This is a genomic window from Pseudodesulfovibrio cashew (assembly GCF_009762795.1).
GTDB classification, from domain to species: domain Bacteria; phylum Desulfobacterota; class Desulfovibrionia; order Desulfovibrionales; family Desulfovibrionaceae; genus Pseudodesulfovibrio; species Pseudodesulfovibrio cashew.
The window spans coordinates 3,767,493-3,825,163 of sequence record NZ_CP046400.1; the positions used below are offsets into that span (position 1 = coordinate 3,767,493).

General features: G+C 60.6%; 49 protein-coding genes (2 of these 49 cut by a window edge). 21 read left to right on the forward strand and 28 right to left on the reverse strand.

All coding sequences use genetic code 11. From position 1 onward, the window contains the following. Positions 1 to 1,657, forward strand: partial view of a transporter substrate-binding protein gene (locus GM415_RS17275; RefSeq protein ID WP_158950392.1) — the 3' portion only. Its footprint begins 497 nt before the window's first position; 1,657 of the gene's 2,154 nt are visible here — the last part of the coding sequence; its start codon lies beyond the left edge, outside the window; it ends in the stop codon at positions 1,655 to 1,657. Positions 1,658 to 1,680: 23 nt separating this feature from the next. Here GM415_RS17275 and GM415_RS17280 read toward each other — a convergent pair whose 3' ends face one another. After that, positions 1,681 to 2,451: a helix-turn-helix transcriptional regulator gene (locus tag GM415_RS17280; protein ID WP_158950394.1), complete on the reverse strand. Its 771-nt coding sequence runs from the start codon at positions 2,449 to 2,451 to the stop codon at positions 1,681 to 1,683. A gap of 315 nt (positions 2,452 to 2,766) precedes the next feature. Between GM415_RS17280 and GM415_RS17285 the strand changes: the two genes are divergently transcribed. Then, positions 2,767 to 3,075 (forward strand): PilZ domain-containing protein, encoded by a 309-nt coding sequence (locus tag GM415_RS17285; RefSeq protein WP_158950396.1) that lies wholly within the window; start codon positions 2,767 to 2,769, stop codon positions 3,073 to 3,075. A gap of 149 nt (positions 3,076 to 3,224) precedes the next feature. Here the strand turns inward: GM415_RS17285 and GM415_RS17290 are convergent, their stop codons facing one another. Beyond that, the gene (locus GM415_RS17290) at positions 3,225 to 3,722 is read right to left on the reverse strand and encodes a GlcG/HbpS family heme-binding protein (protein ID WP_158950398.1); all 498 of its coding nucleotides are present in this window, start codon (positions 3,720 to 3,722) and stop codon (positions 3,225 to 3,227) included. 360 nt (positions 3,723 to 4,082) lie between these two features. Then, positions 4,083 to 6,227: a methyl-accepting chemotaxis protein gene (locus GM415_RS18130; RefSeq protein WP_158950400.1), complete on the reverse strand. Its 2,145-nt coding sequence runs from the start codon at positions 6,225 to 6,227 to the stop codon at positions 4,083 to 4,085. A 415-nt stretch (positions 6,228 to 6,642) separates the two neighbouring features. On the opposite strand from GM415_RS18130, the gene GM415_RS17300 reads away from it, so the two are divergent. After that, positions 6,643 to 7,920, forward strand: coding sequence for a double-cubane-cluster-containing anaerobic reductase (locus tag GM415_RS17300; RefSeq protein WP_158950402.1), 1,278 nt, complete (start codon positions 6,643 to 6,645; stop codon positions 7,918 to 7,920). Beyond that, positions 7,917 to 8,678, forward strand: coding sequence for an acyl-CoA dehydratase activase (locus GM415_RS17305; RefSeq protein WP_158950404.1), 762 nt, complete (start codon positions 7,917 to 7,919; stop codon positions 8,676 to 8,678). Before GM415_RS17300 ends, GM415_RS17305 begins: the two co-directional genes overlap by 4 nt. A gap of 160 nt (positions 8,679 to 8,838) precedes the next feature. Here the strand turns inward: GM415_RS17305 and GM415_RS17310 are convergent, their stop codons facing one another. After that, on the reverse strand, positions 8,839 to 11,175 hold the full coding sequence (locus GM415_RS17310; RefSeq protein ID WP_242012467.1) for an ATP-binding protein: 2,337 nt from the start codon (positions 11,173 to 11,175) through the stop codon (positions 8,839 to 8,841). Here GM415_RS17310 and GM415_RS18135 point away from each other — a divergent pair. The 9 genes from GM415_RS18135 (at position 11,056) to GM415_RS17350 (ending at position 18,475) form a co-directional block, all read left to right on the forward strand. Further along, entirely contained in the window at positions 11,056 to 11,304 is a 249-nt protein-coding gene (locus tag GM415_RS18135; protein ID WP_242012473.1) for a hypothetical protein, read from the forward strand. The genes GM415_RS17310 and GM415_RS18135 overlap by 120 nt on opposite strands. Before the next feature lie 288 nt (positions 11,305 to 11,592). Next, positions 11,593 to 13,125, forward strand: a complete 1,533-nt coding sequence (locus GM415_RS17315) for an amidohydrolase (RefSeq protein ID WP_158950408.1) — start codon at positions 11,593 to 11,595, stop codon at positions 13,123 to 13,125. Between the two features lie 157 nt (positions 13,126 to 13,282). Then, complete coding sequence (locus GM415_RS17320) at positions 13,283 to 14,308, forward strand: ABC transporter substrate-binding protein (protein WP_158950410.1); 1,026 nt, start codon at positions 13,283 to 13,285, stop codon at positions 14,306 to 14,308. Next, positions 14,296 to 14,991: a GTP-binding protein gene (locus GM415_RS17325; RefSeq protein WP_158950412.1), complete on the forward strand. Its 696-nt coding sequence runs from the start codon at positions 14,296 to 14,298 to the stop codon at positions 14,989 to 14,991. The genes GM415_RS17320 and GM415_RS17325 overlap by 13 nt, the downstream gene beginning before the upstream one ends. Beyond that, complete coding sequence (locus GM415_RS17330) at positions 14,988 to 15,758, forward strand: ATP-binding cassette domain-containing protein (RefSeq protein ID WP_158950414.1); 771 nt, start codon at positions 14,988 to 14,990, stop codon at positions 15,756 to 15,758. Before GM415_RS17325 ends, GM415_RS17330 begins: the two co-directional genes overlap by 4 nt. Positions 15,759 to 15,986: 228 nt before the next feature. Beyond that, on the forward strand, positions 15,987 to 16,193 hold the full coding sequence (locus GM415_RS17335) for a TOBE domain-containing protein (protein ID WP_158950416.1): 207 nt from the start codon (positions 15,987 to 15,989) through the stop codon (positions 16,191 to 16,193). Positions 16,194 to 16,355: 162 nt separating this feature from the next. Next, positions 16,356 to 17,333 carry a lipoate--protein ligase gene (locus tag GM415_RS17340; RefSeq protein ID WP_158950418.1) on the forward strand — a complete coding sequence of 326 codons (978 nt, stop codon included), beginning with the start codon at positions 16,356 to 16,358 and terminating at the stop codon, positions 17,331 to 17,333. 199 nt (positions 17,334 to 17,532) lie between these two features. Continuing rightward, on the forward strand, positions 17,533 to 17,859 hold the full coding sequence (locus GM415_RS17345; RefSeq protein WP_158950420.1) for a carboxymuconolactone decarboxylase family protein: 327 nt from the start codon (positions 17,533 to 17,535) through the stop codon (positions 17,857 to 17,859). A 226-nt stretch (positions 17,860 to 18,085) separates the two neighbouring features. Continuing rightward, entirely contained in the window at positions 18,086 to 18,475 is a 390-nt protein-coding gene (locus GM415_RS17350) for a PaaI family thioesterase (RefSeq protein ID WP_158950422.1), read from the forward strand. 67 nt (positions 18,476 to 18,542) lie between these two features. Here GM415_RS17350 and GM415_RS17355 read toward each other — a convergent pair whose 3' ends face one another. The 6 genes from GM415_RS17355 to GM415_RS17380 form a co-directional block, all read right to left on the reverse strand. Continuing rightward, the gene (locus GM415_RS17355; RefSeq protein WP_158950424.1) at positions 18,543 to 18,851 is read right to left on the reverse strand and encodes a DUF6506 family protein; all 309 of its coding nucleotides are present in this window, start codon (positions 18,849 to 18,851) and stop codon (positions 18,543 to 18,545) included. A 17-nt stretch (positions 18,852 to 18,868) separates the two neighbouring features. After that, on the reverse strand, positions 18,869 to 19,858 hold the full coding sequence (locus tag GM415_RS17360; RefSeq protein WP_158950426.1) for an NAD(+)/NADH kinase: 990 nt from the start codon (positions 19,856 to 19,858) through the stop codon (positions 18,869 to 18,871). A gap of 64 nt (positions 19,859 to 19,922) precedes the next feature. Beyond that, the gene (locus GM415_RS17365; protein WP_158950428.1) at positions 19,923 to 20,894 is read right to left on the reverse strand and encodes an alpha-ketoacid dehydrogenase subunit beta; all 972 of its coding nucleotides are present in this window, start codon (positions 20,892 to 20,894) and stop codon (positions 19,923 to 19,925) included. A 51-nt stretch (positions 20,895 to 20,945) separates the two neighbouring features. Beyond that, the gene (locus tag GM415_RS17370; RefSeq protein ID WP_158950430.1) at positions 20,946 to 21,905 is read right to left on the reverse strand and encodes a thiamine pyrophosphate-dependent dehydrogenase E1 component subunit alpha; all 960 of its coding nucleotides are present in this window, start codon (positions 21,903 to 21,905) and stop codon (positions 20,946 to 20,948) included. Between the two features lie 18 nt (positions 21,906 to 21,923). Beyond that, positions 21,924 to 22,352, reverse strand: coding sequence for a Lin0512 family protein (locus GM415_RS17375; RefSeq protein ID WP_158950432.1), 429 nt, complete (start codon positions 22,350 to 22,352; stop codon positions 21,924 to 21,926). A gap of 8 nt (positions 22,353 to 22,360) precedes the next feature. Continuing rightward, a complete protein-coding gene (locus GM415_RS17380; protein ID WP_158950434.1) occupies positions 22,361 to 23,716 on the reverse strand; it encodes a dihydrolipoamide acetyltransferase family protein in 1,356 nt (451 codons plus the stop codon). Between the two features lie 318 nt (positions 23,717 to 24,034). Between GM415_RS17380 and GM415_RS17385 the strand changes: the two genes are divergently transcribed. Continuing rightward, positions 24,035 to 26,104, forward strand: a complete 2,070-nt coding sequence (locus tag GM415_RS17385; RefSeq protein WP_158950436.1) for a sigma-54-dependent Fis family transcriptional regulator — start codon at positions 24,035 to 24,037, stop codon at positions 26,102 to 26,104. A gap of 65 nt (positions 26,105 to 26,169) precedes the next feature. Here GM415_RS17385 and GM415_RS17390 read toward each other — a convergent pair whose 3' ends face one another. From GM415_RS17390 to GM415_RS17405, 4 genes are all read right to left on the reverse strand, one after another. Beyond that, positions 26,170 to 26,910, reverse strand: a complete 741-nt coding sequence (locus GM415_RS17390; protein ID WP_158950438.1) for a substrate-binding periplasmic protein — start codon at positions 26,908 to 26,910, stop codon at positions 26,170 to 26,172. Between the two features lie 334 nt (positions 26,911 to 27,244). Continuing rightward, the gene (nhaB, locus tag GM415_RS17395) at positions 27,245 to 28,867 is read right to left on the reverse strand and encodes a sodium/proton antiporter NhaB (protein WP_158950440.1); all 1,623 of its coding nucleotides are present in this window, start codon (positions 28,865 to 28,867) and stop codon (positions 27,245 to 27,247) included. A 164-nt stretch (positions 28,868 to 29,031) separates the two neighbouring features. Next, entirely contained in the window at positions 29,032 to 30,831 is a 1,800-nt protein-coding gene (locus GM415_RS17400; RefSeq protein ID WP_158950442.1) for an SLC13 family permease, read from the reverse strand. Positions 30,832 to 30,872: 41 nt separating this feature from the next. Next, complete coding sequence (locus GM415_RS17405) at positions 30,873 to 31,466, reverse strand: universal stress protein (RefSeq protein ID WP_242012289.1); 594 nt, start codon at positions 31,464 to 31,466, stop codon at positions 30,873 to 30,875. A gap of 559 nt (positions 31,467 to 32,025) precedes the next feature. On the opposite strand from GM415_RS17405, the gene GM415_RS17410 reads away from it, so the two are divergent. After that, positions 32,026 to 34,101 carry a S16 family serine protease gene (locus GM415_RS17410; protein WP_158950444.1) on the forward strand — a complete coding sequence of 692 codons (2,076 nt, stop codon included), beginning with the start codon at positions 32,026 to 32,028 and terminating at the stop codon, positions 34,099 to 34,101. On the opposite strand, the gene GM415_RS17415 is transcribed toward GM415_RS17410, so the two are convergent. The 3 genes from GM415_RS17415 to GM415_RS17425 form a co-directional block, all read right to left on the reverse strand. Further along, the gene (locus GM415_RS17415) at positions 34,079 to 35,410 is read right to left on the reverse strand and encodes a sigma-54-dependent transcriptional regulator (protein WP_158950446.1); all 1,332 of its coding nucleotides are present in this window, start codon (positions 35,408 to 35,410) and stop codon (positions 34,079 to 34,081) included. The genes GM415_RS17410 and GM415_RS17415 overlap by 23 nt on opposite strands. Next, positions 35,407 to 36,819, reverse strand: a complete 1,413-nt coding sequence (locus tag GM415_RS17420; protein ID WP_158950447.1) for a sensor histidine kinase — start codon at positions 36,817 to 36,819, stop codon at positions 35,407 to 35,409. Before GM415_RS17420 ends, GM415_RS17415 begins: the two co-directional genes overlap by 4 nt. A 176-nt stretch (positions 36,820 to 36,995) precedes the next feature. Beyond that, a complete protein-coding gene (locus GM415_RS17425; RefSeq protein WP_158950449.1) occupies positions 36,996 to 37,457 on the reverse strand; it encodes a methylglyoxal synthase in 462 nt (153 codons plus the stop codon). Between the two features lie 461 nt (positions 37,458 to 37,918). On the opposite strand from GM415_RS17425, the gene GM415_RS17430 reads away from it, so the two are divergent. The 3 genes from GM415_RS17430 to mdoH are packed head-to-tail and all read left to right on the forward strand — an operon-like array spanning position 37,919 to position 41,997. After that, entirely contained in the window at positions 37,919 to 39,529 is a 1,611-nt protein-coding gene (locus GM415_RS17430) for an OpgD/OpgG family glucan biosynthesis protein (protein ID WP_242012290.1), read from the forward strand. Beyond that, positions 39,513 to 39,887 carry a hypothetical protein gene (locus GM415_RS17435; protein WP_158950451.1) on the forward strand — a complete coding sequence of 125 codons (375 nt, stop codon included), beginning with the start codon at positions 39,513 to 39,515 and terminating at the stop codon, positions 39,885 to 39,887. Before GM415_RS17430 ends, GM415_RS17435 begins: the two co-directional genes overlap by 17 nt. A gap of 7 nt (positions 39,888 to 39,894) precedes the next feature. Then, positions 39,895 to 41,997 (forward strand): glucans biosynthesis glucosyltransferase MdoH, encoded by a 2,103-nt coding sequence (gene mdoH / locus GM415_RS17440; RefSeq protein ID WP_158950453.1) that lies wholly within the window; start codon positions 39,895 to 39,897, stop codon positions 41,995 to 41,997. Between the two features lie 50 nt (positions 41,998 to 42,047). Here the strand turns inward: mdoH and GM415_RS17445 are convergent, their stop codons facing one another. Next, positions 42,048 to 42,923, reverse strand: coding sequence for a LysR family transcriptional regulator (locus GM415_RS17445; protein WP_158950455.1), 876 nt, complete (start codon positions 42,921 to 42,923; stop codon positions 42,048 to 42,050). A 119-nt stretch (positions 42,924 to 43,042) separates the two neighbouring features. On the opposite strand from GM415_RS17445, the gene GM415_RS17450 reads away from it, so the two are divergent. The 3 genes from GM415_RS17450 to GM415_RS17460 all read left to right on the forward strand — a co-directional run bounded on the left by GM415_RS17450 (position 43,043) and on the right by GM415_RS17460 (position 46,526). After that, the gene (locus tag GM415_RS17450; RefSeq protein ID WP_158950457.1) at positions 43,043 to 43,642 is read left to right on the forward strand and encodes a LysE family translocator; all 600 of its coding nucleotides are present in this window, start codon (positions 43,043 to 43,045) and stop codon (positions 43,640 to 43,642) included. A gap of 121 nt (positions 43,643 to 43,763) precedes the next feature. After that, positions 43,764 to 44,477: a DUF599 domain-containing protein gene (locus tag GM415_RS17455; RefSeq protein ID WP_158950459.1), complete on the forward strand. Its 714-nt coding sequence runs from the start codon at positions 43,764 to 43,766 to the stop codon at positions 44,475 to 44,477. 126 nt (positions 44,478 to 44,603) lie between these two features. After that, positions 44,604 to 46,526, forward strand: coding sequence for a sigma-54-dependent Fis family transcriptional regulator (locus GM415_RS17460; RefSeq protein WP_158950461.1), 1,923 nt, complete (start codon positions 44,604 to 44,606; stop codon positions 46,524 to 46,526). A gap of 86 nt (positions 46,527 to 46,612) precedes the next feature. Here the strand turns inward: GM415_RS17460 and GM415_RS17465 are convergent, their stop codons facing one another. The 10 genes from GM415_RS17465 to GM415_RS17510 form a co-directional block, all read right to left on the reverse strand. Beyond that, entirely contained in the window at positions 46,613 to 47,914 is a 1,302-nt protein-coding gene (locus tag GM415_RS17465) for an MFS transporter (RefSeq protein WP_158950463.1), read from the reverse strand. A 72-nt stretch (positions 47,915 to 47,986) separates the two neighbouring features. After that, positions 47,987 to 49,315 carry a nickel pincer cofactor-dependent isomerase, group 22 gene (locus GM415_RS17470; RefSeq protein WP_158950465.1) on the reverse strand — a complete coding sequence of 443 codons (1,329 nt, stop codon included), beginning with the start codon at positions 49,313 to 49,315 and terminating at the stop codon, positions 47,987 to 47,989. Positions 49,316 to 49,347: 32 nt separating this feature from the next. Then, positions 49,348 to 50,868 (reverse strand): tripartite tricarboxylate transporter permease, encoded by a 1,521-nt coding sequence (locus GM415_RS17475; RefSeq protein WP_158950467.1) that lies wholly within the window; start codon positions 50,866 to 50,868, stop codon positions 49,348 to 49,350. A gap of 10 nt (positions 50,869 to 50,878) precedes the next feature. Further along, a complete protein-coding gene (locus GM415_RS17480) occupies positions 50,879 to 51,340 on the reverse strand; it encodes a tripartite tricarboxylate transporter TctB family protein (RefSeq protein ID WP_158950469.1) in 462 nt (153 codons plus the stop codon). Between the two features lie 122 nt (positions 51,341 to 51,462). Beyond that, complete coding sequence (locus tag GM415_RS17485) at positions 51,463 to 52,416, reverse strand: tripartite tricarboxylate transporter substrate binding protein (protein WP_158950471.1); 954 nt, start codon at positions 52,414 to 52,416, stop codon at positions 51,463 to 51,465. 37 nt (positions 52,417 to 52,453) lie between these two features. After that, complete coding sequence (locus GM415_RS17490; protein ID WP_158950472.1) at positions 52,454 to 53,653, reverse strand: UxaA family hydrolase; 1,200 nt, start codon at positions 53,651 to 53,653, stop codon at positions 52,454 to 52,456. Next, complete coding sequence (locus GM415_RS17495; RefSeq protein ID WP_158950474.1) at positions 53,650 to 53,949, reverse strand: UxaA family hydrolase; 300 nt, start codon at positions 53,947 to 53,949, stop codon at positions 53,650 to 53,652. The genes GM415_RS17490 and GM415_RS17495 overlap by 4 nt, the downstream gene beginning before the upstream one ends. Before the next feature lie 267 nt (positions 53,950 to 54,216). After that, on the reverse strand, positions 54,217 to 55,245 hold the full coding sequence (locus GM415_RS17500) for an alpha-hydroxy-acid oxidizing protein (protein WP_158950476.1): 1,029 nt from the start codon (positions 55,243 to 55,245) through the stop codon (positions 54,217 to 54,219). 378 nt (positions 55,246 to 55,623) lie between these two features. Next, entirely contained in the window at positions 55,624 to 56,889 is a 1,266-nt protein-coding gene (locus tag GM415_RS17505) for a phosphatidylserine decarboxylase family protein (protein WP_158950478.1), read from the reverse strand. Positions 56,890 to 57,077: 188 nt separating this feature from the next. Continuing rightward, a protein-coding gene (locus GM415_RS17510; RefSeq protein ID WP_158950480.1) for a LysE family transporter crosses the window boundary here: on the reverse strand, positions 57,078 to 57,671 show its 3' portion. The gene runs 36 nt beyond the window's last position; 594 of the gene's 630 nt are visible here — the last part of the coding sequence; the start codon falls outside the window, past its right edge; its stop codon occupies positions 57,078 to 57,080.

The following is a 57,671-nucleotide window of genomic DNA, read 5'->3' on the forward strand; positions in this document are numbered from 1 at the left end:
GCGCCTTGTATACGAGAGCTATCACCCGCTGACATGCCGGGATTTCACTTCAATCCTCCCCTCCCTGAGAGCAAGCAGGCCGGACCTGATCATCAACACCATAAACGGCATCGGAAACATCTCCCTGCTTGAGCAGCTACAGTCGGTTCCGGAGCTTGCCAAACCGGACCTCGTCTGCTCCCTGAGTTGCACCGAGAATCTCTTCTCAAGGCTTTCGAAAGGAGCAGAGGGACAACTGGCCTGCTGGGGCTATTTCGCATCCGCAGATTCCCGAACCGACATGGACTTTGTCTCGCGGTTCAGGAGCGAGAAAGACCAGATCCCATCCGATCCCACCGCAACCGCGTACAGCCAGATACTGCTCTGGGCATCCATAGCAAGCCGCATAGAATCGATAGTCCCGGCTGACGTCCGAGCCAATCTTGCCGGAAGCGCGGTGGAGAGCCCCCTGGGGCGGCTGGAAATCCAGGACAACCAGCATGTTCTTCGCAGCGCTTTGATCGGACGAAATAACGGACAAGGCCAATTCGACATCCTGTGGCAAAGCGACGGTCCGATCCCCCCGCTGCCGTGGTTTGGCGTTACCGAGACCGAATTGCCATATAAAGAATTGATATTTCAGGTCCTGAGCGATCTACCCGAAGACATAACCATACAGGCCCGCCTCGAATCCGAGATAGCAACCCGCCAGGAGATGGCGGTAGCCATGGCCAAGAACCAAAGCAGGCTTGAAGAAACGGAAAAGATAGCCAGGATCGGAGCATTCGAGAGGAACCTGAAGACCGGCGAGGGATACTGGTCCGACATGCTGTTCCAGTTGCTCGGTCATGCTCCGGGAGCATTCATCCCCAGCCTGGAAGCCCTAGAGAGTCATTTTGTCGAAGAAGATCGGGCGGACTTCCATCAGACGTTTTACGCATCCCTGATTGATGGCAAGGGGCTGGACCACCAATGGCGCATCCAACGAGCGGACGGAGCGATCCGATACGTTCAGATACACTCCGCAATCCTGCGGGACAACGAGGGCAACATCGACAGGTACCATGGGACCGTCATGGACATTACCGAACGGGCCCTTGCGGAGGAAGCCCTCAGGCTCAGCGAGCGGGAAATGCGTCTCCTCGCCGAGACCGACGGTTTGACCGGCATCTTCAACCGCCGGAAGTTCCTGGAGCTGACCACAAGGGAAATAGAGCGGTCAAAACGCTACCCCTCTCCCTTCACCCTCATCATGTTCGATGTGGACCGGTTCAAGGCGATCAACGACACATACGGGCACAATGTGGGCGACTTGGTTCTCCAGAACATCGTGGAATGCACCAGACAGTTGATCCGCGACGTGGACATTCTGGGCAGAATAGGTGGGGAGGAATTCGCCCTTGCTCTGCCCCAAACTGACCTGGACGGAGCGGGGGTCCTGGCGGAACGTATTCGCAGTGCGGTGGAAGAGTGTGAAACGATCACCCATGATACCAAGCTGTCCTGCACCATCAGTCTGGGGGTAGCCGAACTGAAGGGATGCGCCGAAGACGTCGACAGCATCCTCAAGGCCGCCGATCTCGCGCTCTACCGCGCCAAGAACACGGGACGCAACCGTGTGGAATTCATGGTCGGCTCAGACCTTGATGTCGCGTGTACGCTTGACCCAGCCACCTGAACAAACGATGACTCGGGCCCGGTTCAAACCAGGCCGTGAGCGGAGGCAAACCTGGCGAGACCTACAGTGGACTTGCAGCCGAGTTTGCCGAGCAGATGGCGGCGGTGGGTGTCCACCGTATGCTTGCTGATGAACAGGTCCTCGGCTATCTGCCGACTGGTTTTGCCCAGGGAAAGGTTGCGGAGCACCTCTATTTCCCTCGCCGTAACGGTGTCGAACACCTGGTCCTCCTGACTGAAGACCTTGAAATCAAGCACCCTGGCAACGCCGGACCTCATGACATGCTTGCCGATGAAGCAGACGGGAAAATATTTTCCGTAGTCAATAATACTGACATTGGCCAGCAACAGCGAAGGAAGCCCTGCGTCGTCCAGCTCCAGCACATAGACCCTCTCAAGCAGGTTTCGGTACTCGCCGGAGAAATGTCGAAGCCGGTAGTTGTACTGCGCGTACACCCGCCTGCGCTCCTCTCGCGGTGTGGCATGGAGGATTCTGTCGAAGGCCGGATACACGTGCCGCAGGATGACCCACATGTCATCCGGATGAAACCGCTCGAACGCGAAATCAACTCCCATCTCCAGGGAAGCCTCGTTGCTGAACCCCGTGGTCGGAGCCTGAAGCTTGCCAAGGAACCAGATTTTCTTCTTCCCGATCTCATGCAGATAATAAAAGGATGCGGCTTCAGGGACCATGGAATCGAAGCGCTTGTATCGCTCCACATAGTCCAGAATGGCCTCTTCCGGAACTGAACCGGTCCTGAAGGCGGCATCATACGCACCGAGGAAATCGCTCACATCGCCCTCCCCGATCAGGTTTGCCTCGAAATACTCATTTGAGAGTATGGACCTCTCCCATTATTTTACACGATCATCATAACACAAGACAGTGTCAAGCGACCCGGGAGAGTTATAACATGTTGATCGCAACCCATTTGATCAACTGACTTTCATTCGATCAACCCTGCCCGGAGATGGAGACGGTTCCGGACTCACACGCACGCACACCCCGCAGGCATTGCGTCGGCGGAAAACGCCGAAGCAATTCACCTCCGGTCGCAATGGGAGAGAGCGGCGGGAGGAAGAGGAAACCCTTTAACAAAGGAGTGCGGTATGGAACGGAGGATGCGCCCGAGAATAAGCCCGGTGGAAAGGGTCTTGGCAATCCTGGAAGGACAAAGCGCCCCTGAAGAGGTGGTCGACTTTTCCGCCTCGGGGATCAGGGTGACCAACGGAAACCGCCTGCCGCCGGGGAGACGGCTATGGGTGGACCTGATCATCAACGAGGAATTATGCGCCTGCGGTATTCCCGGCACGGTCCGCTGGGCGCGCGGCACCACAGCGGGCATCGACCTGAAGCACGCAGACGAACTCCAGATGCAATGCTGCCGGAACATGGAAACTCGCCTCATGTGCAGATGACGATTCATTCCGGGGAGAGCGGGCGGTAGCCCCCTGTAGCCTAATCCGATCCGAATCCGCCCGCCTCAGCCCAGCCCTGGCGACCAAATGAAACGGGCCGTAGAACAGCAATGTCCACGGCCCGATTGTTTTGCAATTCGGAAAAGACGCTACTTGATGGCAGCGGCTCCGGCCATGGCAACGCTCTCGTCCTCGTCCACGCTGCCGCCGCTCACGCCGATGGCGCCGATGATGACGTTGTTGGCATCAACCAGAAGAACGCCGCCGGCAAAAAGGATCAGGCCGTCGTTGCTGGCTTCGATGCCGTAGAGGGGCTGGCCGACCTGGGAAACGGAACCAAGGGTGCGGGTCGACATGTTGAAGTAGCGGGCGGTCACGGCCTTCTTGATGGAAATATCAATGCTTCCGATAAAGGCGTCTTCCTGGCGGTAGAAGGCCTTGAGGTTGCCGCCGGCATCGACGATGGCGATATTCATGGGCACCTTGATGGCCTCGGCCTTCTTGAGCGCGGCAGCCAGGATCTTCTGCGCCTGCGCAAGCGTGATGTCGCCGGACAAGGTCTTGACGGGATCGGCGGCCAGGGCGGGCGCACAGCACAGGAGCATCAAGGAAAGGGCCAGAGTGGTGGTCAGCATCAGTTTTTTCATAAATCAGTCCTTCGTTGGTTGCGGTCCAAACAATCCCGCTAGGGGAGCCTGTAACAAGTGAGCGGGTCTACGCATTGGCCAACCAGAAGGAGTACTCCGGGGAGCCGAAAATGGCAGAAAAGGCAGGGAATCCTGCTCCGCGGGGAGCGAAGCTACTCTCGGACAAGAGCAAATGCAACATAAAAGCCTAGATTTCAAAGAAATAATACAATTCTGTAACTACAAAAAAGTAAGTTAACCTCCCAACGGCCGGAAAGAGAGTCCCGGTCAGCTACTCCTATCTCCTCTCAACGTGGCGGCAAGAATAAAAAAAGGGGCGGGATCATGGATCCCGCCCCTTGGTGTGTTCAGGTGCAGATGTTAGAAGCGTTCGAACTCGCCCGGATCGTCATCCATGCCTTCCATGGACAACCCCTTGGGGGCAGCCTTGGGCTTGCCCTGAGGAATGGCGGCCACGGGCTGCCTCTTCACGACCTTCGGGGAGGAATGGTAGGAACGCCCGTCGTCCACATGGAAGAAGGCCATGACCTGCTGCAGGTGCTGTCCCTGCGCTGCAAGTTCTTCGGTGGTGGAGGCCATCTCCTCGGAGGCGGAAGCGTTCTGCTGAATGACCGTGTCGAGCTGTGCGATGGCCTGGTTGATCTGGTTGGCGCCGGAGTTCTGCTCGTTGCTGGCGGCCGTGATCTCCTGGACCAGGGACGCGGTCTTTTCGATGTCAGGCACCAACAGCTTGAGCATCTCGCCCGCCTTCTCGGCGACTTCCACGCTGCTGCTGGACAGTTCGCTGATCTCGGCTGCGGCTTCGCCACTGCGCTCGGCCAGCTTGCGGACCTCGGCGGCCACGACGGCAAATCCCTTGCCGTGCTCGCCTGCCCGGGCAGCCTCAATGGCCGCGTTCAGGGCCAGCAGGTTGGTCTGCCTGGCGATTTCCTCGACGATGGAGATCTTCTCAGCGATGCTGCGCATGGACCCCACGGTCTTTTCCACGGCTTCACCGCTGACCTTGGCGTCTTCTGCGGCCTTGTTGGCCAACGCGTCCGTCTCCTGCGCATTCTGGGCATTCTGCGAGATGTTCGCGGCCATCTCCTCCATGGACGAGGTAACTTCCTCAATGGATGCAGCCTGTTCGGTGGCACCCTGGGAAACCGCCTGGGAAGAGGAGGACAACTCCACGCTGCCCGAGGCCACATTTTCGGAAGCGGACTTGACTTCGACGACGACGCCCTTGAGCTTCTCGGCCATCTCCTTCAACGTATTGGAGAGGATGCCGATTTCGTCCTTTTGATGCACGTCGATCTCGTTGTTCACGAAATCGCCGCCGGCGATCTTTTCAGTGAAGGCCACGGCCACGCGAATCGGGGCCACGATGCTGTTGGCCAGGAACCAGAGCACGATACAGGCGATGACAGCGATAACCGCGCCTGCGGAGATGCCGATGATGCTGTTACGCTGGGAATTATCAGCCATGACCTCTGTCAGGTGGTTGGCATCCGCAAAGACCACGGCACGCTGAACCTCGATCTGGAGAGCCCAGGGAGTACCGGTCCGTCCCAAGCGAAGCGGGGCGCCCACCTCAACATGCTCATCCTCGGGGGACATGTTGGCATAGGCCTTGCCGCCTTGAATGTTGTTTACCACGGACTGCCAATCTCCCTGGAATACGTCCTTGAGGGGCTTGCCCACGGCGCTGGGGTTGGCGCTGTCCGCGACCACGATACCCAGATAACTGATGACCCGGACAACGGCCTCGCCGCTATACAGGGACTTGGCGATGTCCTCGCTCAGCTTCTGCACGAAGGTCAGGCGAAGGTCGGTACCGCCGATACCCAGGAACTTGCCGTTTTCCTCGATGGGAACGGACATGGTCGTGAGCATTTCCTGCTTGCCCTGGACGATGTAGGGGAACGGATCGAGAATATTTTCCTTTCTGCGCTGGCGGGGGAACAGATACCAGCCACCCTTGGTCACGCCGTTGGGATGCAGCGAAGCGTCCTCGTAGCCGACCAGCGGCTGACGGGCGATCCGTCCGCTCTCATCGCGGTTCCAGTAGGGAACGAAGCGGCCGGAATCGTCATGACCGGTGGCCTTGTCCCCGGCGTACTGGGCGTCCTTGCCGTCGAGGGCATCGGGCTCCCATGCACTGTATGTACCGAGAAATTCGGGGTTGTCTTTCAGGACCGTCAGCAGGATGTCGTTAAACATCTCGCGCAGATTGAAGGATGATGCCTCGGGCCGTTCACGGATGGCCTTGAAGGCATCGGCAATGGTACGGGCAGTAACCAGATTGATGTTGATCTTGTCCGCCAAGGAATTTGCTTCGCGCTCTGCGGTTGCAAGCAACCCCTGTCTGGTCTGGTTTTCGATAAGCGCGTTGACTTTTTCCGTGACAAACTGCTCGGATTGCGACTGGGAGAACATCTGCACCGCAACCAGGACAATGACGGTTGCGAGAAGACATGTCCCCGACATGAAGACAATCTTGGTCTTGATCGACTTGAATTGCATACTTACACCTGCTGTTAAGGAACACGACACGATCGGCTGATGCGCCGTACCCACCCGACGCCGCCTCTCTTGACTATTGATTTACAGAATCCAACTTGCTTGCTCTATTATAATTTTCATAAACGTAACATGCTATTCCACGATACCGTCTTGAAAACAACAGCGCCGGCAAGAAGTTGGATTCCCCTCCGGTAAATCTCCAATCGGCTGAATACACAGCCGTTCCCCTCCTCCCTCTCGCCGGGGCACGAGACCTCTGCCTCTAGGACACCCTCTCCGACAACGCGGTGCCGAACCCCGATCAAGACCAGCACAATAGGCAAAGCTCTCGGTTTTGAATAGACATTTTCAACACTATCCAATAGATGCCTTTAATACGTTTAAACATATGCACCCCATTGCCACGGAGGGAATCATGACGGACTCGGCACACCGCGAGATGTGGGAAAAGCTCAACCTGGACCTGGAAGCTCACGATGGGCTCCTGGCAGTCCTGGGCCAATTTTACGGAGACATCTACCTGTCCCAGGACAATCGGCTGAAGGGAGCGGAGTATCTCGACTTCGTCCTGTCCGAGGTGCACGGCCTCCGGATCAAGGAAATACAGGATGCCAGGGACGCGGGACGCAAGGTCATCGGCTCCTTCTGCGTCTTCGTGCCTGAAGAGATCACCCTTGCCGCCGACGCTGTCCATGTAGGCCTGTGTGCCGGGGCCGAGGCCGGGACCGATCTGGCGGAACAGATGGTGCCGCGCAACACCTGCGCCCTGATCAAATCTTTCATCGGCTTCAAGCTTGCCAGGCTCTGTCCCTTCATCGAGTCCAGCGACATGATCGTGGGCGAGACAACCTGCGACGGCAAGAAGAAGGCCTACGAAGCCTTCAACGAGATCGCACCTACCTATGTAATGGAAGTGCCCCAGACCAAGACTCAGGCCGCACGGGAACTCTGGAAATCCGAAGTGCTCCGCTATCTCGCCGAAGTGGAAAAGCTCACCGGCAAGACCATCACGGCCGAGAAACTGAAAGAGGGCATCCGCATCGCCAACGGCAAGCGCCGAGCCCTGCAACGGCTCACCGCCCTCCGCGCCGCAGACCCCGCGCCTATTTCGGGCAGGGACGCCCTGCTCATCAACCAGATCAGCTTCTATGACGATCCGGTGCGCTTCACCGCCAAGATCAACGAGCTGTGCGACGAACTGGAGAGCCGCATCGCGGACGGTAAGGGCGTGGCCCCTGCCGGCACTCCCCGCCTGATGCTCTCCGGCTGTCCTATGGCCGTGCCCAACTGGAAGCTGCCCTACGTGGTCGAAGGTGCCGGCGCGGTCATCGTGGGCGAGGAGTCCTGCATCGGCACCCGCAACAGCCGCGACCTGGTGGATGAATCCGGGGAGACCCTGGAGGAGATGATCGACGCCATCACGGACCGCTACATGAAGATCGACTGCGCCTGCTTCACGCCCAACGACGAGCGGTTGGACAACGTCACCGCCCTGGCCAAGGACGTGAAGGCGGACGGCGTCATCCACTACAGCCTGCTCTTCTGCCAGCCCTACTCCCACGAGGCTCTCAAGGTGGACAAGGCCCTCCAGGCCGAGGGCGTGCCCATGCTCTCCATCGAGACGGACTATTCCATGGAGGACGTGGAGCAGCTCAAGACCCGCGTTGAGGCATTCGTGGAGACCCTTGCATGATCATAGGGCTCGACATCGGCTCCCGCTCCATAGAGATGATATGCATGGAGGACGGGGAAACCGTTCGGGCCGAGCGCGTGCCCACCACGTTTGATCCGTTGGCGCAGTGCGCAAAATTACTGAACGGGTTGCGGCCGTCACGCCTGGTCGGGACGGGATACGGCCGCAACCTTGTTCAGCGTATGGAGCTCGGCTGCGAGCTCCACGCCATAACGGAGATCAAGGCACACGCCCTGGGCGCGGCCAGCCTTTTTCCCGAGACGGCCACCATCCTCGACATTGGCGGCCAGGATACCAAGGCCATCTCCCTGTCGAACGGCAAGGTGATGAAATTCGAAATGAACGACCGTTGCGCAGCCGGTACCGGCAAATTCCTGGAATACACGGCCGGGGTCTTTCAAATCCCCATTGAGGAATTCGGCGCGTACGCCCTCAAGGGGAGCAATCCGCCCGAGATCAGCTCCGTATGCACGGTTTTCGCCGAGACCGAAGCGACCTCGCTCATGGCGCGGGGCGAAAAGCCCGAGAGCATCGCCCTGGGGCTGCACAAGGCGATCATCAGACGCACGACCAACATGCTCGGCAGGGTCGGATTGCGACTTCCCCTGGTCTTCACCGGGGGTGTGGCGCACAATCCGTGCATCCGCCGTCTCCTGGCCGAAGCCACCGGAGCCGAAGAGGGCACAGGACTGCTCATCCCGGAAGAGCCCGACATGGCCGGAGCCCTGGGAGCCGCGCTCCACGGCATGGCTTCCTGATCCTCCCGGAGCGCCACCCGCTACCTATCCCGCACTGGCTGGAACGGAAGACATCGGCAACACGCCGAAAGCACAGCCGTGCCGGAGCGCATCTCCCCCGATACCACAGCCAGCTACAATTCCATCCTGGAAGACGCAAAGGCAAGCAACCCAGCACGCCTTAATCGCCGGAGCCGCCATTTGCCTTGATGGCTCCCAGTTCCCTGCGGAGATCCCCCGCGTCAACGGGCTTGCTCAGATAACCATCCATGCCGGCGGCAAGGAACTTCTCCCTGTCCCCGGCCATGGCGTGGGCGGTCAGGGCGATGACGGGAATGAGACGGTTGTCATCCCCGGCCTCCCCCTTTCGGATGGCGGCCGTGGAGTCGATGCCGTCCATGACCGGCATCTGGACGTCCATGAGCACCAGGTCGAACCGGTCGCCACGCAGGGCCTCGAGGACCGCCTCGCCATTTTCCACCGAATGGACCTTGGCGCCGGCCTTTTCCAGCAACCTGGACGTGGCCAACCTGTTGATCCGCTCGTCCTCGGCCAGGAGAATTCGCAGCCCTTCCAGGGCGTCCTCAGGCAGAATCTCCACCTGCGAGAACTCGTCCAGTGTTCCGCCCTCGGGAGGGACAAGGTCGAACATAAGATAGAAATAGATGGCGGTGCCCCTACCCATGGTGCTGTCCACGGCAAGGCCGCCGCCCATGATGTCCACGAGACGGCGGGTAATTGCCAGCCCCAGTCCCGCACCCTGCTGGTCGCGGCGGTAACCCTCTTCCACCTGCATGAAGGGCTGGAACAGTGTTTCGACCTTTTCCTCCGGAATGCCGATCCCGGTATCCTGCACCAAAAACAGGACCTTGCATTTGTTCTCTTCCCTGACGGGCAGCAGGGACGCTTCCACAGTCACACTGCCCTTCTCGGTAAATTTCAATGCGTTTCCAACCAGGTTGCCCAGGACCTGCTGAACGCGAACCTCGTCGCCGTAGAGCATCTGAGGAATGGCCGGATCCACGTCGTAGACCATCTCCACCCCGGACTGGCTGATGACGGATCGGAACATGTCCCTGATCTGACGAAGGGTTCTGGAAAGCTGCATGGGACCGACGTGAAGGCGCAGGGTTCCGGCTTCAACGCGGGAGATATCCAGAATGTCCGAGATAAGCCGGTTCAACCGCTTGGACGAGGCGATGGCGTTCCCTGCATAGTCCCGCTGTTCCGTATCCAGCTTGGTGGTAAAGAGCAGTTGGAGCATGCCGAGCACGCCGTTGAGCGGCGTTCGGATCTCGTGACTCATGTTGGCGAGGAACCGGGACTTGGCACGATTGGAGGCGATGGCCGTCTCCTTGGCGCTGGCCAGTTCAGCCTCTCCCAGCAACCGCTCCGTGATGTCGAGAACAACGGAGATGATCCGCTTCTTGCCGTGCAGCATGAAGGGTCCTGTATAGACCTCGACGTCGCGCAACCTGCCGTCAGCCAGCCTGTGCCTGGACTGAAAACTCCTGAGGTTGTCCGCAGAAACACCATTCAACCTCTTTCTGACGGTCGAGTCGGTCACCTTATTGAGTTCGTAAACCGTGGTCGTCAGCAACGTTTTCCGGTCGTACCCATAAAAGCCCTCAGCGGCCTTGTTTACGTCCAGCAATGAGCCTGTCTCGGGATCGACCACAAGCATGACTACCTGATTGTCCTCGAAAAAGGCGCGGTATTGTTCCTCGCTCTGGCGCAATTGATGCGTTTGTTTGCTCAGGGCGCTGCGCAGGGACATGGTCCAGCACCAGGCAGCTGCCAGGAGGATGGCGCCCACGCCAACAAGCCCCATGAACCAGTAATAGACTTCCACCGGGACAACAGGCGGGCTGCCGCCCACCCATCTTTCGAACAACTCCTGCCTTTTTTCTATCGGGATGCGATCAACGGCCTTGTCCAGGATGGAGAAGAGCATCTGGTCATGCTTGGAGGTGGCCACGGACAACCGGTTCACGTAACCGCTGTCGCCGGCGATCTTCAGGTTGGTCAGCCCCTGGGAGTGGATCAGGTAGGAGCCATACATCTGATTGATGATCATGGCGTCATACAACCCGGTGGACACGCCCCGCAGCCCTTCCAGATTATCAACCACGCCCGATGGAACTATGGCCGGGTAGTGTTGGGCAAGATAGTCGTTGACGGCGTATCCGGCCACCGTGCAGACCCGGTATCCATACAGGTCCTCCATGGTCCGGATTGACGAGGATTGCCGAGTGACGATTACGTAGGGAATCTTGATGAAAGAGTTGGTGAAGGAAAGGGATCTGGCCCTGTCGGCCGTGCTCGCGATGCCCACGATCAGGAAGTTCCTGCCAATTTGGGCATACTTCATTACTTCCTGCCAAGTGGGCAAGTCCCTATGGACAAACGTGACGCCGAGAACGGACTCCAGTTCACTGTGGTAGTCGACGAGCAACCCCACATATTCGCCCGATTCGTCGTGGAAGGCGTTGGGCGGCGCTTCGTATCCGAAAAGCACCTCAACGTCAGCCGCATGGTCAAGCAACCATTGACGCTCTTCGAGGGAAAGGAAATCCTCATCCCCTTCACCCCCTTGCCCGTATGCTCCCACCGCAAAAAGGAACAGAACGGCCAAGGCCATAAATAGCAAAATTCGTTTCATCGCGGCCGCCGGTATCACCGGTCAATCGTTGCATGTTGCGCCCAAAGGCGATCCGCCCAACATTTCACACTATTCCCGACAATAGACTGAATGGGAGACATTGCCAATCGTGTTATAAATTTTTCCGCTCTTTTCATTCCCACCCCGAACCCCTCGATTTTCCGGTTTATCCCGGATTCCGACGGTGCTATGAAAATTCCGGCCCGATCCGTGCCGGGGAATACGTTCCCGAAACGCTCGAATCCAGGCGAAACGCCTACGGAGTAAAAATCAATGCATGAAAACTATATCATCACCAACGTCAATGGTATCGCCATGGACGACGCGGACACCCGTTTCAGCGCCCTGGCAGTGGAAAACGGACGCATCACCCTGGTCGGCAGTGCGGACGACGTCGCCCCCCTCATCCGGGACGGGCATCCGGTCCTCTCCCTGGACGGCAAGACCATGCTGCCCGGGTTCATGGACACCCATCAGCACCTCGGCCTGACCGGCCAGGTCCTCAACGGGCTGAACTTCCTGGGAGACGACTCTCTGGACACCGTCTATGCCCGCCTCACCGAAGCCGCGAAAGAAGCGCCCGACGACCGTTGGGTCCTCGGCTATTCACTCAACGAGTACAACGTACGCGAAGGCAGGCTCCCCCTGAAGGAAGACCTGGACGCGGCCTGCCCCAACCGGCCGGTCATGGTCGTCCACACCTCATGGCACCTGTGCGCCCTCAACTCCAGAGCGCTGGAGATCCTCGACCTCCCGCGCGGCCTGCCGGGCCTTGACGTGGGGGCTGACGGCATGCCCACCGGGCTGGTGCGCGATCCCGGTTCCCTCACTCACGTGTTCCCGGCGGTCAGCTCCCTCACCCCGGCAGAGGCCAAGCTGGCCAGCTTCCGCGCAGCCTGCGAGGCGGCTCTGAGACAGGGCATCACCACCCTGCACTGCCTGGAGGGCGGCGAGTTCGGCCCGGGCGACACCCGGCTGGTGGTGGAGAACCGTGACAAGCTGCCCCTGAACACCGTGATCTGGAACCAGGTCATGGACATCGAGGAAACCGTGAACCTCGGCCTGAAACGCATCGGCGGCTGCATCTGCGCGGACGGAGCCATCGACGCCCGCACCGCCGCCGTGTTCGAGCCCTACCTCGACCAGCCCGACAACCGGGGCACCCTCAACTTTTCCCAACAACAGATGGACGACTTCATCCTGGCCGCACACAAGGCCGGGTTGCAGACCGCCATCCACTGCGAGACCGACCGGGCCATCGAACAGGTTCTCCTGGCCATGGAGCGCGCCATCGCGGCGCACCCGCGCAAGGACCACCGCCACCGCATCGAGCACTGCGAAATCCCCACCCCCGGCCAGCTCGATCGCATGGCCGAGGCGGGCATCATCGCCTCCATGCAGCCCGCGTTCTTTCCCTTCTTAGTAGATATGGACGACTACGAACTGCGCTTCGGCAAGGACCGGCTGCGCTGGATTCATCCCTACCGGACCATGCTGGACAAGGGCATCGTCATGTGCGGCGGTTCCGATTGTCCCATCACGCCCCACACCCCGCTGGTAGGCATCCAGGCCGCCGTGCTTCACCCCATCAAAGAGGAACGGCTCACGCCCCTGGAGGCCATCCGCATGTTCACCTCGGATGCGGCGTATAGCGGTTTCGAAGAGCATGAACGCGGCAGCATCGAGCCGGGAAAAGTCGCGGACCTAGTCGTTCTGGACGACGATCCGACAACCGTGGCCCCCGAGAAAATAGGCTCCATACACGTGGATCGAGTCATCGTGGCGGGCAGGACAGTCGAGCGATAAATTGCCAATCCGCCGTTGTTCCTGGCCCGGGCATCGCCTACACTGCTGGCACAGGGCTTGCTGACAAGGCAATATACCCCTTTGAGGGCAGGGATTAAGGCACATTTTTGTAGGAAACTCCAAAATTGTCCCCTTACGTGCGACAAAAAGGAAATACATGAAAACTCTCGACCAACTTATGGCCTCGGTCCAGGCTTCCGGCCAACAGGACAACCCGGACCCTGGCGAACTCGATCTGCTCCTCTACTCTCCCTGTCCGGTCAAGCTGGCGGTCAAGGCGCAACTGGACGAGGTGAGCCGCGAATACGAAGAGGCGGGTGACCCGATTAACATCCACATCCCCATGGGATGCACCTCGGTTGACCCCTACGACCCCCTGCACCTGGAGACCGACCCGGACAAACTTCCGGGCATCATCGCCTCCATCGGCTTCGGCGACTTCTTCCGCAAGGGCTTTTCCGAACGCTTCGTCAACACCGGCGTGTTCGAAGCCGTGTTGCCCGAGAAGGTTCACCCCCTGCATGAAGAGGCCGGCATCGTGGACCCGGAGGGACGCTATACGATCTACGCCCTGACCCCGTACATTTTCCTGGTGGACACGGCCCGACTCGGCGACACTCCGCCGCCTCGACGCTGGGAGGACCTGCTGCACCCGCGCTACCGAGGGCAGATCAACATGTGCGGCGACGGCGACGACATGGCAGACGCGGCCCTCATGTCTATATATAAAGAGTTCGGCATGGAGGGGATCGAAAAACTCGCGGCCAACGCCCACGGCCTGATGCACTCCTCGCGCATGGGCAAATCCGGCGGCTCGGCCAAGGGCGGCGGCATCTACATCATCCCATATTTCTTTGCCGAGACCTCGCAGCAGCCAGAGCATATGCAGGTCATCTGGCCCGAGGACGGCACCGCGGCCAGCCCCATCTATTTCCTGGCCAAACGCGACGCCCGGCCAAGGCTGGACAAACTCCTCGACTTCTTCACCCGGGGATTCGGCGAGATCGAAAGCGCCCGCTGGTTCCTGCCCCTCGGCGGCCCGCTCCCGGACAACCTGCCGCCCGAAGCCCGCATCAAATGGGTTGGCTGGGACTTCATCCGGGACAACGACATCACCGCCGTGCGCGACCTGCTCAACGACACCTTCCGACGTCTGGTCAAGGAGACGCCGTGCGCCTCGTGACCGTCGCCGGACCGCCCTCCTGCGGCAAGACATCGCTGTTGACCAAGGCCTGCGCCGAACTCATGCACCAGGGCGTGTCCTGCGCCGTGGTCAAGTTCGACTGCCTCCAGACCCGCGATCACGACACCTACACGGACGCGGGCATCCCGGCCACCGCAGTGCTCTCGGGCGGTCTCTGCCCGGACCACTTCTTCGCCACCAACCTGGAGGAAGCCTTCGACTGGGCCGAATCCACCGGGGCGGAATGCTGCATTATTGAAACCGCGGGGCTGTGCAACCGCTGCTCGCCGCACCTTCGCGGCGCGTTGGCCCTGTGCGTCATCGACAACCTTATGGGCATCGAGGCTCCCAAGAAGATCGGCCCCATGCTCAAGCTGGCCGACCTGGTCCTGGTGACCAAGGGCGACCTCGTCTCCCAGGCCGAACGCGAAGTGTACCGGCACCGCATCCGGCAGATGAACGCCAAGGCCGTCATCCGGCACATCAACGGCCTGACCGGCCAGGGGTGCCGCGACCTAGCGACCATCCTGGGCATGGCCCCGGACATCAAGTCGGTCACGGAGATGCGGCTGCGCTTCGCCATGCCCGCCGCGGTCTGCTCCTATTGCCTGAGCGAGACCCGCATCGGTAGCCGCTACCAGAAGGGCAACGTGAAAAAGGCCGCGTTCGGAGGTGGAAAATGAGCGGAGATTTTCTGACCCTGCAAAGCCTGACCGTCACCGCCGGTTGCGACAAGGACGGCCGGAACGAGACCATGGACGTGGCCTTCGCACCCGGAGAGATAACCGCCCTGCTCGGCCCCACGGGATCGGGCAAGAGCCGCTTCCTCTACGACATCGAGTCCCTGGCCGACCGCGACACGCCGTCCCGCCGAACCGTACTCCTGGACGGGGAAAAGCCCGACCCGGACCGTCGCTTCGAACTCCAGGGCAGGCTGGTTGCCCAGCTGACCCAGAACATGAACTTCGTTCTGGACATGGGCGTGCGCGACTTCATCCGCACCCACGCCGAGAGCCGAGAGGCGGAAGACCCCGAGGCCACGGCGGACGAGGTGATCAATGCGGCCAATGCCCTGGCCGGCGAGCCCTTTGACCTGGACACCCAGCTCACCCAGCTCTCGGGCGGCCAGTCCCGTGCGCTGATGATCGCGGACGCGGCCCTGCTCAGTTGGTCGCCCATCCTGCTCATCGACGAGATCGAGAACGCGGGCGTGGACAAGTCCCGCGCCATGGACCTGCTGCTCAAGAGCGACAAGATAGTGGTCATCGCCACCCATGATCCCGTGCTCGCTCTGTCCGCCGACCGGCGGCTGGTGTTCGAAAACGGCGCGGTAGGCAAGATACTGCCCCGCTCGGGCGCCGAGGAACGCATCCTGGCCCGGTTGGAAGACGCGGAAGCGGAATTCTCCCGCATCCGATCGCATCTTCGGCGAGGCCTCCCCCTGGAATAACCAGGCATCCGCCCGCCTCCAGGGCAGAAAAAACCATAAAAATCAAGCCGAACAACAATTATGTTGTTCGGCTTTATTGCGTTTTTGTCACAATATGTATTATACCATAATAAAAAACGCATGAATAGTTGATCAACGGTTGACTGCGAATCTTATTCTGACATAGATAGACCATCTTAATCTTAACTATGCATAAAATGCATACGAAAACACCTCTAGGAGTAAGAAATGCAACTGAGCGCACGCAACCTGGTTCCCGGCAAAGTCAAGGAACTCACTGTCGGTCTGGTCAACGCCGAAGTGGTTATCGAAATCGCCCCCGGCGTGGAAGTCGTTTCCGTGATCACCAAGAATTCCGTGGAACGCATGGACATCAAGGTCGGTGACGAGGTCAAGGCCATGGTCAAGGCCACCAGCGTCATGATCGCCAAATAGCGCCGATTCGGCACAAGTGACAAATCGTGAGCGGACGCCCCATCGGGCGTCCGCTCACTCCTTTTGAAAGCCCGGCCAAGCCGCGGGATGGATAAAGGAGACCTCTTCCGACCACGCCTGCAAGGTCCGGCTTTTGCATGCGAATCAGGCAAAGGAGAACGCATGCGATACATTTACAACCAGTCCACCGACCCGGCCTTCAATCTGGCCGCAGAAGAATATTTGTTGACCCGAACCGAGCCCGAGGTGTTTATGCTCTGGCGCAACGCACCGGCCGTCATCGTCGGCCGGAACCAGAACACCCTGGCGGAAATCGACGAGACCTTTCTCAGGGAGCGCGGTATCCCGGTGGTCCGACGCATGAGCGGAGGCGGGGCCGTCTTCCACGACCTGGGCAACATCAACTTCACCTTCATCAGCACCGGGACCGCTTCCAAGGGTTTGGATTTCCAAAAATTCACCATGCCCATCCAGGAGGCGCTCGAAGACATGGGCGTGAACTGCACCTTCAGCGGACGAAACGACCTGCTCATCGAAGGGAAGAAATTTTCGGGCAACGCCCAACACTTCCATAAGGGACGCATCCTGCACCACGGCACCCTGCTCTTTTCCTCCGACATGACCGACCTCTCCGGCGCGCTGCGTGTCGACCCGGAAAAATACCGGGACAAGGCGGTCAAGAGCGTCCGTTCCAGGGTCACCAACATCTCCAGCCACCTGCCCGCTCCCATGGAAGTGACGAACTTCATCGCCGCACTCATGGACTTCGTGTCCAAGGAGGCCGCACAGGACGACATGGCCCTGACGGCAGAGGAGAACCGGATCATAGAAGCGCTTGCCGACGAGCGCTACCGTACCTGGGACTGGAACTTCGGCTACTCTCCGGCCTACAATTTCAACCGGCGGACCAGAACCCCCGGCGGACTGCTGGACGTCAACATGTATGTGAAAAAAGGACATATTACCCGCGTCAGGCTCCATGGCGACTACTTTGGTGTCAAAAGCGTCAGCGAGTTGGAGGAACAGATACTCGAGTGCCGCCACCAGCGCGCCGCACTGGAAGAACGCCTGACCGGAATCAACCTGGAGGAGTACATCAAGGACGTGGATCTCCCCACCTTCCTGGACTGCCTGTTCTGAGGCTGGGAGCCGATATCCTCCCTTAAAAGGAGTGTTCAATTTTCGAGCAATGTTCACGTCCGAGACATGGCCCGGTCAAGACCGGACAGACACAGCCGTTATATCCAGTTGATATAAAAGAAATAAATATGGATTTCACGGCAGGCATGCTCCTTGCTTTATCCAGGCATCTCAACAACCAACCCAGGAGAATAAGCCAATGGATGCAGCAGAAAAAGCAGCAATGACCCTGTCCAAAATGACCACCCAGGCCGGAAACGTCTTCCCCAACTACATCGCCTTCACCAAGGAGATCAGCCAGTGGGGTCCCATCGACCACAAGACCCAGGAACTGATTCACGTCGCCTGTTCCATGATGTCCCAGTGCGAGATGTGCATTTCCCTCCACATCCAGGGTGCGGCCAGCCACGGTGCCAGCAAGGAAGAGATCATGCAGGCGGCCATGCTGGCCATTGCCATGGGCGGCTCGCCGAAGATGATGTACATGAAGTACGTCTTCGACGAACTCGAGGACTTGTTCGATTAGTTCGAAATCGGCATTATGCCGGGGCCGGGGGAGACGTTCTCCCTCCGGCCCCGGATATCGGCAAACGGCTTTCCGAGCCCTGCCCATTGAAATCCAGCCCCTCGCGTACGCCAAGCGACGCGCCTCGGCCCTGGATTTTTCTTATGTCCGGCAGGCAGATAATCGGGACACACGAGTAATTCGAATGGAACGCCCGTTCCGTTTCTCATCCAAGAGAGGAAAAGATATGGATATCAACACGCACGAAAGCATTGACCGGTCGCTGTGCGGCGAACCCACCGCAGTGGAGGAAGGACGCAGCGAGGTACGCCTGGAGTGCACCCGGAACATGGCTGCCGACGGTAGCGGGCTGGTGCACGGCGGCTTCATCTTCGGGCTGGCCGACTACGCGGCCATGCTCTCGGTCAACCATCCCAACGTGGTGCTGGGGGCAGCCGAAACCCGTTTTCTGAAGCCCTCAAAAGTGGGAGACGTCCTGGTGGCCAGGGCGCAAGACGAGACCCCGCAGGAGCGCAAGCATCTCGTGCGGGTGGAAGTATCGTGCGGCGAGGACACCGTCTTTGCCGGAACGTTCACCTGCTTCGTCACGCCGAAACACGTTCTCGCAGACGACTAGCCGCATTGTTCGACGGACGCGAGGCGGTTGATCATTCGAAGCCGCCCGGCGTCCACCGGTATCAAGTTCAGCCGAACAGTTTGTCGCCGCTGACGTTGTTCAGGCCGGGGTGGACGTCGAAACGGACCACGCCCACTGGGACGTCGACGGCGGCGGCGATGCGTGCGGTACCGGCCACGCCGAACCCGCCGCACAGCTCGATAGCCGCGATGCCTTCGTTCTCCACCAGATCGCGGGCCAATTCCTCAGCCTGGTCGTAGCCGCTCACGGCCACAGCCAGGAGCTCCACGCCTTCGGTCAGGACCCAGCTCCTGTGTTGTTTCGGGTCGCCGCCGGGGGCGACGAAAATGAACGCGGCTTTGAGTGCGTTGCTCATGCTCTCTCCTATTCGGATTATGATGGTTGGCGGAACAGACCTTCATCCCTGGCAAGGGACATGGTCTTTTCCACATCGATGACCATGGGGCCGTCCGTGTTCAGGCGAATGGACGCCCTGGAACCGGTCGGAATCTCCACCTCACGTTCGCCGTCCACGGCGATCAGACCGGGGGCGACGTTGATGGGAAAAACTTCTCCGGGAGCCATCTCCGACACCCCGATGATGGGCACGTCCGCGAACATGCCCGGCGCGATGGCCGCCGTCACCGTGATGGGCGCGGGCTCTCCCAGTTGCAGGGCCAGGCCGAGGGGCTCCTCCGGACTGATGCCCCGGATCTGACCGCCGATGGCCGAGAGCCCGATGGACCCCGCGCTGCACCGGGTCAGGAAGAGCTGGGGCACCTTTTCCATGTGCCAGACTGCCCTGGAGGCCAAAAAGACATCATCATATACTGCTGCATCCACTAGGGCGATGTCCACAACTTCGCCGTCGAGCAGGATGTCGAACATGCAGGATTTGACGCAGCACGCCTCCCAGGGGAGGCGGCCACTGGCGACGAGCCCTGCCGCAAGGCCCATCACCGTGGCCTCTCCCATGAGGGGGAAGACGTTATTGGTTCCCGTGGAGAGCGGTAGGAGGGGGATTCGGACGGTCCCCTTGCAGGCCGCTCGGCTGGTTCCGTCGCCGCCGAGGACGATGAGGCAGCGAGCGCCGAGGGTCTCCATGATACCCGCAGCCGTGGTGGTGTCGGTCTGGTTGTTGCGGACGGGCATCTCTACCGCCTCCACGGGAATGGACGGGGAAATGGAATTGAGGGCGCGCGGAACAGTGGCATAGGAGTCCGGCATATAGAGTATCTTCGTGATCCCGGCCCGTTCCAACCCGAGGATGAGCCGCCGGACCATGCGGACCTTTTCCTGATTGTCGAAAACGCTGCCGTGGGCGACCAGGCGGCGGATGTCCTTGCCGGAAGCGGGGTTGGCCAGAATGGCTGCTATGCTCAACGAAACGCCCTCTTGAAATTCGGCGGGGAAGCGGCCGAAACCGCCCCCCCGCTATGGAATGGGATTAGCGAATACTCTTTACTGCTTCAACAATGTTGTCCGCGCTGGGGATGTAGAACTGTTCCAGCGGCGGGGAGAACGGGACCGGGCAGAAGGGAGCGCCGACCCGCTTGATGGGGGCGTCCAGGTAGTCCAGGGCCTCTTCGGCGACCATGGCCGAAATCTCCGCGCCGGGACCGGCGAAGGTCACTGCCTCGTGGGCGACGACCAGGGCGTGGGTCTTCTTGACGGAGTCCAGGATGGTGTCCTTGTCCAGGGGCAGCAGGCAGCGCGGGTCAACGACCTCTGCCTCGATGCCGTCGGCCTTGAGCTTTTCTGCAGCCTCCAGGGCGGAGTAGACCATCTGGGAGGTGGCCACGATGGTCACGTCGCTGCCCTCGCGCTTGATGTCGGCCTTGCCGAGATCGATGGTGTAGCTCTCGTCCGGGACTTCGCCGCTGGCGCCGTAGAGCAGCTTGTGCTCCAGGAAGACCACCGGGTTGTCATCGCGGATGGCGCTGATGAGCAGGCCCTTGGCGTCGTAGGGAGTGGACGGGATGACCACCTTGAGACCGGGAATGTTCATGAACCAGGACTCCAGGCACTGGGAGTGCTGGGCGGCAGCACCGATACCGGCGCCTTGGGGCATGCGCAGGGTCATGGGAACGGTGGTCTTGCCGCCGAACATGTAGCGCATCTTGGCGGCCTGGTTGAACAGCTGATCCATGGATACGCCGATGAAGTCGACGAACATCAGCTCGGCCACGGGGCGCAGGCCGCTGGCGGCGGCGCCGGTGGCCGCGCCGACGATGGCGCTCTCGGTGATGGGGGTGTCCATGACGCGTTCCTCACCGAACTGCTCGAACAGGCCCTGGGTGACGCCGAAGCATCCGCCGAACTGACCCACGTCCTCGCCGAGAATGAAGACATTCTCGTCGCGCTCCATTTCCTGCCTCAACGCCTCATTGAGTGCCTGAAGATATGTTTTTTCGGACATTATTCTCTCCGTTGAATTAATTATCTATTCGTGAAATGCAACGCGGCCGGATTAGGCGTACACGTCGTCCATCAGTGCGCTGGTCTCAGGCATGGGGCTTTCCTTGGCGAAAGCCACGGCCTCGTCCACATCCTTTTCGATGCGCGCCTTGATCTTGTCCGCTTCCTTCTGGGTGATGGTCTTGCTCTCGACGAGCTTGGCCTCGAACCGGGGAATCGGATCCTTGGCCATCCACTCTTCCAGCTCCTCGGTGCAGCGGTAGGTGCAGGCGTCGCCCTCGAAGTGGCCGCGCCAGCGGTAGGTCTTGCACTCCACCAGGGAGGGGCCTTCACCCTTGCGGGCGCGCTTGACGGCCTCGGTCACGGCCTCGTGCACCGCAAGCACGTCATTGCCGTCCACCACCACGCCGGGCATATCGTATGCGGCGGCGCGGTCGGCGATGTCCACGACGGCCATGGACTTGCACTGCGGGCACGAGATGCCGTACCCGTTGTTCTCATTGACGAAGACCAGCGGCAGTTTCCAGGCGCTGGCCATGTTCAGGGCTTCCTGAGTGGTACCCTGGTTGGACGCGCCGTCGCCGAAGAAGCAGACGGCCACGTTGTCGGTCTTTTTGTATTTGGCGGCCAGGGCTGCGCCGGCGGCAAGAGGGCCGCCGCCGCCAACGATGCCGTTGGCGCCGAGAATGCCGAGATCCATATCGGCGATATGCATGGAACCGCCCTTGCCCTTGCAGTAACCGGTGCTCCGGCCGAAGATCTCGGCCATCATCAGCTTCAGGTCACCGCCCTTGGCCAGGAGGTGTCCGTGGCCGCGGTGGGTGGAGGTGATCGAGTCGGCATCGGTCAGGGCTGCGCAGGCGCCGGTGGCGACGGCTTCCTCACCGAGATAGAGGTGCACGAAGCCAGGGATCTCGCCCGCTGCGAAAAATTCCTGCAACCTCTGCTCGAACAGGCGAATCCTGTTCATGGTTTCATACATCTGAATCAATGTCTTCTTGCTGAGAGCCATTGCTTTCTCTCCTCTGGGTTATTCGGCCTTGGCGGCGCAACCGCAGGCCTGTTTCTCCGATATTTCCGTTCCCTCGTCCGCCATGTCCATCTCGATGGAGACGGTCAGGGCGGCACAGGCGGCGACGATATTGCTCACGCCGGGAGCGAAGCAGGGAACCTCGATTCCCGGCACGCTCATGCCGCCGGAAACCACGGACAGCGAAGTCTCGCCGATGGGGATGCAGGAAAGGACGGCATCCCGGTCCACGGCTTCCGGATCAGGCACGGCCACGTCCGCATGGACGTAAACGCCCTGGAACCGGTCCCTGCCGCATATTTCCACGATCCCGCACAGACAGATCCGGGACACAGCGTCCCGCACCGCGCGCACCGCGGCCTTGGTCATGTCCTCTCCGTGCAGGTCGGCGGCGTAACCGAGCTCTATGGCAAACCGTTTTCGCGGCATGACGTCTCCTAGACGATCATCAGGCCGGGGTTCTCCAGCATGTCGCCCAGCTCACGCAGGAAGGACATGGCCGGCGCACCGTCCGTGGTCATGTGGTTGAAGGTCAGGGAAAGGGTCATCATCTGCCGGATCTTGATTTCGCCATCCACGACGCCGGGCTTCTCGACGATGCGTCCCACGCCCAAGATGCCGGTTTCCGGCGGATTGAGGATCGGGGTGAACCCGTCCATGCCGAGCATGCTCACATTACTGATGGTGAACGTGCCGCCGGCGATCTCGTCCATGCTCAGGCCGCCCTTGCGAGCGCGGCCGGCCACGTCGCGGACTTCGGCCTTGAGTTCTTCCAGGGTAAAGCTGTCGGCATTCTTGACGTTGGGCACGATGAGCCCGTTGGGAATGGCCACGGCGATGCCGAGGTTGACGTAGTTGTGCATGTGGATGCCGTCGTCCTGCATGGTGGAGTTCATGATCGGATGGCGCTTCAGAGCGCGGCAGACGGCGTAGGAGATGATATCGTTGTAGGACAGGCGGTACTCGGGGTCGCGCTTGTTGCGGGCCAGGAGCGTGGAGCGCAGCTTGACCATCTCCGTGACGTCGAGTTCAACGAACACGGAGAGCTGGGCGGCGCTGTTCAGGCTGGCCTGCATGTTGTCGGCGATGAGCTTGCGGACGCCTTCCATGGGCACGATGGTGTCCGCGGCAATGGCAGGACCTGCAGCGACGGGCTCTTCCGCGACCGGGTTCATGGCCCGCAGGATGTCGGCCTTGGTGATCTTTCCGTCGGTGCCCGTTCCGGTAACCTGGGAGAGATCCACGCCCTTCTTGCGGGCGAACTCGATGGCCTTGGGGCTGGCGTTGATGCCTGCGTATTCGGCGTCAGCGGCGGCCTGCACGTCCTTCATGGTGATCGCGCCGTTGGGGCCGGTGCCGCCGACCGTGGACAGGGTCACGCCCAGTTCCTTGGCCAGCTTTCGGGCGGCGGGCATGGCGCGCACGAATCCGCCTTCCTCGACGGGAGGCGTGGCCGCCGCGGCTGCAGCGGGAGCATCGCCGGAGGCAGCGGCTGCCGGAGCCGGAGCTTCGGCTGCCGGGGCGACTCCGCCCTCTACCCTGTCGGGGGTTTCGCCCGCTTCGGCGATAATCGCCAGGACGGACTGCACTGCTGCAACCTCGCCCTCGGGCACGATGATTTGGAAGAGAACGCCGCTGGCGGGCGCCTCGACCGAGTTTGTGATTTTGTCGGTCTCCACTTCGAAGAGGTCTTCACCCGCTTCGACCGGATCGCCTTCGCCTTTTAGCCAGCGGACGATCTTTCCTTCTTTCATGGTCAAGCCCCATTTGGGCATGATCACTTGTTGAGCCATGACCAATCCTCCTGATTGTTTTCATATGGACTGGTCGCTAATTGCAACGGCGGTGCCAACCAAGTATGATTAAAAATTACAAGATGTTATCCTGATTCATATTCAAATATCGCCACTCTCTGTGTTCTGAGCTGGAACAGACGGAATGGGAGACGTATGAAACTGTATGATTCAATTCAACCCGTTAATATAAATCAGATAATCCGCGATAATATATTCATCCGATGTTCAATAATCGAACACTTGACACTGCGCCCGGCTTGCGTCAGTTGGAATGTGGGGGTAAAAAAGTATTCTGCATAGTCATGGAGGCCGGATATGCATACGCTTTTCAGGGATGGGAACAGCTTTGGAATCAGCCGTGATTCCAGCGCATTGGAGGGTGCGGTAGACATCCCGCTCTCACAACTTCGCAGCAAACGCGAAGCATTGGTCGACTACCCCAGATGGAAGCGTTTCATTGAAGGAAAGAAAGTTGCCATGGACGATGTGGAGGACGCCATCATCGATTCCTGGCAACGCTGCCAGAGCATGGCCGTGGACCCGGCCCCCCGGAGTTGCTGGGACTTCACCCCCATGGAACAACTCAGACCGTTCACCTCCACCCTTGAAAAGATCTGCGGAGATATCGAAGCAACTGCCTACTCGGCCATCAAGGGCAAGGGACTACTGATAACCATCGCCAACGCAGAAGCTCGCGTGGCCCGTACCTGCGGCGACCTCGAAGTCCTGCGCCAGGCAGACAAGCTGAATTTCGGCCCCGGGGCCAACTGGGCCGAGGAAAGCGTGGGAACCAACGCCATCGGCACCGCCATCACCACGGGCCGCCCCATGCAGGTGTTTGGCGAAGAACATTTCTGCCGCAGCCATCACAGCTGGAGTTGCACTGCGGCTCCCATCCTGGACCCGCGCGGCAACGTCTGGGGCTGCTTCGACATCTCGGGCCCGGTGAAATCCGACCATTCACAGAACCTGGAACTGGTGCTCCAGGCGGCCAGAGCCCTGGAACAGAAGCTGGCCCGGGTCTACTGCTCCGAACTCGAAGGCCAGATGGCCTCCCTCTTCTCCTCCATGTTCAACTCGGTCACCAGCGGCGTCCTGTTCCTGAACCAGGCAGGACGGGTGACCAGCGCCAACAGTGTTGCCGAGGTTTTGTTGGGAGAACGGGGACGCCCCCTGAGAGGACGGCGGGCCGAGGAACTCTTCGATTTCGAAACATTCCTCGCCAAGGCTAAGCATGCCTCCATGTGTGAACCGGTGACCATCCGCTGCCGGGTCAAGCCCGGCCTCTATGTCCGGGCAATGCCCACCTTCAGCGCAAACGGCACCTGGCTCGACACCATCGTGACGGTCAGCGAAACCCAACACACCCGCCAATTCGCAGTCCCAGCTCAACGGACCGAAACAAAGAACGCCCGGTCCAATGCCACGCCCAAAGGCTTCGAACGCGTGCTGCATGCCAGCCCGGCCATGCGCCAGGCCATCTGCCAGGCGGGCAATGCCGCCAGGACGCCCTCCACGGTCCTGCTCTCCGGCGAATCCGGGACAGGCAAAGAATTGTTCGCCCGGGGCATCCACCAGGCCGGACCGAGGGCGGGCAAACCCTTCATCGCCGTCAACTGCGGCGCCTTCACGGAAGAGCTGGTCCAGAGCGAACTTTTCGGCTACCGCGAAGGCGCGTTTACCGGCGCTGCAAAAAAAGGACGGGTGGGCAAATTCCAGAAGGCCGACAAGGGCGTACTTTTTCTTGATGAAATTTCCGAGATGCCCCTGGCGCAGCAGGTCAACCTGCTCCGCGCCCTCGAAGAGCGGGCCATTGTCCCGGTGGGCGGCACTACGCCCCAGCCAGTGGATGTGAAAATCATCGCCGCCACCAACAAGAATCTTCAGGAACTCGTCTCCAAGGGGCTGTTCCGAGAGGACCTGTATTACCGCCTGAACGTAGTCGGCATCTCCATCCCCGCCCTGCGCGACAGGGGGGACGACATCGCCCTCCTCGCCGAGTACCACCTGGGCAGGCTCTGCTCCGAGTTCGGTATCCAATGCTCCGGCATAACCCCTGAAGCTGAAGCCCTGCTCATGGTCCACGACTGGCCCGGTAACGTCCGCGAACTGGTCAACTGCCTGGAGTTCGCCGCCAACAATCTTGGCGGAGGCTGGCTGCGGGAAGATCACCTGCCCCCTTACCTGCGGGAGAAGGCCAAAGGAAAGGCGCTGCCCGGGCGCGGCAAACAGAGCAACGAATTCCAGCTCAAGAAACGGGAAGAGGAAGCCATCCGCGAGGCCCTCGAATTCCACCAGGGAAATATCAGCAAGACGGCCAAGGCGCTCGGCATCGGACGAAACACCCTCTACTCGAAAATGGACCGGTTCGGCATCCAGGCCTGATCAACTCCCGGACTCGACAATGCGGCATAACGCCTCGCAGAATTATGACGTCACGCCTGAAAAGGCTACTCGTCCGTAACACCGTAGCGTGCGTTGATGGTCTGTACTGTTCCGTCCTCCCACATGCCGTTGATGATGCGCGTCAGCTTGGCCTGCCATTCACTCTTGTGTTGCAACGGCGAGTGCTTGGAGAGAACGAGATAGGCGGGAATCTTTTCCTTCAGAGCCCCCGGAGCGATGACAATTTTCTTATCGACGCCCAGCTTCTTGGCGTAATGCATCATTGCGGCGGGGCTGCCGATGACGGCATCAAGCCGCCCGGCAATCAGCTTCTTGATGTTGGTCATCTTCATGTCGTCAGTCTCTTCCAGAATTATCTTGCCCTTGCTGACCGCCTCATTGAACTCCTCGCTGACGTACACATTGCGCCCTTTCCCCACAACCTTGCCGTAGAGACTCTTCACCCCGGCACAAACGAACATCCCGCCCTTGCGCGTGGCAATTCGCAACTCGTCATAATGGACTCTACCCGTATACAGGCAGAAGGCCTTCCTTTTCTCGGTCTCGTAGGCGGAAAAGGCGCCGTCAATCTGCCCTTTTTCCAATAACAGCATGACCCGAGCCCAGGGAAATGTTTCTATCTCGACCGAAAAACCGCCTCTATGCGCCAATTCATTAATGATATCAACGGAAATGCCGGTCAATTCCCCATCTTCGACATAGACGTAGGGGGGGATGTTGTTCACGCTGGCCAGGAGGAGGGAATCTCCTTCAGCAGCGGCGGGAAACGCCTGAAAAAAAATCATGGCAACGGCGAGAGCGTAAGCTAGGCGTCTTTGCAAAATCGGATCTCCGGCATGCTTGAAAATAATCCAGTCCGAGGAGAGGCAGGGATGTCCCACTCGCTGCCGAATTTGCCCGGCATTACCCTGCCCTGCTTAAAGCCTCTCTGATGCCTGTCCAGCCCGTAACAACCAGGAGGACAGAAGGCGCTACATCAAATACACATATCATGTTCCCAGGGAATCGTACAACCCTGGCTACAGGCTTGTTCGTCGCCAAAAAGGAGAAAGGCAAAAAGAGAAAGGCCTCCGGGACTGGAAACCGGAGGCCTTTAACTTGAATGGAATGCCGTCGTGTCTAGAGAAACACGTAGACTGCCGCCAGTCCGGTAAGGGACATGGTTATGGTATATGGCAGTGCCAGCAGGACCATTCTGCCGTAAGAGAGACGAATGACTGGTGCTAGAGCACTCGTCAGCAGGAAGAGGAACGCTGCCTGGCCGTTAGGGGTGGCCACCGACGGGATGTTGGTCCCGGTGTTGATGGCCACGGCCAGTTTGTCGAAGTGCTCCATCGTCTCCTTGACGTATGTTGCCGCGTCCTGAGGAAGGGTGGCCAGGACGTCCGCCCGCGCAATGTGCGGGTCCGTCAGCTTGGCCATCAGCTCCTGGCCGCTCATCCCGATGCCTTGCACGGCGTCCAACACGTGGATGAAATGCAGCTTGGTCTCGGAAATGTAGACCGTTGCAACAAACACGTTGTCGGAGATGGAAGAGAGCAGGCCGTTGGCCACGTAGTAGGCCGCGAGCTGATCCTGGCCCTTCAGTTCCAGGACGTAACCGATAATGGGAGCGAAGAGCTCCTGCGAATGGATGACCGCGACGATCGAGAAGAACACGACCAGCAGCGCGGTAAACGGCAGGGCCTCTTCAAAGGCGTGGCCGAGGCGGCTTTCCTCGACAATGCCGGTGAACGAAGTCAAAAGAATGATGACCGAAAGGCCGATCAGACCCACGGCGGCGAGGTGGAAGGCCAGCGCCAGGATGAGCCACACGCCTGCTGCGGCCTGCAGGATCAGCTTGAGTTTGCCGGCCTGTCCCTGCTTCTCCTCCATCTCGATGGCGGTCTCGAGCAGGAACGACCGGATGTTGCCGGGCATCTCGAAGCCGTAGCCGAAGAGCTTGTACTTCTCCACGGCCTGGCAGGTCAGCATGCCCACGATAAAGACCGGAATAGTCACGGGCGCGGCATGCAGGAAGAAGGGAATGAAATGCCAGCCCATCTCGCCGCCTACCAGCAGGTTCTGGGGCTCGCCGACCAGGGTGCAGACGCCGCCCAGGGCCGTGCCCACCGCGCCATGCATCATCAGGTTGCGAAGGAAGCCGCGGAACTGCAGCAGCTCCGCCCTGTTCTGCTCCTTGACGCTCTGGTCGCAACACAGGTCGTGGCAATCCGAGTTGTCCTTGCCGGAAACGTACCGGTGATAGACGTTGTAGAAGCCGTAAGCCACGGCCATGATCACCGCCGTAACGGTCAGGGCGTCGAGAAAGGCGGAGAGAAAGGCACCCGCGAAGCAGAACATCAGGGAGATGGTCTTCTTGGACTTAACGCGGACCAGGATGCGGGTGAAGGTGAACTGAAGGAAATCCTTCATGAAGTAGATGCCCGCAACCATGAAGATCAGCAGCAGGATGACCTCGAAGTTCTTCAGCGCCTCATGATAGACGGTCTCGGGCTCGGTCATGCCCATGATAATGGCCTCGATGGCCAGCAGGCCGCCCGAGGGCAGCGGGTAGCATTTCAGGGCCATGGCCAGAGTGAAGATGAATTCTGCAATAAGCGCCCAGCCGGCGATAAAGGTGCCGGCGGTCAGCATCAGAATCGGATTGAGGACAAGAAAGGAGATGATCACGAGCTTGTACCAGCTCGGAGCATTCCCTAGAAACGTCTGAACAAAGGTTTTCGTCATTGGTGTTTTCATTCCAATCTCCTTAAAAAGGCCCAAAACGCCTCATTGCGGCCGAAACAGAGTGTTCGTGCCGAGGCGTCGAGTCTATGGAATATGTAAAATCAGTTTAGGTTCGGGTTGTTTCGACTTGTCCCGAAAACGGGCGCCGGAATAGTTTCCCGGCGCCCGTTGGTATCCTAGTAGAAAACCATCAAAGCTGCAATCATCACAACCATGTAAATCACGGTCATGCCTGCGCCGCTTCTGACGTAGTCAATGGTGCGATATCCTCCCGGCCGCATGATCAGGGCGTTGACCTGGTGCGTGGGCAGGACAAAGGTGTTGGAGGCCGCGACGGCCACGGTCAGGGCGGCTACGCGGGGGTCAACCCCGGCGTTGAGCGCCATGTTCATGGACAGCGGTACCAGCAGAACGGTCGCGCCGACGTTTGACGCCACCAGTGTGAAGAAGGAGGTTAGAATGCCGATGACAGTGAGCAGGATCACGGGCGTGGGCGTGCCCAGCGCGGCCATGATCGTGTCCGCGATGTATTTCGCGGCTCCTGTGTTCTCGAAGGCCATGCCCAGAGGGATAAGCCCGCCGAGCAGGAACACGGTCATCCAGTCAACGGACTGGTAGGCCTCGTCGATGGTCAGGACCTTGGTCAGGACCATGCCCAGAGCGCCGGTAAGCAGCGCGATGGAAAGCTGGACGTGGAAACCGAGGATCATGGTCAGGGAGATTGCCAGCCACATCAGGGCGACCTTCGCCTTTTCCGTGCGCAGCAGCTCACCCTTGACCGCTTCGGTGAAGACCAGGTCGGGCAAGCCCTTGATCATGTGGAAGACTTCCCAACGACCGTGCAGGAGCAGGGCGTCACCGGACTCGATGACGATGTCGCTCAGACCGCTGACAAAGATCTTGTCCCCGCGGAAAATAGCCAGCGGCGAGACCTGGAAGCGTTGTCTGATACGAAGATCGGCCATGGTCTTGCCCATGAACTCGGACCGGGGGGTGACAATACCCTCCATGATGCCCGCGTTGTTGGGCGAGAGTTCCTCGGCAAAGGTGGCCAGCTCCGCCTGGAGCGCCCATCCCATGTCGTCGGCCATGTGCTCGACGAACTCCCGGGGACCCACAACCACCAGATGGTCGCCGGGTTTGACAACCTCATCGGGTGAAGGGGCAAAGACGTGGCTGGTCCCGCCGTCGCGAGCGATGGCGACCAACGTACAGAAATAGATCGGACGAATGTCCAAGGATTTCAGTGTAGCGTCGTGCTTCCAATCCTCGGGCACATGCAACTCGTACAACGAACCGATGTTGTTGTAGGTATCAGTGAGCACCGAAGACATGGGCCCGGCGCTCTCCTCTTCGGACCGGTTCGGCAGGATGAACCGGCCGAAGATTATGAAGTAGATGAGAGCGGCTGCGATCAGAACCAGACCGATGGGGGTGACGCTGAACATCCCGAAGGACTCGTACTTGGTCCCGCCGACGACCATCAGGTCGTTGAGCAGAATCAAGGGACTGGAGCCGACGAGAGTCAGACAGCCGCCGATGATGGCGCAAAAGCCCATGGGCATGAGCAAGCGCCCCACCGGCACGCCGGTCTGGTTGCCGATGCGCTTGGCCGCGGGCAGGAAGAGCGCGGCCGCGCCGATGTTCTGCATAAAGCCGGATATGATGGCAACTGTTCCGGCTATGAGTGCCATGATCCTTGATTCGCTCTTCCCTGCGAAACGTAGGATCACTCGGGCCATTGAATTCATGACGCCGGTTTTATCCAACCCGGCACCGATAATGATGACGGCAATAATTGAAACGACGGCGTTACTGCTCAGGCCGCTGATGGCCTGTTGCGGGGTAACCAGCCCCAGCAGGGGCAGGAGTACCATCATAATGATGCCAACCACGTCAACGCGAACCCACTCGAAGATGAAGAGGAGCACAGCGAAAGCGAGTACGGCCATAACCGTAATAATCTCAGGGGTCATATGAAATCCTTAAAGTGTGAGTAAACGTTGCGGGCTTTTCGCTATTTGGCCCGCAACGTCGCCCGGGTGTAGACTGGAATGCTGCTCCTCTGAGAGGCGACGGCAGTGTCGTCCATGACATAGCGGAACGGATCCTTCTCGTGCATCTTGGCCACGACGCTATCCTCGTCTCCCTGGCGAACTTCGTGACAGAAGGCCAGGCCTGCGTCTTCGGCTTTGCAGGAGAAGTATTCTATATTCTTTCGAGCCTGATCGGAGAAGGCCTTGAAGTCTTCGCCGGTTTCATCAAGATTGAGAGCTACGAGCGAACTGCGGGTCTTGCTGGCCATGCTGATGGCATAGTCGGCTATTCCGCGAGAAAAGGATTCGCCCTTGCTGACGATCAGTATCTTGCACTGCGGCCGGTCACAGCGAACCGCTTCGGTTGCCATGGGGGTGTTGCAGACGGCGGCTTCCTTGCGGCTTCCGGTGAGTCGTTTGAAAAAGGTCTTCATCGAATATCCTCCCGATTGTTCCGTAAGATGATGTTCGTGATAGACTGCCCAGGCGCCTACATTGCAGGTGTTGCAATTCTTTGCGGCCATGGAGTCATAATGCTTGTCCACCACTTTTTTCACTCCGCTGAAGAGGGCCATGTTTCACTCCTTACTAGTTAAACGTTGGAGGGTGCGTTTCCACCTCTTGCGTACTCTTACTTGATCAAAACACATGCCAAAAACGAGTATCTAATTAATACACTGTAATAATTGATTAAATATATTATTTCATCTTCGTCGATCCGAGGAAACGATGCGATATGCAACGCCGAGTGACCGAGAAATCACCAAATAGTGGCTAATTACCGTAAGACCCCCATTTTTAGCACGATGCAAAACGCAACGCTAAGAAGGCTCAAAGACAATTTACCTATTATAATATGAAACAGGACCTCCTGGCTCAGGGCATGTGAATTTTTTCGCTTGCTTGAAATTTTTATTTATTCTTTTTTTACAGCATGTTATCTAATCTAAAATATATTCCAATCTGAAACATGACAGGGAGATACCCCCTGTTGCAAAAACTCTTTCCCCTGCCGCTGCAATCTGCAACCTTAACAAGCGGAAAACAGCATGATATAAAGGGAAATACGGCACAATAAGCGCTCCGACCAACTGGGCGGTGCAAAGAAAACTGTGCCGGGGGAGGCTTTCGCGTATGGGATGGTTCGGTAAGAAAAAGCCGCCGGCACCTGAGGCCGAGCCGGAAAGGGAAATCCCCCGCCAGGAAGACTCCAAGGCGGTCTCCTCGACCGCGCACGACTCACTTCGGCAACGAGTGGAGTCCGCCGGCCTGCCCCCGGACGTCCTCGATACGGCCCTGTCGGAATGCGACCGGGCCATAGCCCTCGACCCCTCGTCGCCCGAATACTCCATCGGGCAGAACTATCTCGAATTTCTTCTGGCCCTCCCCTGGGACAAGACCACAAAGGACGACCTGGACATCGCCAGGGCCGAAGAGGTGCTTAACGCCCGGCACTACGGCCTGCGCAGGGTCAAGGAGCGCATCCTGGAATTCCTCGCGGTCAAGAACCTCCGGGGAAAGCCCACCGCGCGCATCCTGCTGGTGGACGACGAACAGATCGCCAGGGAAAACCTGTCCATAGTCTTCGAGGCCGACGGCTTTGAAGTGACCGCCGTGGGCAACGGCCTGGAAGCCGTGAAGGCCATGGAAAAGGAACCTGCCGATATCGTGGTCTCCGACCTGAAGATGGAAGGCATGGACGGCATGGAGCTGTTGCAGGTTCTCCGCCAGCGCTGGCCGGATACCAAGGTGATCATGCTCACAGGCTACGCCACGGTAAAGACCGCAGTGGCCGCCATGCGCCAGGGAGCGGACCAGTACCTGGGCAAGCCCGTCAACCTGACCAAGCTGCGCAAGTACGTCAACGAACTCTTCGAACAGAGCCTGCGCGCCCAGCACCTGCGGGGCCCGGTGCTCTGCTTTTCAGGCCCGCCCGGCATGGGCAAGACCTCTATCGGCAAGGCCATCGCAGAGGCCATGGGAAGAAAATTCTTCCGCCTCTCGCTGGCCGGCCTGCGGGACGAAGCCGAGTTGCGCGGCCACAGGCGGACCTACGTGGGGGCCATGCCGGGACGCATTCTCCAGGGTGTCAAGAAGGCGGGATCCAAGAACCCGGTCATCCTGCTGGATGAGGTGGACAAGGCCGTGCAGAACTTCCAGGGCGACGCTACCGCCGTACTGTTGGAGATGCTCGATCCCGAGCAGAACACCGCTTTTGTGGACCACTACATGGGGCTTCCGTTCGACCTCTCGGCCACCCTGTTCATCTGCACGGTGAACTCGGTGGAACGGCTCCCTGCCCCACTCAGGGACCGGCTTGAGGTGATCGAGTTCCCGAGCTACACCCGGCAGGAAAAATTCAAGATCGCCATGGACTTCCTTGTCCCGGACCAGCTTAGGCTGCACGGTCTGGACGAACGACTGGTCACGGTCTCGCCCGAAGCGGTCCGGCAGATAGTCACCGACTACACGCGTGAAGCCGGGCTCCGCGGACTGCGCATGCAACTGGCGGCCCTCTGCCGCAAGCTGGCCAAGCATATCCTCGCCAACGGCAAGGACCGCGCCGTGGAAGTGGACACGGATACCGTAGTTGAACTGCTTGGTCCCCCGCCCTTTGCTGCCACCGCGGCCCAGCTCCGCCCCAAGGTGGGCCTGGCCACCAGCCTGGTCTGGACGGAGATAGGAGGCGAGATCATTTTCGTGGAAGCGGCACGCATGAAGGGCAACAAGCAGCTCATGCTGACCGGCTCCCTGGGCGAAGTCCTGCGCGAGTCAGCGCAGACGTCGCTCAGCTACATCCGCAGCCACGCAAGTGAATACGGCATCGATCCCGATTTTTACGAGGTTTCGGACATCCACGTCCACATTCCTGCGGGCGCGGTGTCCAAAGAGGGGCCTTCAGCGGGCGTGGCCATCACCATCGCCCTGCTCTCTCTACTCACCGGACGGCCGGTGCGTCAGGACGTGGCCTCCACCGGGGAGTTGTCGCTGCTGGGCGAGGTCCTGCCCGTGGGCGGAGTCAGGGAAAAGCTCATGGCGGCCCAGTCCTCGGGCATAGCCACGGTGATCCTGCCGCAGGGATGCGCGACAAAGGTCGAGTCAATGGAAGCGGAGGTGGTGGGAAACCTGGACATCCGCTTCGTCTCGTCCATGGAGGAAGCGGCTGCCCTGGCCCTGTGCGATGCGCCTACTCCAGGTGATAACGCTTGATCTTTCTCCAGAGGGAGACCCTGTCGATACCGAGAATCCGCGCGGCCTGAGTCTTGTTGCCCCCGGCTGCGGCGATAACCTTGCGGATATGCGCCTTCTCCACCTCTTCCAGGGTGGGCAGCGGGGCCTCGGCCTTGGCCATGCCGATCTCCTCGGGGAGCAGGTCCGGGGTGAACGACTGCCCCTGCCCCAGTGCCAGCGCCCGCTGAACGATATTCTCCAGCTCGCGCACGTTGCCCGGGAACGGGTAGCGCATGAGAATGTCCAGGGTATCCTGGGCGATCGAAGTGATGCTCTGCCCGGGCTGGCGATGCTTCTCCAGGAAATGGCCGATGAGGATCGGGATGTCCTCGCGGTGCTCACGCAGGGGCGGAGCCTGGAGAGTGACCACGTTGAGCCGGTAGTATAGGTCCTGGCGAAATTCGCCCTTTTCCACCAGCTCGCGCAGGTCGCAGTTGGTGGCCGCCACCACGCGGATATCCACCGGAATCTCTCTGGTACCGCCGACCCGCAGGAACTTGCGCTCCTGCAGCACCCGCAGCAGCTTGACCTGCATGTTCAGCTCCAGCTCGCCGATCTCGTCAAAAAAGACAGTGCCGCCATCGGCAACTTCGAGGATGCCCTTTTGGCCCCTGTTGGCGCCTGTGAAGGCTTCCTTCTCGTGGCCGAACAACTCCTTGTCCATCAACTCCGGGGTAAAGGTTCCGCAGTTGATGGCCATGAACCGCTCGTCCGAGCGCTGGCTGAGTTCGTGGATACCCTGGGCTATGAGCTCCTTGCCGGTGCCGGTCTCGCCCTGGATAAGCACGTTGCAGTTCATCTGGGCCAGTTGCCGGACCGTGTCCTTGAGCTTCACGAAGTCGTCGCTCTGCCCGACCATAGGAAAATCGCTCTTGCCCTGGGCGATGAGTTTGCGCAGCCGCAGGACCTCCACGGACAGGGCGTGCTGCTCGATGGCGCGCTCCACCTGAAGGCGGAGTTCGTCGAGCTTGAGAGGCTTGGCGATGTAGGAGTGCGCACCCTTCTGCATGGCCTTGACCGCGTTGGCCACGGTGGCATGCCCGGTAACCACGATGACCATCAACGACGGATAACGGGCGCGGGCGCGTTCCAGCAGTTCAATGCCGTCCATGCCCGGGAGCATCAGGTCGGTGACGACCAGATCGTACTCCCGCTTGTCCAACTCCCTGAGCCCTTCCTCGGCGGAAATCATGGCCGTGACATTGTGTCCGGCGCCCGTCAGGACGTGAGTCAGATTCTCACGGGCGATCTGCTCGTCTTCGACTACCAGGATGCGCGCTGCGGTCATGCCACCCCCTCCCGAAGCAGAGGCAGGCGAATGAAAAAGGTGGTTCCTTCGCCCGGAGCGCTCTCGGCCCGGATGGAGCCCTGGTGCTTGTCGATGATGCCGTAGACGATGAACAGACCGAGCCCGGTTCCCTGGCCCACCTCCTTGGTGGAGAAAAAGGGATCGAAGATGCGCTGGAGCGTGTCGGCGGACATGCCCTCCCCGGTGTCGGAGATGGCGATGACCTCATGCTCGTCCTCGGTGTACGCCTGGATGTCGATGACACCTTCCCCGCCGCCAATGGCCTGTATGGCATTGATGATCAGGTTGATGAAAGCCTCCTGAAGGCGCTGCCGATCCACCATCAGCACGATGTTGTCCGGAACGTCCACATTCACGGTAATCCTGGGGCCGACCTGGCTGGAGACCAGCCGCACCGAGCTCTCCAGCACGGACTTGATGGGATAGGGCGCTGGCGAAAAATCCTTGTGCCGGGAGAACTCCAGCAGCCCCTTGACGATGTCCCTGGCGCGGATGGTCTCCTGGGTGATGTTGCGCATCATCTTGTCGGCGAACTCGCTCTGCCCGCCGGTCTCCTCCTCCAGAATCTGGGCGGAGGTGGAGATGTTGTTCAGCGGGTTGTTGAGCTGATGGGCGATGCCCGATGCCAGCGTACCGATGGAGGAGAGCTTCTGCGCCTGCACCAACTGGATCTGGCGCTTCTTGAGTTCCTCGACCATGGAGTTCAGGGCGACGAACACCTGCTGGATCTCATCGTGGGCGTTACGCACGGTCAGGGGGACGAAGGTGCCTTGGGCGATGCTGCGCGTGGCTTCCTGCACCTTGCGCAGGGGCCCGAGAATGCTCCGGGTGACAAAGGCCACCAGGGCGAGCACGACCACCGCGATGACGCCCATGGAGATCACCAGGGTCATGCGCAGCTTTTGGTTGATCCCCAGGATGCTCTCCCGCTCGAACTCGGCGATGGCGCGGGAGTGCTCCACAATCTCCTGCCCGGTCTCGCGCAAGGCTTTGGCGGCCAGCGTATTCTCCTCGGGGAGGGCTGGAGCCTTGCTGAGCCGGTCGAGCAGTTCGCCGTAGCGCTCCAACCCCTTGGCCATGGCTTCGCCGTGAGTCATGCCCCCCGGCTCGCCGATCTCCTCGGACAAGGCGTCCAGCGCGGTCCTGACCTTTTGCAGGTTTTCACGCCCCACCGTAAAAAATGCCCGGTCCCTGTAGAGAAAGAAGTTCTTCTCCTCACGCCGGATTTCGAGGATCAGGTTGCGCAGGTCATCGGCCCGTTCGACCAGGATGACCTCCTGCTGCAACTGATTGATGTTGGAGAGCGAGAGCAATCCTATGCCGCCGAAGGCGAGCGTGAAGATCGCGATCCCGATGATGATGGTATGTCTGAGATTGGGTCTGACCATGTACTGCGTCCTCGTTTTCTCCCGCTGGAACGGGAGAATCCACAGTATGCCGCGCACATGGAAAACGCAAGGCGTTGTCCCCCGGTCCGTCACCGAGCCGGGGAGCGGTAACACAAGCGGCATAACCGCACAGCAAAGTCGAAATGCTTCGGCTCGTCAGCCGCAGAGGGGTGCGGCTACGCCAGCTTCCGGTTGGCGTAATCGAAGAATCTCCCACTCTTGATACTGAATTCCTTGTCGAAAAACACGGAGGAAATAAGGAACTCGGCCGAGGAACGATTGCTGGCGGTGGGGATGTTATAGAGAACGGCAAGCCGGAGCAGGGCCTTTACGTCCACGTCGTGCGGCTGGGGCTCCATGGGGTCCCAGAAGAAGAACAGGATGTCCACTCCGCCGTCCGCGATCAACGCGCCGAGCTGCTGGTCGCCGCCCAGGGGGCCGGACTTCAGCCGGGTGACCTTTTTGCCCCCGTGCTCTGCCGCCCCACTGCTGAGCAGCTCCTCCACCAGCCGTCCGGTAGTACCGGTTGCCACTAGGTTGTGCTGGAGGATGGCGTCGCGGTTGCAATCGAGAAAATCCAGGAGCTCGTCCTTGCAGTTGTCGTGAGCCACCACGGCAATGTTTTTAACGCTGTCCATATCGCCTCCCGCTGCTGGGGCCTCGACGCCGGGACCAGCCCGGCATGAGCCTTGATTAGGGCTTATCGCCTGTCATCCATCCGATATCACTTGTCTATTCGTTTGTATATCCCCCGAAAGTACGTTTGCGGCAAGAACGCCACACGAAGACACCCTCTGTTCCACTGAAGCCGATATGAACCTCTCCTGCGTTGCGTCAATAGCCATCCCCAATCCAGACTATTGCCCCATCGCTTCCACGCTTCCCGTTTGGAATTCCGGATTTTTTCTTCCTCGTGCAACGCCTCAAATTCTCCTTTGAAGACGGGGAGCTACTAATTGTCTGCGCAAAGTTGAAAAAAAAATTCTCATGGCGTACTGTGCCTCACTTATCTGCCCGGCAGGGATGAAAAAACACCTTTTCGTCCCTGCCGCCCCTCTCCGGAGGCAACTGGTGAACCATAAGAAAACGACGCCAAAACATGCTCTTTCGATACATGACCGCGATGCGGCCTCCCGCATCGCTCCCTTGTTTATGTAAGGGACAGGTCCTGCTGCTCTGGACCGTTCTCGCACTGATCTGGACCGCCGCACCGGCGCAGGCCGAAGCGGAAAAAGCCGCGCCCTTCTCCCGCCAGACAGTGGTGGACAAGGCCCGGCAGCTGAACAAGACCCCGTTCGACCCCGCCGCCGGGCAGGTGCCCCAAGCCCTGCTCGACCTCGACTATGATGCCTGGCGCGACATCCGCTTCCGCCCGGAAAAGGCGCTCTGGAAGAACGAAAAGCTCCCCTTCCAGTTGCAGTTCTTCCATCCCGGCCTGTTCTACGACCGGGTGGTGCCCATCCACATCGTCACCAAGGGAAACGCAAAACCTCTGCCCTTTGACAGCTCCCTGTTCGACTACGGGGACAACCACACCGTGCCCGAGCAGATTCCCGACCAATTCGGCTTTGCGGGTTTCCGCATCCACGGCCCCATCAACACGACGAAATACTTCGACGAGATAGCGGTCTTCCTGGGCGCGAGCTATTTCCGCGCCGTGGCCAAGGGGCAGGTCTACGGCCTCTCCGCCAGGGGGCTGGCCATAGACACGGCCCAGCCGGACGGCGAGGAATTCCCCTATTTTCGCGAATTCTGGATTGAAAAGCCCACGCGCAAAAGCTCAAGCCTGACCGTGCACGCCCTGCTGGACAGCAAGAGCTGCACCGGGGCCTACACCTTCGTCATCCGGGGCGGAAAGACAACCACCATGGACGTCACGGCCACCCTCTTCATGCGCGCCCCGGTGGCCAAAATCGGCATCGCCCCCCTGACCAGCATGTTCCTGTTCGGGGAGAACACCGACGAACGCAAGGTCCGGGACTTCCGGCCAGAGGTCCACGACTCCGACGGCCTGCTCATCAGGAACGAGACCGGCGAATGGTTCTGGCGCCCCCTGGACAACCCCGTGAACCTGGAAGTGAACGCCTTCCAGGCGGACAACGTGCGCGGCTTCGGCCTGCTCCAGCGCGACCACGACTTCAACCACTACCAGGACCTGGAAGCCAACCAGGAGCGCAGACCCAGCCTGTGGGTCGAGCCCAAGGGCAACTGGGGCAAGGGTCATGTGGAGCTGGTCGCCATCCCCACGGACAAGGAAATCCATGACAATATCGTGGCTTTCTGGACGCCGGACGATGCTCTGCCCATCGGCGTGGCCCAGACCTACGAATACCGCCTGAACTGGCACGCGGGCCGTTTCACCCATCCCCCGCTCGGCTACGCCACGGCCAGCCGGTCCGGCGACGTGGAGGGCGGCGGAAAGCGGTTCGTCATCGACTTCAACAGCAAGGCCCTCCAGCTCCTGCGGCAGCCGACCCCCATCGAGGGGGTGGTCACCTGCGGCAAGGGCGCTGCCGTTTCGGGTCTGCACGTGGAAAAGAACCCCCATACCGGGGGCTGGCGTCTCTCCTTCGTCATCAAGTCCGACGAGGAACCCTCGGCTCTGGAAAAAGTCCTGCCCAACCGCAGGACTCCCATCGACATCCGAGCTTTTCTCCGCCTCAAGGATACCACTCTGACGGAAACCTGGAACTATGCCTATCACCCCTGATCTCCAACCGCCCCGAGGGGATGCGCAACGCGAGCGGACAGCCCGCTGCCTGATGGACTACCTGGACCAGCTCCCCATGGGTACGGAACAACGGCTGGAACTGGGCCTCTCCGTACTGCGGGAGCTGCCCGCCGAGGCATCCTCCGGACAGGCCCTAGAGGCGCTGCATACCCGGTTGCCGGTACTGGCCCCGGAAGCCTTTCCGTCGAGCCACCCGGCCATCGATCGCGGCCACATGCCCGCCCAGTACCTTGGACGCCCGCGCAAGGGGCTGCCCGGTTTCCTGGCGCAGTGGGCGTGGCTGCTGGTGGTCGGCCTGCTCCTGACCCTGACCCTGTTGCTGAACAGCCTCCAGTGAGCACGTCATGACCGATAAAATGCATGAAACCGGCTGGCGCAGGGCCGCCGACAGACGCCGCTTCGTCCTCGGCCTGCTCATCCTGATCCCGTCAGCTCTGGCCAGCGCCTACGTTGGCTCGGTCCTGCCGGAAAAGGGCTCCACCCTGCTGGAGCTGGCCATCATCATCGTCTATTCCATCCTGTTCGCCTGGATTTCCGTGGGATTCTGGACGGCCATCATGGGGTGCTTCACCCTGCTTCGGCGCTATGACAGGTTCACCATCAGCCATGCGCAGAACGAACCGCTGGAGCCGGGCCCGACACCGCGCACAGCAGTGCTCTTCCCCATCTGCAACGAGGACACGCCTCGGGTCATGGCCGGAATCAAGACCACCTATCTCTCCCTGCAAAGGGCAGAGGGCGCGGACAATTTCGACATCCACATCCTGAGCGACTCCAGCGGCGCGGACAAATGGATGGAAGAAGAGGCGGCCTGGGCCGAACTGGTCAATGAATTGGGCGCGCAGGGGCGCATCTTCTACCGCAACCGCAAGGTCAATCTGAAGCGCAAGAGCGGCAACGTGGCGGACTTCTGCCGCCGCCACGGCAAGGCATACACCTACATGGCGGTCTTTGACGCGGACAGCGTCATGTCCGGCGAGACCCTCGACGCCATGGTCCGCATCATGGAGCGCAGGCGCAAGGTCGGTATCCTGCAGACCGCGCCCGCCTGCTTTGGACGCGATACCCTGCTCGGACGGCTCCAGCAGTTCGCCAACCGCGTGTACGGTCCCATGTTCGCGGCCGGTCTGTCCTTCTGGCAGCTGGGCGACGCCCAGTACTGGGGACACAACGCCCTGATCCGCATCGAGCCCTTCATGCGCCACTGCGGACTGCCCAGGCTCTCGGGCAAGCCGCCGCTGGGCGGCGACATCCTCAGCCACGACTTTGTGGAGGCCGCGCTCATGCGTCGGGCGGGCTGGGGAGTCTGGCTCGCCTTCGACCTGCCCGGAAGCTGGGAGGAGTGCCCGCCCAACCTGCTCTCCGAACTCAAGCGGGACCGCCGCTGGTGCCAGGGCAACCTCCAGCACCTCCGCCTGCTCTTTTCCGAAGGGCTGTTTCCGGCCCACCGGGTCCTGTTCCTCAACGGGGCCATGAGCTACGCCTCGGCCCTGCTCTGGTTCCTGTTCCTGATGCTCTCCTCGGCGGAGGCCGTGCTCCAGGCAATCGTCGGCCCCAGCTACTTCACGGCCACCAAGTCCCTGTTCCCGGCCTGGCCAGTTTGGCAGCCGCTCTGGGCGCTGGTCCTCCTGGCCACCACCGGCGTACTGCTCTTCCTGCCCAAGATCATCAGCTACCTGCTGATCCTGTTCAAGACCCGCCAGTCTCGCTTGTTTGGCGGCCCGCTGCGCCTGCTGGTCAGTATCGCCCTGGAGGTATTCTTCTCCGCCATGCTGGCTCCCGTCCGCATGCTCTTCCATAGCAAGTTCGTCCTCATCACTCTGCTGGGCATGAAGATCGGCTGGGGATCGCAGCAACGGGACGACCGCCCCACCTCCTGGTGGGAGGCGACCCGCTTCCACCTCGGCGGCGTGCTCTTCGGCATCCTCTGGGGCGGCGTGGTCTGGCTTTACTCTCCCCTCTTCTTCTGGTGGATCGCGCCCATCGTCCTGCCCCTAGTGCTGGCCATCCCCCTCTCGGTGCTCACCAGCCACGACGGCCCGGGACGTTGGCTGCGCCGCAAGAAGCTGCTGCTCATCCCGGAGGAATCGGCCCCGGCGCAGGAAATCCAAGACGTTACCCGCTTCACCGAACGAATGGAGGCCGCCTCAGTGCCCCTGGGCCTGCCACGCGAAGCCGGATTCCTGCGGGCCCTGCTCGACCCGGGCGTCAACGCCCTTCGCCGAAGCCTGCAATCAGGGACTCGCGCCTCCCTGTCCCCGGAAGCGGAGGCCAGACGCGATCAAATCGTGGAAAAAACATTGCGGGAAGGTCCCGGCAGCCTCACGCCGGGAGAGAAGCGACTCCTGCTCCACGACCCCGAACGGCTTCTCACGCTGCACAGGCAGGCCTGGACGCTGGATGACGGGAACCTGCGCAGACAATGGGTGGAGGACCTTCAGAGATAGGCCGCCCAAAACGGTTCTGCCACATACCGATAGGACAGAAGAACACGGGGCTAGGTCCAGACCTCTCCGATGACGTCCTTCATGGCAGTAAGATTCATCTCTCCGTCCCGCTTCCCAAGGGAAAGCAGATACAGGCTGAGGCGCTTCTCGAGAAGCATGACAGGTGCGATGCCATAGGCGCTGGCGACCTCGTTGGCCTTGGAAAGCGGCATGACGCCGAGGCCGACCTCATCGGCGACGAACTTCAGGATGGCCGACTCCTGGTCCACAACAACGGTCTTTTTCGGGCGCGCCCCGATGTCGGCGAACAACGCCGTCAGAACCCTGTTCATGGGGCAATGGTCACTGGTCCAGACCCACGGGAACTCGGCGATTTTCCCTGCATCCGCGTCCGCAAGCGCTTCCCGCCAGGCCTCGGGTGCGACGACGGCCAGCTCGATCTCGCCTAGAAGCCGCGCTTCAACCCCGTCGTCTTCAGGCAGGAAATAGGAAAACCCCAGGTCGATGCCACCGGAACGCAGCTCGCTCACGACATCCCAGCTCATGGTCTCCTTTACGACCAGGGACAGGCCCGGATACCGCCGCGACAGCAGGGAATGAACCTCCTTCAGGCGCAGTAGACGAGGGTCGGTGTTGGCTCCAAGGGTGATTACGCCATGTCCGCCGCCCACGATCCTTTCGGCTTCGTTCCGAAAATCGGCCATACCCCGCAACACGCCCCCGGCCTTTTCCTTCAGGCGCTCCCCCTCGCCGGTCAGCTCCATACCTTTGGAAGTCCGTTGGAAAAGCGTGATGCCGAGTTCCTCCTCCAGGGCCTTGATCTGGGCGCTCACCGCAGGCTGGCTCACGTTGAGCCTGGCCGCCGCGCGGGTCATATTCCCTTCTTCCGCGACGGCGACAAAAGACGCAAGCTGGTATAATTCCATGACAACCTCCCGGCAATCCACAGCGCTTATGAAGCAAATCCAATGTATTGATTGGACCCGAAACTCCCTTGCGCCTTATCTTTCAGGTTCAAAACACAACCCCCAACCGCGAGGTCACCATGTTCTCCCTGATTGCGGCCATGTGCATCTTTTCGCTCACGATGTCCATTTCTCCCGGGCCGGTCAACATGACCATCATCGCTTCCGGAGCCACCCATGGATTCCGTAAGACGTTCCCCTTCGTGTCGGGAGCGACTATCGGCTTCATCCTGCTCCTACTCTCACTGGGCTTCGGCCTCACGCGATTCGTGACGGCCTATCCCGCGTTTCTCCGGTATCTCTCCGTAGCGGGTTCCGCGTTCATCATCTACGTCGGCTACAAGATCGCCACCGCCCCGCCGGACCTGTCCATCGAAGAGGCGAAGTGCCCCGGCTTCAGGCAGGGAGTCCTCATGCAGTGGCTCAATCCCAAGGCATGGCTCGCCTGCATCGCGGGCCTTTCCCTCTTTACGGACGCCAACTCGCCAGCCCCGTTCCTCCTCTTTTCCGGCCTCTATTTCATCATCTGCTACCTCTCCCTTTCCGCCTGGGCGGTACTCGGCAAACGGGTGGGCCTTCTCCTCAACACCAGAAAGAGCATGAAAGTCTTCAGCATGTCCATGGGGTCCCTCCTGGGCGCGTGCGCGGCATACCTGCTGCTGACCTCACTGCAGGCGTGACACCGGACCGACAACACAACCCGCTGTATCTAATCGTGCCCGCCGCTTGGCAGGTCCCGCCCAAAGAGCTATCCTCCTCGCATAAGAACCGCGACCACATACTTCGGGAGGATTGCATCATATGAGCGAACTGGTTGCCCCGCATCTGCTGGACCTCGTCTGCCTGGCAATCGCCATGGGGTTGTTCTCGGCCTACCATCTGTATGTGCGTCAAAAGCTGAAGAAAAACCCGACCTATTCGCTTTACGGGGCCACCACCCTGGCCCGAACCGCGTGGGTGGTCAGCGTCATGGAGGAGAAAAAGGACATCCTGGCGGTGCAGACCCTGCGCAACTCGACCATGGCGGCGACCTTCATGGCCTCCACATCCATCCTGCTGGCCGTGGGCCTGCTGACCCTGTCCGGCCAGGGAGACCAGCTTGGGCAGATATGGCACGCCATGAACCTGTTCGGGTCCAAGATGGAAAGCACCATCACCCTCAAGCTGCTGGTCATCCTCGGCAACCTGTTCATCGCCTTCTTCAACTTCTCCTTCTCCATCCGACTCTTCAACCATTCGGGATTCCTGATCAATACGCCTCCCGAGGAAGGCAGCTACGGTGCCTCAATGACCTTCGTGGCCATGCAGTTGAACAAGGCCGGCGGCTACTTCCACATGGGCATGCGCGCCTACTATTTCCTGGTGCCCCTCGTCTTCTGGCTGTTCAGCCCGGTGTTCATGGTACTGGCCGCCATCACCGTGGTCATCCTGATCTCCCGCATCGAGAAGACCCCCAGGCTCGACTGCAAATACCTGGACTCCATGTTTGAGAATTCCTGTCCCTATCCCGAATAGTAAAATGCCCGGAAAACCTGGCCTGACCGGGGGGGACGGCTGGACAGCCGCTTCCCCGGACGGTATCGTCGCCGACGCGAAGAATCGTTCCGCGCAACTCACGAAACACCCCGACATGGAGAGGACATGGCCAGCGACATAGGCGTCATTGCGCCCGACAAGGACCTCATGGAAATGTTCCAGCAAATCCGCGAGGAGTCCTTTTCGGATTTCGAACTGCACACCGGCCTGTTCAACGACGCCGTCAACGTGGCCCGAAGCATGGTGGCCAGGGGCGTCAAGGTTCTGGTCAGCCGGGGCGAGACCACCCTGCTCATCCGTTCGGCCATCTCGGTTCCGGTGGTGGACATCCCCATCACCGTGCACGACGTCATCCCGCTCATCGACCAGGCCCGGGCCTTCAGCGACCGCATCGCCATCATCGGCTTCGGCGAGATCGTCAAGGCCGCGCGGGTGGCCGCACCCATACTCTCGGTCGAACTCACCTTTTTCCAACTCCATTCCACTCAGGAGATTCCCGAGGTGGTGGATCAGGTCTGCCGCCAGGGGTTCACAACGGTGGTCGGCAACCCGTACTCCGTGACCCTGGCCGAGGAGCGGGGCCTCAAGGGCTTCCCGTTGCGCACCCAGCGGCCCGTGCTGCTGACCACCCTGGACGAGGCCTCACGGCTGGCCGAGATATCCCGCCGGGAAAACGAGTGGGAGTCGCGGCAGCAGGTATTCATCGACTCCACCCGCGAGGGTGTGCTCGTGCTGGACGACATGGGGCGGCTGCTCCAGTCCAACCAGTTGGTCAACCTGGACCCCGGCGTGGAGGCCGAACTGTTCGAAATCGAGGATGACGTCAGGCGGCTCAAGACCGGCGAAATGCTGGACGCGGTCCTGTGCGGCGAACCCTGGAACGGGGTCATCCACGCCCGAGAAGGCGGCGACTACCTGTGCCGCATCCATCCGGTGGCGCGGGGCGGCATGAATTTCGGCGCGGTCATCCTGCTGGAACCGGCACGCCGCCAGGACCTCCAGCAACAACGATCCCTCTCCGAGCGGGGCTTGGTGGCCCAGCACCACTTCGAGGACATCGTCCATGACGGCAAGGGCATGCGCGATCTCATCGCCAAGGCGCGCCGCTATGCGGCGGCCGACTCAACCATCCTGATCATGGGCGAGTGCGGCACCGGCAAGGAGCTCATCGCCCAGAGCCTGCACAACGCCAGCCGCCGCAGCAAGGGCCCCTTCGTTGCGGTCAACTGCTCGGCCCTTCCCGAGAACCTCATGGAAAGCGAGCTGTTCGGCTATGAGGAGGGGGCGTTCACCGGAGCCACCAAGGGCGGGAAAAAGGGCCTCTTCGAGATGGCCAACACCGGCACCATCTTTCTGGATGAAATCGGCGAGATGCCCCTGACCATGCAGGTCAAGCTCCTGCGCGTGCTCGAGGAGCGTCAGGTCATGCGCCTCGGCAGCGAACGACTCGTGCCGCTGGACGTCCGGGTGATCTGCGCCACCAACCGCAATCTGGCCAGGATGGCCACCATGGGCGGGTTCCGCCAGGACCTCTACTTCCGCATCAACGTCCTGCGCCTGACCCTGCCCGCCCTGCGTGAACGGGGCACCTGCATCGACGAGCTGATCCGGTTCTTCAGCCGCGAGATCGGCTACCGCCTTGGCGGTTCGCCGCCCGATCTGGGCGAGGATGCCATGGACACCCTGCGCCACTACTCCTACCCCGGCAACGTCCGCGAGATGAAATCCATTCTGGAACGCATCATGGTCGAGTGCTGGGGACGGGAGGTTTGCCGCCGGGACATCCTCGAGAACCTCGAGCCCGGGCACGAGGCCTGCGGCGGTGAGGGAATCAAGGAAACCGCACCGTCGGACAATGCGCCATCTTCCGCGTCCGGTTCGTCCGGCGCAACGTCCATAAGGCAGGAAGAGCTGCGGCTCATCCACCAGACCCTGGAGGAGTGCGGCGGCAACAGGGCCGAGACCGCGCGCAGGCTCGGCATCAGCACCACCACCCTCTGGCGCCGGTTACGCGACCAGCCGCAATAGCCAACATACCAAAGCAAAAAAAGGGAAGACCGCCGGTTGCGCGGTCTTCCCTTTTTCAATTCGTTATAGTGAAAAGGTGAAAGCGCCTACTCCGTGACGGGAGCGACCACGGGTGTTCTGGTCATAGGCTCCCTCGCCAGCAGCGCGCCGCAAACGCCCACGCAGGCCACGCCGATGTACAGGGCGCAGGACATGGCGTAGCCGCCCATGGTGAATCCCCCCCCGGCTGCGTGACCATGGGATTCCAGGATCCATCCGGTCAGGGGCTGGAAGACAGAGACCCCGAAGGACGGCAGCGTGTTGAGCAATCCGCCGCCGGTGCCGGTTGCCCTGTCGCCGAAGATGTCGCGGATGGAGGCAAAACCAACGGACAGCGACCCCATGCCGAAGGCGGCCAGGCAGAAGAACCAGACGTACATGGCCCAACCAGGCAGGACGCTACCGTACATGGCCAGGATGATGAACAGCGCCACCGTGCCCAAGGCGTTGAGCAGCATGACCGGCTTGCGAGCCCGGAACACGGAATCGGACAGCCAGCCCGTCAGCGGTCCGCCCGCCAGCATGCCGATGCCCATCATGTTCAGGACGCTGCCTGCCTGCGCCTTGGTCATGTGGTGGATATCCATAAGGAACGGTCCGCCCCACAACCCGCCGAAGCTCATGTGGATGGCGAACTGGCAGAAAAACCAGGTGGCGATGAACCAGAAGTCGCGGCTGGAGCAGATTTCGCGTACGGACTGCCACAGCTCGGCCGGGCTCTGTCCGCCGGAGTCCTCTCCCGTGCCCGGGTAGAGGGATTCATACCCGGCCTGCTCCGGAGTGTCCCGCACCCAGAACCACAGGGCCACGGCCACGACCACGCCGACAACGCCGCTCAGGATCAACCCCTGCCGCCAGCCGATGGCGGAGCAAAGGGAGGCCATGGGGCCGGAGCCAAGGATCAGACCGAGGCCGCCCATGCCAAGGTAGATGCCGCTCATGCGGGCAAAAGCCTCGGGCGGGAACCAGCGGCTGAACAGCTTGATGCCGCAGATGAAGACCACGGACACGCCGAAGCCCATGCACGCCCTGCCGATCATCAGTCCCATGACCGAGTCGGACATGCCGAACATGATGGCCCCCAGCCCGGCCAGACCGAAGAAGAACGGGAGCGTGCGCCTAGGGCCCAGGGAGTCGGCCAGCAGGCCGCTGGGCAGTTGCATGGCACCGTAGGAAAAGAAGAAGATGGACGCCAGCGCACCCATGGCGGTCGCGCCCAAATGCATGTCGCCCATGATGTCCACCGCCATGACAGCCGGGCTCACCCGGTGGAAGGGAACAAAGAGGTAGGCGGCACACAATAGCAAAAAAATGAATAAAGCCTGATTGTTACGCTTTGAACGAGTCATAAGGGAATCCTTTGGTCCCGGCTCAGAAAGGACCGGGACTTGCTGAAATGGATTTGTTTCTGGGTGTGAACGCTACAGGCCGCTGACCAGCTTCCCGTCGTCGTCGAACCGCAAAGGTTCGGCCTGACGCCAGACCTCGACCAGCTTGCCTTCGGCTTCCAGCTCTTCCAGCAGGGGCCTGGTCACCAGCATGCTGTCCAGATCCGAGGTGGACTTGAGGACGCACCCCCTTACCTGGTCAGGCTCCGGCTGCCAGCAGACGCGCAGGCCCGCCTGGATGCAGAGCTTCTCCGTCGGCAGCACGGGCGGGAGCTTGACCCTGGTCATGCAGGCCGAGGTCAGTGCGTTGAAATACATGGACATGAGGTCCAGCTCCTGGGCGGTCTCCAGGGGCATGAAGTCGGCGTTGCCGACGCCGATGCCGTTGCCCGCCGAGGCGGGGGTCACGCGCAGGGCCACGATGGAATTGATGTAGGGCGGACGCATGGGATCACCCCGAAAGCCTTCGCGGCCGATGGTCTTGATATCCATGCCCGTGCCGGAGATGTTCTTGCCCAGCCACTCCACCACAAGGTTGTCCACCTGGGCGAAGGGGATGGCCGGGGCGTGTGCCTTGTACAGGGCCAGCAGTTCCTTGTCCCTGGCCACGAAGTCGGCGGGGTCCACCCCTTCCACCACGGCCAGTTCGTGGTGGCTGTTCTCAACCAGGGCCACGGCAAGGACGAAACGCGCATTGGCCATGCACTTCTCGGCGATGCGCGGCATGAGCTCCACCAGCCCCCGGCGGCCGTAGATGTGCACGTTGCGCGCACCCATGGCCTTGCCCAGACCCACGGAAATCATTTTGCAGAGGCCGCTCTCGACCTCGGCCTCGAAGTTGGTATGCGCCTTGACCCGGGCGACGACCACGATGCCGTCCGCCTCATAGGCGTTGCGGTCGATGTGGGCCTCCACCCGGGGCTCCACCTCTCCCAGATTGACGGTCTCCATGCTGGAGACAACGGGCACGCCCATGGCCTCCTCGCTGACACCGAGATGAGCCAGGACCTTTACCTGCCCTTCGGCCACGCCACCGCCGTGACTGCCCATGGCCGGGACTATGAAGGGCGCAAACCCCATATCCTTGAGCCGGTCCACAACACGCCGGACGACGGTGGGCAGGTTGGCAATGCCGCGGCTGCCCACCGCCACTGCCACCCTGGCGCCCTTTTTCAGGACGCCGAGGGGGCTGCCGTCGCCGGGGTTGCGGTCCATGGCGCGGTCTATGGAGGTTTCGATGTCGGTCAGCGCCGGAAGCTCCGGCTGTCTGACGCGAACTCCGTAGAAAGACGGCACGGGCTGGTTGTCCAGGCCGGGGATGTCCAGCACGGGGAAGTTCGGTGTGGGATATTGCAATGCCATGATGCCGATTCGCCTTGTTGCTTTCTGATTGTCTATTCCACCGTAACCGGCTCTTCCACGGGCACGCACTGGAGGCGCTTCTTGGCCTTGTACTTGGCGTAGAACGAGTAGGCCACGGAAAGGACGGCCGCCGCGAAGAAGAAGAGCGCGATGGGCCGGTGCAGGTAGCCCGCGAGGGTGCCGTTGCCCATGACGATGCTCACGCGCAGGTGGTTCTCCGCCATGCCGCCGAGGATCAGGCCCAGCACCAGGGGCAGCAGCGGGAAGCCCTGCCGGGTGAAGACGTAACCCAGAAGACCGGTGGCGAAAAAGACCCAGACGTCGGACATGCTGCTGTTCAGGGCGTAGCTGCCGATGACGCACAGGCCCAGGATGACGGGATAGAGCACGAAGCGCGGGATGGTCAGCGCACGGATGAGCACCCGAATGAAGTAGACCTGGAGCAGCATCATGAAGATGTTGCTGACGAAGTAGGCTCCCAGGATGATCAGGACCAGCTCGCTGTGATCGCGCATGAGCAGCGGACCGGGCTGGACGCCGTGAATCATGAACGCGCCGAGCATCATCATGGTGGTGGCGTCGCCGGGAATGCCCAGGGTCAGCAGCGGGATCATGGCTCCGCCGGTGGCGGCGTTGTTTGCCGTCTCCGAGGCGATGATGCCATCGGGGTTGCCGGTGCCGAAGCTGTCCGGATCGTCCGAGGCGGACTTGGCCTGCGAGTAGGCCACGATGTTGGACAGGCCGGGGCCGATGCCCGGCAGGATGCCGACGCCGATGCCGATCAGTGCGGAGCGGACGACGTTCTTCACGGAGTGTTTGAACTTGGCAGCCACTCGGATGAACTCGCTGGCGGTGAAGTTGACGTTGACCAGCTTGAAGGGATTCTTGATCTCCTCGACGTCCTTGAGGATCTGGGAAATCGCGTACATGCCGATGAGCACCGGCATGACCGAGAATCCGGACTGGAGGTCGGTGATGCCGAAGGTCAGGCGGGACACGCTGTCCGTCTCGCTCAGGCCAACCATGGCCATGATCATGCCCACCGTGGCGGAGATCAGTCCCTTGGTCAGCGACTTGTCCGAAATGGAGATGATGCAGCTCAGGGTGAAGACCACCAGGGCGAAATATTCATAGGGCCCGAACCGCAGGGCGAATGCGCCCAGGAGCGGGGAAATGACCGCCAGTGCGAAGAAGGAGAGCAGGCCGCCCAGGAACGAAGCGAAGACCGCGTAGCCGAGCGCCTTGCCAGCCTCGCCCTTCTTGACCATTGGATAGGCGTCGAAGGTGGTTGCCACGGACGAGGGCGTGCCGGGAATGTTCAGCAGGGCCGCAGAGACCAGGCCGCCGGAGATGGAGCCGATGTACACGGCCACCAGCATGACCAACCCCTGATTGACGTCCATGCCGAAGGTGATGGGAACAAGCAGGGCGACGGCCATGGTGCTGGTCAGGCCCGGCATGGAGCCGACGACCAGACCGCCGAAGACGCCCAGAAACATAAGCATGATGTTGAACGGCGTGACCACCGCGAGCATGTGTGTGTAATCAAACATAATGGGCACCTTAGGGAAGGAAAAGCTTGAGAAGCGTGGCAAAAATGTATTGCAGCGCAAGCGTGACGGCCACGGACGTGATGCCGTAGGTGATCAGCTTCTTAGGCGTGCGCGGTCCAAGCAGACACATGGCCAGGAAAAGGAAGGGGATGGTGGCGAACACATAGCTGATGATCGGCAGCAGGAACAGATAGAGCAGCGTAAGCCCCACCAGGAGCCAGCGCAGGACCATGGTGTTGGCGTCGAACTTCGCAACGGCCTTGCACCAGTTCTTTTTGCCGGTGAAATCAACGCTCTGATACATCAGGACCAGGGAAAGGACGCCCAGGCTGTAGATCAGGATCTTGGGGAAAAACACCGGCCCCAGCGCGTAGATCATGGCCGTGTTGATATTGCCGGTTTGGATGTACAGGGCGATGCTGAGACCGAACAGGACAACACCCATGAACAGATCGCCGGTTTTGACTCGCATTAGTCCACTCCTCTGACTGTCAGCAAGAAGTTGACCGATTCTCGATGATCGGCAGTGATCTCCAGTCCCCTTCCCCGGGGCCGGCAGGCCGGCCCCGAGAGGAAGGAGAGGTTGGAGAGGCTTTACTTAACCAGGCCGTTTTCCTTGGCCAGGTCGGTGTACAGGTCGGACTCGGCCTGCCACAGGGAACGGGTTTCCTCGGGGGTCTTGAAGAAGGGCACCAGGCACTGCTCCCTGAGCGCGCTGATGGTTCCCTCGTCCGAAAGGGCCTTCTTGAAGGCGTCGCTCAGAATCATGATGTTCTCTTTGGGCGTGCCCTTGGGCGCGAAGATGGAATACAGGAAGTCGTAGGACGCGTCGACGCCGATCTCCTTGAGGGTCGGGACGTCGGGAGCGAACGGAGAACGCTCGGTGTTGACCATGGCCAGGACACGCAGGTCGCCGGACTTCAGGTACGGCTTGACCGAGGCAAAGCCGACGGTGGTGATGTCGCTGTTGTTGCCCAGCAGGGACACGATGCGGCCCTTGTCGCCGTTGGCCGGGATGAACATGGCCTTCAATCCGCCGTAGGCGTGGCTGATGTTCAGGAAGGTGAAGTGGGAAACGGCGTTGAGCGCCAGGGCCCAGCGGTACTTGCCCGGATTGGCCTTGACGGCCTCGAGGGCCTCCTTGGCGGTCTTGAACGGGCTGTCGCCGCGCACGATCAGGGCGGTGCTGCCCTTGGCCGCGATGCCGACGGGCTCGAAATCGTTCCAGCGGAACTTGGCCTTGGTCACCATGGGGGCGACGGTCAGGTTGCCGGGGTGCTCCCAGAGCACGGTGTAGCCGTCCGGGCGGGCCTTGCTGACATGGAGCGCGCCGTTCAGACCGGCGGCGCCGTCGATGTTCGTGACCACCAGGGGCTCGGGCAGGAGCTCCTTCATATGGTCACTGATGATCCTGGCGGAAATGTCGCTGCCTCCGCCCGGCTTCCAGGGCACCACGATCTGGACCGCTTTCTCGGGGAACTCGGCATAGGCAGGGGCGACGGCCGCCACGAGCAGTGCCAAAACGCACATAATCAAAACTTTACGCATTACATACCTCCTAAACTGTTAAGCGCAACTGTTATCCCTAGAGGCCGGGCCCCCGGAGATACACCTCCACATTGTCTCGAATGTCCAACGTCTCACCCTTGGTCAACCGGCCCGAGGCGAATGCCAGGACCTCGTCGACAAGGCGGCCGCCCGCGTCGGCAATGGGCTCCTTCTCGGTGATCACCGTACCGGAGTTGAAGTCCATCTCGCGCCAGCCCTTGTCCCAGGTGCGCGGGTTGCCGGTCATGTACAGGGTCGGCGTGATGAGCCCGGTGTTTACCGTGGGCATCATGGCGTCGTCCGGGAACCAGCCGCCTCCCACCTGGAAGATGTTCAGCACCGAGCCCGCGGCCGCGAAGCCGAGAAAGAGCGCGGTGGAGGACATCCACGAATCCATGTAGTACAGGCCGCGTCCCTCGGGGATTTCGCCGTACTGGGTGCAGCCCTGGATCGGCCGGGTGCCGGACTTGACGATGGCTCCAAGAGACTTTTCCTCCAGAGTCGTCAGGCCCGCCTGAATGTTGGCCGGAATGGGGTTGATGGTCCGGATGTCCTCTCCGGTGGAGCGGGCTTCCTCTTCCACCCTTTCCACGGCGCGCAGGAACTTGTCCCGTTCGCCCTCGTCGGTGAACCGCTTGGCCACGATGTGCTCGGCGCCGATGACCTCTGTGGTCTCGGCGAACATGGCGCGGCCGCCGTTGTCCACCAGGGTGTCGAAGAGATGGCCGACCACCGGGTTGCCGGACATGCCCGAAGTGGCGTCGGAATACCCGCACTTCACGGCCATGTTCAGCGCGCCGAAGTCCACCTCGGTGCGCGGCGTTTCACTGGCCTTCTGCACCAGGTTCCGGCACTTGCGCACGGCCAGGCCCAGGGCATCCTGGAATCCGCCGCAGTCCTTCATGAACACCGTTTCCATGGGCTTGCCGCTCTTGGCGATCTCACCCACGAAGGCGTCATAGGAAAACTCGGGATATCCGGCGTCCGGCTTGTTGCCCACGATGAGCACTGCGCCGACGTTGGCATTTTTGGCCAGACCTATCATGGTCCGGGCGATGGTCTTGCGATCGTCGCCGTCACGGCCGTTCTCATTGGGCTGGATGAACAGCCGGGTACCGCTGACGAGCTTGGACACCATGGCGGCCAGGGTGGCTGCGCCGCGTCCGTTGGCCATTACCAGCGTGTGATTGCGGATGCCGGTTGAACCGTCCGGCCTGACGTATCCGAGAAACTTCATGCCTGTCCTCCAGGAATATCGCCGCGTCCCCGCTTTCCTTCGACGTTATGGATGTGGACGCACTCGCCCGCCTTGATATCCACGGCGGCGCGACCGACGACTTCCTTGTACTTGATGATATCGCCGCCAGCGGGGATGTCCTGAACGGCGGCCTTGAAACCGAAGGGGATTTCGTCCTGGGCGGTAATGACATGCTGTGCACCGTCCACGGTGTAGGAGACTTCATCGCCGCCAACGATATCCTCGATGGCGTTTCCGACGTTGTCCTTTGAACTCATGACAATAAGAGCTTTCATTAGCATCCTCCGAGATGTCAGTATTGCTGCCCGGAAGAGCAAGAGCCTTGCCAAGATTTCAATTTAATGAATAACATCTTGTTTTAACTTATTTTATTATCAAATTGGTATATCAAAGAGCGGCAGGCGAAAGGGCTGAAACGTTTCAAACATTTCAACATGAAATGCAAAATGAAACAGTCAACATGCAAAATGAAATAACAAAAGCCCGAGACACCGCCGTCCTGAAACGGCAGCGGCTCGGGCCCAAAACGATACGGTCTCCCATCAGCCGTTCAAGCCATGAATGATCGAGGGGGAAACGTCACGCACATCAGGCGTTCCTGTCATGACCATGGCCTGGCGCAACTGATCCCCCAGGGTCTCGAAATAGCGGGCCACCCCTTCCCGGCCGCCGCCCACGGCAGCCACGGACACGGGCCGTCCGATGAGGACGCAGTCCGCGCCCAGCGCAAGCATCTTCAGGATGTCCCCGCCGTCACGCACCCCGCCGTCAGCCAGGACCGGGATGCGTCCGCCCACTGCGGCGACGACCTCGGGCAGGACTGTCGCGGTCCCCGGGGTATGGTCCAATGCGCGCCCCCCGTGGTTGGACACGACCACGGCGTCCGCACCGGCCTCCACGGCCAGGGAGGCGTCCCGGGGAGACATCAACCCCTTGAGAATGAACGCAATGCCCCAGGCATGCACCTTGCCTATGATGTCCGCCAACTGCTGTGAGGTCCGGGGGGCCACGGGACGGCCACGGCGGCGCAGGGTCAGCAGCCCGGCGGCGTCGATGTCCATGCCGATGGCCTTGCAACCGGTGTCGCGGGCCTTTTCCAGCTTCTCATCCAGTTCGGCCCCTTCCCACGGCTTGATGAAAGGAATGCCGCAGCCATGATGCAGAGTCAGCGCGGCCAGCCCGGCCTCATGGATAACCGGGGGGACGCCGTCGCCGGTACAGCCGACGATGCCCGCGTCCAGGCAGCCGCCCACCACCGATAGGTTGTAGTCTTCCTCGCTGACCCCAAGGTCCATGTTGACGGCCACACCGCCGATGGGCGCGGCCAGCACAGGAAGCGCCAGCTCATACCCCAGCAGGGTAATGGCCGTCTTCGGTTCGGTGATGTCATGAACCAGCCGCATGTTCAGGTGCAGGCTTGCCAGTGCGGAAACATTGTTCTTGAAGGAAGCTCCCGTTCCCAATCCACCCATGCCGGGAATTTCACCGGCACAGACTCTGCCGTCGCAGACTTTGCAGACCCGGCAGAACTTCTTCATCTTTTGGCGCGCGTTATCGCGGATAGCTTTCATTGAAATCTCCTTAGGTGGTCAAGGCCGGATCGGATTGCAACATTTCCTGGAATGGGTCGAGCAAGGCGGGAATTCGGCGTGATCGAGGTGACGCCCAACAGGATGGGCTCACCGAAAAACTTGAGCCAATAGGGTAGGATACTTCCCCGATACGGGTCAATGCTCCGCCGGACGACAAACCGGTCTGCAGCCGGACAGGCCAGCCCAGCCATAGAAAAGGCCCGGGAGCTTCCTCCAGGGCCTTCCTCTCACCGTCAGCCAACTTCTTGCGACCTGAAAAGCATTAAATACGTATAGCTACAACCACTTGTATTTACATTTTATTAATTAAAATCAAACTACACGACCTTCCGTCAGCGACATGAAAAGCCACAACGGTCATCGGACGGTTGCGATTCGGGAGCGCACGGGGATGTTCTTCGTCTCAAGCCCCGGAGTCTGGCCACGCAGATCGAAGTCGAGCTCCACGCCGGGCCGGAAGATGAGTACGTGTGTCGAGCCGCCGAAGTGGAACATGCCGAGCTGGTCGCCCTTCTTCACATGCTGGCCCTCATAGACCGTGAGCTCATTGGACGAGACCTCGGCCATGCCGACGAACATGACCGCCATCAGCCCGATGTCCGGGTTGTCCGCCTCGATGAAAACCAGGGCCCGTGCCGCAACCTGGGTGATGTAGCCCTGCGACCGGTTAGGGCTGGCAGGGTCAAACCCCGCCAGGGGAGATTGGGCGTAATAGGAGCCGTCGATCAGCTGCGTCTTCACGATCCTGCCGCTGACCGGGCTGTGCCAGCGATGATAGCTGAGCGCGCTCAGAAACGCCTGGTAGATAGTGCCGCCCTCGAACCGGGCAGCCAGAGGGTCACCTTCCAGCATGTGATACAGCGAGTAGGGCTGTCCCTTGATCCAGAATCGGTCACGCAGCTTCACGTTTTTGGCCAGCTTGAACGGCGCGGATTCGCAGGCGTTGGCGATGACCGCGTCGTCGTCCGGGGCCGCAACGGGCCGACGTCCCTCACGGAAGCGGCGGGTAAAGAAATCATCCCAGGAGGCGAACCCGTGGTAGGGTTTCGACGGATCGCAGACGAAGTCCTGCTCAAAGGTCGGCATGGCCTCCCTGGCGTCGCGGCCGAACCACCCTTTCTCGGGATCGTCGCCGAGCACGTAGCGGGAGTCCGGCGAGCCGAGATACACGGCCCATTGCCTGAGTATCTTCTTCAATTGCGCGTTAACCCGGCCATCCAGGAAGGCGGTGGTCCCGGCTGTGGTGCCCATGGGCCAGTTCAGGACGGCATTGATAGGGAACCCCACAAGCCCGCTCTTGTTGAACTCGGGGGCCTGCTGCAAGATGTCGCTCAACCGCTGCAACATCACGCGGTAGTCGCGGACCTGCGGTTTACCCGTCGGATCGTTCCTGAACTGCGGCTTGTCCGGAATCGTCTCGAACATCCGCGAGAAGAGCATGAGCAGCTCGGGATCATTTTCGATCAGTTCCCGGAACTCCTGCACCACAGGCAGAAGCCGGGGCGTCTCGCCCGAGGCTGTCGGAAGGTCCGAGCCGCTCGCCCGCCCGGCAAGGCCAAGCAAAAGGACAAGGCCACAGAAAAAGACGACAAGATTGTTCTTACCATACCGTTTCCAAGTCATTTCGGGCCTCCCTCCTTGGTTATCGACGCGGTGGCCAGAGTTTGACCAGTACTCCTCCTATAAACCGCCTGCGAGGGTATGCCAAGGTCTTGCAAAAAACAGACGCCCACGACCGATGCCCGGCTCCCCGAGGGAAGCCGGGCCTGGAGGGACGACACACGGTCGTGCACGGTATTCTAGGGCTGCCGCTACGAGTCCAGCGCCAGCTTTGCGCCGAGGCCGAATAAACAGGCTCCCACAACTTTCTCGAGCCGATGCCGCCAGCGATCGAACAACTTCACGGTGCGCGGATCGGTCAGGACGAACACGACAAACGCGAACCAAGACAGGTGCGTCAGGGAGATGAACGCGCCGATGCCCACCTTGGCGGTCAGGGAGGTCGTGGGAGAAATCACCTGCGTAAATAAGGCGATGAAAAACAACATGGTCTTGGGATTGAGCAAATTGCAGAAGAAACCGTGGCGAAACGCCCCACACACGGAGACGGAATCGGATTCTTCGACGCAATCCGCTTGCTCGGCCTGCCCCTTCCGGGGCAGGAACGCCGAAACGCCCAGCCAGAGCAGATAGACCGCTCCAGCATACCGCACCGCCTCCAGCACCCATGCGTACTTGGCAACGACATAGCTCAGCCCCAGCAGGGCATACGTTGTATGAACGACGACACCACAAGCGATTCCCAACGCCGTGGCCAGCCCTCTTTGCCGGTCATACCGCAACCCGTTCCTGACGATGACGGCAAAATCCGGCCCGGGGCTCACCACCGCCAACACGGTCACCAT

What these genes read in the sequence shown, in the direction of transcription:
- GM415_RS17285 (WP_158950396.1), top strand. Translation starts at nt 2,767, where the DNA reads ATGGAACGGAGGATGCGCCCGAGAATAAGCCCGGTGGAAAGGGTCTTG.
- GM415_RS17290 (WP_158950398.1), bottom strand. Translation starts at nt 3,722, where the DNA reads ATGAAAAAACTGATGCTGACCACCACTCTGGCCCTTTCCTTGATGCTC.
- GM415_RS18130 (WP_158950400.1), bottom strand. Translation starts at nt 6,227, where the DNA reads ATGCAATTCAAGTCGATCAAGACCAAGATTGTCTTCATGTCGGGGACA.
- GM415_RS17300 (WP_158950402.1), top strand. Translation starts at nt 6,643, where the DNA reads ATGACGGACTCGGCACACCGCGAGATGTGGGAAAAGCTCAACCTGGAC.
- GM415_RS17305 (WP_158950404.1), top strand. Translation starts at nt 7,917, where the DNA reads ATGATCATAGGGCTCGACATCGGCTCCCGCTCCATAGAGATGATATGC.
- GM415_RS18135 (WP_242012473.1), top strand. Translation starts at nt 11,056, where the DNA reads ATGGACAAACGTGACGCCGAGAACGGACTCCAGTTCACTGTGGTAGTC.
- GM415_RS17315 (WP_158950408.1), top strand. Translation starts at nt 11,593, where the DNA reads ATGCATGAAAACTATATCATCACCAACGTCAATGGTATCGCCATGGAC.
- GM415_RS17320 (WP_158950410.1), top strand. Translation starts at nt 13,283, where the DNA reads ATGAAAACTCTCGACCAACTTATGGCCTCGGTCCAGGCTTCCGGCCAA.
- GM415_RS17330 (WP_158950414.1), top strand. Translation starts at nt 14,988, where the DNA reads ATGAGCGGAGATTTTCTGACCCTGCAAAGCCTGACCGTCACCGCCGGT.
- GM415_RS17335 (WP_158950416.1), top strand. Translation starts at nt 15,987, where the DNA reads ATGCAACTGAGCGCACGCAACCTGGTTCCCGGCAAAGTCAAGGAACTC.
- GM415_RS17340 (WP_158950418.1), top strand. Translation starts at nt 16,356, where the DNA reads ATGCGATACATTTACAACCAGTCCACCGACCCGGCCTTCAATCTGGCC.
- GM415_RS17345 (WP_158950420.1), top strand. Translation starts at nt 17,533, where the DNA reads ATGGATGCAGCAGAAAAAGCAGCAATGACCCTGTCCAAAATGACCACC.
- GM415_RS17350 (WP_158950422.1), top strand. Translation starts at nt 18,086, where the DNA reads ATGGATATCAACACGCACGAAAGCATTGACCGGTCGCTGTGCGGCGAA.
- GM415_RS17355 (WP_158950424.1), bottom strand. Translation starts at nt 18,851, where the DNA reads ATGAGCAACGCACTCAAAGCCGCGTTCATTTTCGTCGCCCCCGGCGGC.
- GM415_RS17365 (WP_158950428.1), bottom strand. Translation starts at nt 20,894, where the DNA reads ATGTCCGAAAAAACATATCTTCAGGCACTCAATGAGGCGTTGAGGCAG.
- GM415_RS17370 (WP_158950430.1), bottom strand. Translation starts at nt 21,905, where the DNA reads ATGGCTCTCAGCAAGAAGACATTGATTCAGATGTATGAAACCATGAAC.
- GM415_RS17375 (WP_158950432.1), bottom strand. Translation starts at nt 22,352, where the DNA reads ATGCCGCGAAAACGGTTTGCCATAGAGCTCGGTTACGCCGCCGACCTG.
- GM415_RS17380 (WP_158950434.1), bottom strand. Translation starts at nt 23,716, where the DNA reads ATGGCTCAACAAGTGATCATGCCCAAATGGGGCTTGACCATGAAAGAA.
- GM415_RS17385 (WP_158950436.1), top strand. Translation starts at nt 24,035, where the DNA reads ATGCATACGCTTTTCAGGGATGGGAACAGCTTTGGAATCAGCCGTGAT.
- GM415_RS17390 (WP_158950438.1), bottom strand. Translation starts at nt 26,910, where the DNA reads ATGATTTTTTTTCAGGCGTTTCCCGCCGCTGCTGAAGGAGATTCCCTC.
- nhaB (WP_158950440.1), bottom strand. Translation starts at nt 28,867, where the DNA reads ATGAAAACACCAATGACGAAAACCTTTGTTCAGACGTTTCTAGGGAAT.
- GM415_RS17400 (WP_158950442.1), bottom strand. Translation starts at nt 30,831, where the DNA reads ATGACCCCTGAGATTATTACGGTTATGGCCGTACTCGCTTTCGCTGTG.
- GM415_RS17405 (WP_242012289.1), bottom strand. Translation starts at nt 31,466, where the DNA reads ATGGCCCTCTTCAGCGGAGTGAAAAAAGTGGTGGACAAGCATTATGAC.
- GM415_RS17410 (WP_158950444.1), top strand. Translation starts at nt 32,026, where the DNA reads ATGGGATGGTTCGGTAAGAAAAAGCCGCCGGCACCTGAGGCCGAGCCG.
- GM415_RS17415 (WP_158950446.1), bottom strand. Translation starts at nt 35,410, where the DNA reads ATGACCGCAGCGCGCATCCTGGTAGTCGAAGACGAGCAGATCGCCCGT.
- GM415_RS17420 (WP_158950447.1), bottom strand. Translation starts at nt 36,819, where the DNA reads ATGGTCAGACCCAATCTCAGACATACCATCATCATCGGGATCGCGATC.
- GM415_RS17425 (WP_158950449.1), bottom strand. Translation starts at nt 37,457, where the DNA reads ATGGACAGCGTTAAAAACATTGCCGTGGTGGCTCACGACAACTGCAAG.
- GM415_RS17430 (WP_242012290.1), top strand. Translation starts at nt 37,919, where the DNA reads ATGCTCTTTCGATACATGACCGCGATGCGGCCTCCCGCATCGCTCCCT.
- GM415_RS17435 (WP_158950451.1), top strand. Translation starts at nt 39,513, where the DNA reads ATGCCTATCACCCCTGATCTCCAACCGCCCCGAGGGGATGCGCAACGC.
- mdoH (WP_158950453.1), top strand. Translation starts at nt 39,895, where the DNA reads ATGACCGATAAAATGCATGAAACCGGCTGGCGCAGGGCCGCCGACAGA.
- GM415_RS17445 (WP_158950455.1), bottom strand. Translation starts at nt 42,923, where the DNA reads ATGGAATTATACCAGCTTGCGTCTTTTGTCGCCGTCGCGGAAGAAGGG.
- GM415_RS17450 (WP_158950457.1), top strand. Translation starts at nt 43,043, where the DNA reads ATGTTCTCCCTGATTGCGGCCATGTGCATCTTTTCGCTCACGATGTCC.
- GM415_RS17455 (WP_158950459.1), top strand. Translation starts at nt 43,764, where the DNA reads ATGAGCGAACTGGTTGCCCCGCATCTGCTGGACCTCGTCTGCCTGGCA.
- GM415_RS17460 (WP_158950461.1), top strand. Translation starts at nt 44,604, where the DNA reads ATGGCCAGCGACATAGGCGTCATTGCGCCCGACAAGGACCTCATGGAA.
- GM415_RS17465 (WP_158950463.1), bottom strand. Translation starts at nt 47,914, where the DNA reads ATGACTCGTTCAAAGCGTAACAATCAGGCTTTATTCATTTTTTTGCTA.
- GM415_RS17470 (WP_158950465.1), bottom strand. Translation starts at nt 49,315, where the DNA reads ATGGCATTGCAATATCCCACACCGAACTTCCCCGTGCTGGACATCCCC.
- GM415_RS17475 (WP_158950467.1), bottom strand. Translation starts at nt 50,868, where the DNA reads ATGTTTGATTACACACACATGCTCGCGGTGGTCACGCCGTTCAACATC.
- GM415_RS17480 (WP_158950469.1), bottom strand. Translation starts at nt 51,340, where the DNA reads ATGCGAGTCAAAACCGGCGATCTGTTCATGGGTGTTGTCCTGTTCGGT.
- GM415_RS17485 (WP_158950471.1), bottom strand. Translation starts at nt 52,416, where the DNA reads ATGCGTAAAGTTTTGATTATGTGCGTTTTGGCACTGCTCGTGGCGGCC.
- GM415_RS17490 (WP_158950472.1), bottom strand. Translation starts at nt 53,653, where the DNA reads ATGAAGTTTCTCGGATACGTCAGGCCGGACGGTTCAACCGGCATCCGC.
- GM415_RS17495 (WP_158950474.1), bottom strand. Translation starts at nt 53,949, where the DNA reads ATGAAAGCTCTTATTGTCATGAGTTCAAAGGACAACGTCGGAAACGCC.
- GM415_RS17500 (WP_158950476.1), bottom strand. Translation starts at nt 55,245, where the DNA reads ATGAAAGCTATCCGCGATAACGCGCGCCAAAAGATGAAGAAGTTCTGC.
- GM415_RS17505 (WP_158950478.1), bottom strand. Translation starts at nt 56,889, where the DNA reads ATGACTTGGAAACGGTATGGTAAGAACAATCTTGTCGTCTTTTTCTGT.